Source organism: Anaeroplasma bactoclasticum, assembly GCF_003550015.1.
GTDB classification, from domain to species: Bacteria; Bacillota_I; Bacilli_A; order Acholeplasmatales; family Anaeroplasmataceae; genus Anaeroplasma; species Anaeroplasma bactoclasticum.
In genome coordinates this window covers 1-57,671 of the sequence record NZ_QXEV01000007.1, presented here as the reverse complement: position 1 = coordinate 57,671, position 57,671 = coordinate 1, and the positions used below count along the sequence as shown (strand labels likewise).

61 protein-coding genes and 1 other RNA gene (1 of these 62 running past the window's edge) are annotated in these 57,671 nt (G+C 30.0%); 55 read left to right on the top strand and 7 right to left on the bottom strand.

The genetic code is table 11. The features are described 5' to 3' along the window. Positions 1 to 147: the 3' portion of a 3-hydroxyacyl-ACP dehydratase FabZ gene (gene fabZ, locus EI71_RS04565; protein ID WP_119016068.1), read on the top strand. Its footprint begins 291 nt before the window's first position; 147 of the gene's 438 nt are visible here — the last part of the coding sequence; its start codon lies beyond the left edge, outside the window; its stop codon occupies positions 145 to 147. 178 nt (positions 148 to 325) lie between these two features. After that, the gene (gene ftsZ / locus EI71_RS04560; protein ID WP_119016067.1) at positions 326 to 1,582 is read left to right on the top strand and encodes a cell division protein FtsZ; all 1,257 of its coding nucleotides are present in this window, start codon (positions 326 to 328) and stop codon (positions 1,580 to 1,582) included. A gap of 39 nt (positions 1,583 to 1,621) precedes the next feature. Here the strand turns inward: ftsZ and EI71_RS04555 are convergent, their stop codons facing one another. Further along, positions 1,622 to 5,029 (bottom strand): hypothetical protein, encoded by a 3,408-nt coding sequence (locus EI71_RS04555; protein WP_119016066.1) that lies wholly within the window; start codon positions 5,027 to 5,029, stop codon positions 1,622 to 1,624. A gap of 85 nt (positions 5,030 to 5,114) precedes the next feature. Here EI71_RS04555 and EI71_RS04550 point away from each other — a divergent pair, with 85 nt between their 5' ends. From EI71_RS04550 to EI71_RS04450, 21 genes are all read left to right on the top strand, one after another. Next, entirely contained in the window at positions 5,115 to 5,699 is a 585-nt protein-coding gene (locus EI71_RS04550) for a class I SAM-dependent methyltransferase (RefSeq protein WP_119016065.1), read from the top strand. 91 nt (positions 5,700 to 5,790) lie between these two features. Beyond that, entirely contained in the window at positions 5,791 to 6,357 is a 567-nt protein-coding gene (ruvA, locus tag EI71_RS04545; RefSeq protein WP_119016064.1) for a Holliday junction branch migration protein RuvA, read from the top strand. Positions 6,358 to 6,374: 17 nt separating this feature from the next. After that, positions 6,375 to 7,394, top strand: coding sequence for a Holliday junction branch migration DNA helicase RuvB (ruvB, locus tag EI71_RS04540; RefSeq protein WP_162849773.1), 1,020 nt, complete (start codon positions 6,375 to 6,377; stop codon positions 7,392 to 7,394). Then, positions 7,394 to 8,410 carry a tRNA preQ1(34) S-adenosylmethionine ribosyltransferase-isomerase QueA gene (gene queA, locus EI71_RS04535; RefSeq protein WP_119016098.1) on the top strand — a complete coding sequence of 339 codons (1,017 nt, stop codon included), beginning with the start codon at positions 7,394 to 7,396 and terminating at the stop codon, positions 8,408 to 8,410. The genes ruvB and queA overlap by 1 nt, the downstream gene beginning before the upstream one ends. Positions 8,411 to 8,421: 11 nt before the next feature. Beyond that, positions 8,422 to 8,931 (top strand): peptidylprolyl isomerase, encoded by a 510-nt coding sequence (locus EI71_RS04530; protein WP_119016063.1) that lies wholly within the window; start codon positions 8,422 to 8,424, stop codon positions 8,929 to 8,931. Continuing rightward, positions 8,931 to 10,061 carry a tRNA guanosine(34) transglycosylase Tgt gene (tgt, locus tag EI71_RS04525; protein ID WP_119016062.1) on the top strand — a complete coding sequence of 377 codons (1,131 nt, stop codon included), beginning with the start codon at positions 8,931 to 8,933 and terminating at the stop codon, positions 10,059 to 10,061. The genes EI71_RS04530 and tgt overlap by 1 nt, the downstream gene beginning before the upstream one ends. 106 nt (positions 10,062 to 10,167) lie before the next feature. After that, positions 10,168 to 10,530, top strand: a complete 363-nt coding sequence (locus tag EI71_RS04520; RefSeq protein ID WP_162849768.1) for a PTS sugar transporter subunit IIB — start codon at positions 10,168 to 10,170, stop codon at positions 10,528 to 10,530. Positions 10,531 to 10,544: 14 nt separating this feature from the next. Continuing rightward, positions 10,545 to 10,817: an HPr family phosphocarrier protein gene (locus tag EI71_RS04515; protein ID WP_119016060.1), complete on the top strand. Its 273-nt coding sequence runs from the start codon at positions 10,545 to 10,547 to the stop codon at positions 10,815 to 10,817. Positions 10,818 to 10,890: 73 nt separating this feature from the next. Further along, positions 10,891 to 12,240 (top strand): dipeptidase PepV, encoded by a 1,350-nt coding sequence (pepV, locus tag EI71_RS04510; protein WP_162849767.1) that lies wholly within the window; start codon positions 10,891 to 10,893, stop codon positions 12,238 to 12,240. Then, positions 12,240 to 12,884: a tRNA (guanosine(46)-N7)-methyltransferase TrmB gene (gene trmB, locus EI71_RS04505; RefSeq protein WP_119016058.1), complete on the top strand. Its 645-nt coding sequence runs from the start codon at positions 12,240 to 12,242 to the stop codon at positions 12,882 to 12,884. Before pepV ends, trmB begins: the two co-directional genes overlap by 1 nt. Positions 12,885 to 12,892: 8 nt before the next feature. Beyond that, a complete protein-coding gene (locus EI71_RS04500; RefSeq protein ID WP_119016057.1) occupies positions 12,893 to 13,606 on the top strand; it encodes a Type 1 glutamine amidotransferase-like domain-containing protein in 714 nt (237 codons plus the stop codon). Continuing rightward, on the top strand, positions 13,581 to 14,405 hold the full coding sequence (locus EI71_RS04495) for a prephenate dehydratase (RefSeq protein WP_162849766.1): 825 nt from the start codon (positions 13,581 to 13,583) through the stop codon (positions 14,403 to 14,405). The genes EI71_RS04500 and EI71_RS04495 overlap by 26 nt, the downstream gene beginning before the upstream one ends. A 10-nt stretch (positions 14,406 to 14,415) precedes the next feature. Then, positions 14,416 to 15,717, top strand: coding sequence for a pyrimidine-nucleoside phosphorylase (locus EI71_RS04490; RefSeq protein WP_119016055.1), 1,302 nt, complete (start codon positions 14,416 to 14,418; stop codon positions 15,715 to 15,717). Positions 15,718 to 15,788: 71 nt separating this feature from the next. Continuing rightward, complete coding sequence (gene secG / locus EI71_RS04485) at positions 15,789 to 16,025, top strand: preprotein translocase subunit SecG (RefSeq protein ID WP_119016054.1); 237 nt, start codon at positions 15,789 to 15,791, stop codon at positions 16,023 to 16,025. 77 nt (positions 16,026 to 16,102) lie between these two features. Beyond that, a complete protein-coding gene (gene rnr, locus EI71_RS04480) occupies positions 16,103 to 18,403 on the top strand; it encodes a ribonuclease R (RefSeq protein WP_162849765.1) in 2,301 nt (766 codons plus the stop codon). Next, positions 18,393 to 20,147 carry a M3 family oligoendopeptidase gene (locus EI71_RS04475; RefSeq protein WP_119016052.1) on the top strand — a complete coding sequence of 585 codons (1,755 nt, stop codon included), beginning with the start codon at positions 18,393 to 18,395 and terminating at the stop codon, positions 20,145 to 20,147. Before rnr ends, EI71_RS04475 begins: the two co-directional genes overlap by 11 nt. A 9-nt stretch (positions 20,148 to 20,156) precedes the next feature. Beyond that, positions 20,157 to 20,606 (top strand): SsrA-binding protein SmpB, encoded by a 450-nt coding sequence (gene smpB / locus EI71_RS04470; RefSeq protein WP_119016051.1) that lies wholly within the window; start codon positions 20,157 to 20,159, stop codon positions 20,604 to 20,606. A 53-nt stretch (positions 20,607 to 20,659) separates the two neighbouring features. Beyond that, positions 20,660 to 21,057, top strand: a transfer-messenger RNA (tmRNA) gene (ssrA, locus tag EI71_RS04465). 387 nt (positions 21,058 to 21,444) lie between these two features. Further along, the gene (istB, locus tag EI71_RS04460) at positions 21,445 to 22,158 is read left to right on the top strand and encodes an IS21-like element helper ATPase IstB (RefSeq protein WP_119016050.1); all 714 of its coding nucleotides are present in this window, start codon (positions 21,445 to 21,447) and stop codon (positions 22,156 to 22,158) included. Between the two features lie 460 nt (positions 22,159 to 22,618). Further along, a complete protein-coding gene (locus tag EI71_RS04455; RefSeq protein WP_119016049.1) occupies positions 22,619 to 22,945 on the top strand; it encodes a DUF6442 family protein in 327 nt (108 codons plus the stop codon). 1 nt (position 22,946) lies between these two features. Continuing rightward, positions 22,947 to 23,153, top strand: a complete 207-nt coding sequence (locus EI71_RS04450) for a helix-turn-helix transcriptional regulator (RefSeq protein ID WP_119016048.1) — start codon at positions 22,947 to 22,949, stop codon at positions 23,151 to 23,153. Positions 23,154 to 23,215: 62 nt separating this feature from the next. Here EI71_RS04450 and EI71_RS04445 read toward each other — a convergent pair whose 3' ends face one another. Then, a complete protein-coding gene (locus tag EI71_RS04445; protein WP_119016047.1) occupies positions 23,216 to 23,551 on the bottom strand; it encodes a winged helix-turn-helix transcriptional regulator in 336 nt (111 codons plus the stop codon). A 113-nt stretch (positions 23,552 to 23,664) separates the two neighbouring features. Between EI71_RS04445 and EI71_RS04440 the strand changes: the two genes are divergently transcribed. The 3 genes from EI71_RS04440 to EI71_RS04430 are packed head-to-tail and all read left to right on the top strand — an operon-like array spanning position 23,665 to position 25,584. Next, positions 23,665 to 24,057, top strand: a complete 393-nt coding sequence (locus EI71_RS04440) for a pyridoxamine 5'-phosphate oxidase family protein (protein ID WP_119016046.1) — start codon at positions 23,665 to 23,667, stop codon at positions 24,055 to 24,057. Next, positions 24,057 to 24,803, top strand: a complete 747-nt coding sequence (locus tag EI71_RS04435; RefSeq protein ID WP_119016045.1) for a macro domain-containing protein — start codon at positions 24,057 to 24,059, stop codon at positions 24,801 to 24,803. The genes EI71_RS04440 and EI71_RS04435 overlap by 1 nt, the downstream gene beginning before the upstream one ends. Continuing rightward, the gene (locus EI71_RS04430) at positions 24,766 to 25,584 is read left to right on the top strand and encodes an SIR2 family NAD-dependent protein deacylase (protein ID WP_425453576.1); all 819 of its coding nucleotides are present in this window, start codon (positions 24,766 to 24,768) and stop codon (positions 25,582 to 25,584) included. Before EI71_RS04435 ends, EI71_RS04430 begins: the two co-directional genes overlap by 38 nt. 307 nt (positions 25,585 to 25,891) lie before the next feature. Here the strand turns inward: EI71_RS04430 and EI71_RS04425 are convergent, their stop codons facing one another. Both EI71_RS04425 and EI71_RS04420 read right to left on the bottom strand, forming a co-directional pair. Beyond that, positions 25,892 to 26,206 (bottom strand): type II toxin-antitoxin system RelE/ParE family toxin, encoded by a 315-nt coding sequence (locus EI71_RS04425; protein ID WP_119016043.1) that lies wholly within the window; start codon positions 26,204 to 26,206, stop codon positions 25,892 to 25,894. Beyond that, positions 26,196 to 26,504 carry a type II toxin-antitoxin system RelB/DinJ family antitoxin gene (locus EI71_RS04420; RefSeq protein WP_119016042.1) on the bottom strand — a complete coding sequence of 103 codons (309 nt, stop codon included), beginning with the start codon at positions 26,502 to 26,504 and terminating at the stop codon, positions 26,196 to 26,198. The genes EI71_RS04425 and EI71_RS04420 overlap by 11 nt, the downstream gene beginning before the upstream one ends. Positions 26,505 to 26,641: 137 nt before the next feature. Between EI71_RS04420 and EI71_RS04415 the strand changes: the two genes are divergently transcribed. Together EI71_RS04415 and EI71_RS04410 are read left to right on the top strand one after the other, a co-directional pair. Next, on the top strand, positions 26,642 to 27,022 hold the full coding sequence (locus tag EI71_RS04415) for a VOC family protein (RefSeq protein WP_211321035.1): 381 nt from the start codon (positions 26,642 to 26,644) through the stop codon (positions 27,020 to 27,022). A gap of 218 nt (positions 27,023 to 27,240) precedes the next feature. Further along, complete coding sequence (locus tag EI71_RS04410; RefSeq protein WP_119016041.1) at positions 27,241 to 28,041, top strand: hypothetical protein; 801 nt, start codon at positions 27,241 to 27,243, stop codon at positions 28,039 to 28,041. 81 nt (positions 28,042 to 28,122) lie between these two features. Here the strand turns inward: EI71_RS04410 and EI71_RS04405 are convergent, their stop codons facing one another. Next, positions 28,123 to 28,302: a DUF1016 N-terminal domain-containing protein gene (locus EI71_RS04405; RefSeq protein WP_119016095.1), complete on the bottom strand. Its 180-nt coding sequence runs from the start codon at positions 28,300 to 28,302 to the stop codon at positions 28,123 to 28,125. 132 nt (positions 28,303 to 28,434) lie between these two features. Between EI71_RS04405 and EI71_RS04400 the strand changes: the two genes are divergently transcribed. Then, a complete protein-coding gene (locus tag EI71_RS04400) occupies positions 28,435 to 30,648 on the top strand; it encodes a hypothetical protein (protein ID WP_119016040.1) in 2,214 nt (737 codons plus the stop codon). A gap of 336 nt (positions 30,649 to 30,984) precedes the next feature. Continuing rightward, positions 30,985 to 32,499 carry an RHS repeat domain-containing protein gene (locus EI71_RS04395; protein WP_119016039.1) on the top strand — a complete coding sequence of 505 codons (1,515 nt, stop codon included), beginning with the start codon at positions 30,985 to 30,987 and terminating at the stop codon, positions 32,497 to 32,499. On the opposite strand, the gene EI71_RS10140 is transcribed toward EI71_RS04395, so the two are convergent. After that, on the bottom strand, positions 32,496 to 32,783 hold the full coding sequence (locus tag EI71_RS10140) for a transposase family protein (protein WP_162849764.1): 288 nt from the start codon (positions 32,781 to 32,783) through the stop codon (positions 32,496 to 32,498). The genes EI71_RS04395 and EI71_RS10140 overlap by 4 nt on opposite strands. Before the next feature lie 241 nt (positions 32,784 to 33,024). On the opposite strand from EI71_RS10140, the gene EI71_RS04385 reads away from it, so the two are divergent. The 25 genes from EI71_RS04385 to EI71_RS04265 all read left to right on the top strand — a co-directional run bounded on the left by EI71_RS04385 (position 33,025) and on the right by EI71_RS04265 (position 57,291). Next, positions 33,025 to 34,044 carry an alpha/beta fold hydrolase gene (locus EI71_RS04385; RefSeq protein WP_119016037.1) on the top strand — a complete coding sequence of 340 codons (1,020 nt, stop codon included), beginning with the start codon at positions 33,025 to 33,027 and terminating at the stop codon, positions 34,042 to 34,044. Positions 34,045 to 34,153: 109 nt separating this feature from the next. Then, the gene (locus EI71_RS04380) at positions 34,154 to 34,603 is read left to right on the top strand and encodes a LytTR family DNA-binding domain-containing protein (RefSeq protein ID WP_119016036.1); all 450 of its coding nucleotides are present in this window, start codon (positions 34,154 to 34,156) and stop codon (positions 34,601 to 34,603) included. A 9-nt stretch (positions 34,604 to 34,612) separates the two neighbouring features. After that, the gene (locus EI71_RS04375; RefSeq protein WP_119016035.1) at positions 34,613 to 35,035 is read left to right on the top strand and encodes a DUF3021 family protein; all 423 of its coding nucleotides are present in this window, start codon (positions 34,613 to 34,615) and stop codon (positions 35,033 to 35,035) included. 101 nt (positions 35,036 to 35,136) lie between these two features. Next, complete coding sequence (locus EI71_RS04370) at positions 35,137 to 36,045, top strand: ABC transporter ATP-binding protein (RefSeq protein ID WP_119016034.1); 909 nt, start codon at positions 35,137 to 35,139, stop codon at positions 36,043 to 36,045. A 1-nt stretch (position 36,046) separates the two neighbouring features. After that, the gene (locus EI71_RS04365; protein WP_119016033.1) at positions 36,047 to 36,976 is read left to right on the top strand and encodes an ABC transporter permease; all 930 of its coding nucleotides are present in this window, start codon (positions 36,047 to 36,049) and stop codon (positions 36,974 to 36,976) included. Positions 36,977 to 36,997: 21 nt separating this feature from the next. Then, a complete protein-coding gene (locus EI71_RS04360; protein WP_119016032.1) occupies positions 36,998 to 37,528 on the top strand; it encodes a hypothetical protein in 531 nt (176 codons plus the stop codon). Between the two features lie 62 nt (positions 37,529 to 37,590). Then, entirely contained in the window at positions 37,591 to 38,031 is a 441-nt protein-coding gene (locus tag EI71_RS04355; protein ID WP_119016031.1) for a zinc ribbon domain-containing protein, read from the top strand. A gap of 65 nt (positions 38,032 to 38,096) precedes the next feature. Then, on the top strand, positions 38,097 to 38,927 hold the full coding sequence (locus EI71_RS04350; RefSeq protein WP_162849763.1) for an SMP-30/gluconolactonase/LRE family protein: 831 nt from the start codon (positions 38,097 to 38,099) through the stop codon (positions 38,925 to 38,927). Positions 38,928 to 38,945: 18 nt separating this feature from the next. Continuing rightward, positions 38,946 to 39,923, top strand: coding sequence for a protein kinase family protein (locus EI71_RS04345; RefSeq protein ID WP_119016029.1), 978 nt, complete (start codon positions 38,946 to 38,948; stop codon positions 39,921 to 39,923). A gap of 114 nt (positions 39,924 to 40,037) precedes the next feature. Further along, on the top strand, positions 40,038 to 40,751 hold the full coding sequence (locus EI71_RS04340) for an ABC transporter ATP-binding protein (RefSeq protein ID WP_119016028.1): 714 nt from the start codon (positions 40,038 to 40,040) through the stop codon (positions 40,749 to 40,751). Beyond that, a complete protein-coding gene (locus EI71_RS04335; protein WP_119016027.1) occupies positions 40,751 to 41,551 on the top strand; it encodes an ABC transporter permease in 801 nt (266 codons plus the stop codon). The genes EI71_RS04340 and EI71_RS04335 overlap by 1 nt, the downstream gene beginning before the upstream one ends. Before the next feature lie 30 nt (positions 41,552 to 41,581). Continuing rightward, positions 41,582 to 42,013, top strand: coding sequence for a LytTR family DNA-binding domain-containing protein (locus tag EI71_RS04330; RefSeq protein ID WP_162849762.1), 432 nt, complete (start codon positions 41,582 to 41,584; stop codon positions 42,011 to 42,013). A gap of 1 nt (position 42,014) precedes the next feature. Beyond that, complete coding sequence (locus tag EI71_RS04325) at positions 42,015 to 42,446, top strand: DUF3021 domain-containing protein (RefSeq protein ID WP_119016025.1); 432 nt, start codon at positions 42,015 to 42,017, stop codon at positions 42,444 to 42,446. 89 nt (positions 42,447 to 42,535) lie between these two features. Beyond that, positions 42,536 to 43,582, top strand: a complete 1,047-nt coding sequence (locus EI71_RS04320; protein ID WP_119016024.1) for a DUF2804 domain-containing protein — start codon at positions 42,536 to 42,538, stop codon at positions 43,580 to 43,582. A gap of 4 nt (positions 43,583 to 43,586) precedes the next feature. Beyond that, positions 43,587 to 44,393 carry a phosphotransferase gene (locus EI71_RS04315; protein WP_162849761.1) on the top strand — a complete coding sequence of 269 codons (807 nt, stop codon included), beginning with the start codon at positions 43,587 to 43,589 and terminating at the stop codon, positions 44,391 to 44,393. Between the two features lie 14 nt (positions 44,394 to 44,407). Further along, a complete protein-coding gene (locus EI71_RS04310) occupies positions 44,408 to 44,932 on the top strand; it encodes a GNAT family N-acetyltransferase (protein ID WP_119016022.1) in 525 nt (174 codons plus the stop codon). Positions 44,933 to 44,996: 64 nt separating this feature from the next. Then, positions 44,997 to 46,034: a M42 family metallopeptidase gene (locus tag EI71_RS04305; protein WP_119016021.1), complete on the top strand. Its 1,038-nt coding sequence runs from the start codon at positions 44,997 to 44,999 to the stop codon at positions 46,032 to 46,034. A gap of 131 nt (positions 46,035 to 46,165) precedes the next feature. Then, positions 46,166 to 48,793: an HAD-IC family P-type ATPase gene (locus EI71_RS04300; RefSeq protein ID WP_119016020.1), complete on the top strand. Its 2,628-nt coding sequence runs from the start codon at positions 46,166 to 46,168 to the stop codon at positions 48,791 to 48,793. Positions 48,794 to 48,984: 191 nt separating this feature from the next. Further along, positions 48,985 to 50,340, top strand: coding sequence for a cation:proton antiporter (locus EI71_RS04295; RefSeq protein ID WP_211321033.1), 1,356 nt, complete (start codon positions 48,985 to 48,987; stop codon positions 50,338 to 50,340). 98 nt (positions 50,341 to 50,438) lie between these two features. Beyond that, on the top strand, positions 50,439 to 51,167 hold the full coding sequence (locus tag EI71_RS04290) for an MgtC/SapB family protein (RefSeq protein ID WP_119016019.1): 729 nt from the start codon (positions 50,439 to 50,441) through the stop codon (positions 51,165 to 51,167). A gap of 112 nt (positions 51,168 to 51,279) precedes the next feature. Further along, positions 51,280 to 53,289, top strand: a complete 2,010-nt coding sequence (locus tag EI71_RS04285; protein ID WP_119016018.1) for a hypothetical protein — start codon at positions 51,280 to 51,282, stop codon at positions 53,287 to 53,289. 56 nt (positions 53,290 to 53,345) lie between these two features. Then, complete coding sequence (locus EI71_RS04280; RefSeq protein ID WP_119016017.1) at positions 53,346 to 54,095, top strand: hypothetical protein; 750 nt, start codon at positions 53,346 to 53,348, stop codon at positions 54,093 to 54,095. Positions 54,096 to 54,212: 117 nt separating this feature from the next. Next, positions 54,213 to 56,114 (top strand): M13 family metallopeptidase, encoded by a 1,902-nt coding sequence (locus EI71_RS04275; RefSeq protein WP_211321032.1) that lies wholly within the window; start codon positions 54,213 to 54,215, stop codon positions 56,112 to 56,114. A gap of 3 nt (positions 56,115 to 56,117) precedes the next feature. After that, entirely contained in the window at positions 56,118 to 56,297 is a 180-nt protein-coding gene (locus EI71_RS10345) for a hypothetical protein (RefSeq protein WP_119016016.1), read from the top strand. Positions 56,298 to 56,385: 88 nt separating this feature from the next. Next, positions 56,386 to 57,291: an alpha/beta hydrolase fold domain-containing protein gene (locus EI71_RS04265; RefSeq protein ID WP_162849760.1), complete on the top strand. Its 906-nt coding sequence runs from the start codon at positions 56,386 to 56,388 to the stop codon at positions 57,289 to 57,291. A 126-nt stretch (positions 57,292 to 57,417) separates the two neighbouring features. Here the strand turns inward: EI71_RS04265 and EI71_RS10135 are convergent. Further along, positions 57,418 to 57,671 (bottom strand): hypothetical protein (locus tag EI71_RS10135; RefSeq protein ID WP_162849759.1); only part of this gene is annotated, 254 nt, incomplete at its 5' end.

Below are 57,671 nucleotides of genomic sequence, written 5' to 3'. Positions count from 1 at the left end.
TGGCGAAGAAGCATATTACCTAAGGAAGAAGTATACATTACAATTACTCAAGGACGTGTTCGTCATGGACTTGGAAAGGCTCATGGAGAAGCCTATGTTGATGGGTGCTTAGCTTGTCAAGCAGACTTAGTGGTTGCTATCAGATAGTATGAAAATTTAGTGAAAAGAAGACACTTGTTTTATAAATTTCTCTTATAGAATTGATTGTTTTTAAAAATTTTGTTTATAAAGAAAATATTCATTTTCGTTTTATTGAAAAAAGCTTTTTTTTAGGGTAAAATGGGATATACCGATAAGCATATTTTAAAGTTAAGGAGGAGAGAATATGATTTTTGACGAACTCGATACTTTCAATGCTGTCCAAACAAAGATTAAGGTAATTGGAGTTGGTGGTGCAGGAAAGAACGCAATTGACCATATGATTGGAAACCAGGTTCATGGCGTTCAATTTTATGCTGTAAATACCGACGCACAAGACTTAAAAATGTCTCGTGCTGAAAATAAAATATTAATTGGAAAGACTAGAACTCATGGTCAGGGTGCAGGTGCACATCCTGAGGTTGGTCGTGAGGCTGCTTTAGAGAGTGAAGATGACTTACACGAGATGATTGGTGATGCCGAAATGGTATTTATCACTTGTGGTATGGGTGGAGGTACTGGTACTGGTGCTGCCCCTGTTATTGCTCGTATCGCAAAGGAGCATAATTGTCTTACTATTGGTGTTTGTACAAAGCCTTTCGTATTTGAAGGACCTGTTCGTATGTCCAATGCGATGGCTGGTCTTGAGGAAATGAGACAATATGTAGATACACTAATTGAAATTCCAAATGAAAAGCTACTTCAAATGGTTGATATTCATACTCCAGTAGTTGAAGCCTTCCGTTTTGCAGATTCTATTTTACGTAAGGGTGTTCAGGGTATTGCTGAAATTATCGCTTTACCAGGTTTAATTAATATCGACTTTGCAGATATCCGTTCTGTAATGAGAAATAAAGGAACAGCTCTTTTAGGTATTGGTGCTGCAAGAGGTGAAAATAGAGCAATTGAAGCTGCAAGACAGGCAATTCATTCTCCATTACTTGAGATTACTCTTGATGGCGCAACAGACGCTGTTGTTTGCTTCTCATCAGACCAAAACTTATCCTTAGTTGAAGTAGATAGTGCTATTGCTGAAATCCGTAATTTCGCTGGTACAGATTTAAATATTTTCTATGGTTCTACAATTAATAATGATTTAAAGGATGAATTAGTAATTACTTTGGTAGCTACTGGTTATCATATGAAAAAGGAAGAAGGCGGATTTGCATCCGTACGTCAGGAATTCGCAGATGTATCTAATAGCGAGAATATGAATGATATTCATATTTCTGTAGATTCTGATGAACCAATTGATACTTCCTTAGAACAAGAAGCAAGAAGAGAAGAATTATTTGCTAATCCTTTATCTGAAAAGGAAAGAAGAAAGAAAGAAAAGGAAGAAGCCAAAAGAAGAGAAAAGGAAGAGAAGGAAAGAAGAAAGAATCCTCAGATTCAGCCTACTCCTCAAAAATCTAAGCTTCCAGATTGGCTAAAGAAAAAATAAAAAGAAAAACCTATCACAATAAAACGTGATAGGTATTTTTTATATTCTTCGTAATTGAGCTTGATGATTACGTCTTTCCTTTTGTTTAGACATTTTATGATTACGCTCAATTTCAGCTTGCTTTGAATCAAAGGCGGCTTTGATTAAATCCATTTTTTTTAATACTTCCTTCATAGAAGTAGTACTTTTTGTTTTGATTTCTTGATATGTTTCGTCAAGCTCAATGGATTTTTTAATATCATCTAGATGGAAGGCCTTTTCATTTTCCTTTTCAGCGATTGGTAAATGCTGTAAGATTTCGTTTCTTGATGAAATGTATTCCTCTAGCATAGATTTAAGCTGTGCTTTGCTTTTCTTGAATCTATCAAAAATAATAACTCTATTTCTTTGATATTCAGTCTCAAGATTCTTAATGTCCTTTGCATGTTTATCAACGACATCCTTTTGATTATCACAAATTGCATAATAATCTTGATAAAAGGTTTGATTTGCTTGGGTCATTTCCTCTTGAATATTTTGAGTAAGCTTTTTTACTAGTGCATCATGGTTTGAAATACTTTGCTTCATAGATATGGAATCTTGAATGACATCTTTATCAAAGCGAATAATTTCTTCTTGCCTTGCTTGATCCTCTCTTATATAGATTGCCTTAGCATTTGCTCTTTCGTTTTTATCATCTCTATCGAGTTCTGATAAATCTGTTTTATAACCAGCCTCTAAGATTTCTGCAGATTTAATGATTGCATCTTGCTCATTGTTAGAGAAACGGTACATAATTTGATAAACACCTTCAATGAAGTCTAAAGAAAGTTTAAGGAATGCTTCATTTTTATCCTTAACAATAGAAATAGAATTTTGAAATTCATTTGAATCAATATCTTGTTCTCTTAGCTTCACATTCATATCAGCAATAGAAGAAGAAATATGTCTTTCTAATGATTTTTCAAGCTCAAAATAGCTTTGTGCATTAGTCATTTGCATTTTCTTTATTTCATCCTGCTGACGTGTATAGCTTAGGTTTACTTGTGAAATTTGATTATCAATACGGCTAACTTCCTTTTGTAAAACTAAAAGCTTCTTTGAAAGACGAAGGTTTTCATTTTCTACATCATGATATTGTAGTGTAGTATCTTGAATCTCTTTTAGCTCACTATCATAATTCCCTGTTCTTTTGGCGTTTTTACGTCTGGCGTATAAATCATTATCTAAGGAGAACAAAAGCCCTTTATTGTTCTCTAATTGTGCTGAAACATCATTGATTTGCTTTAGATAGTATTCCTTTTTATCTATAAATCCAGATAATTCCCCTTTATAATTTGCTTCTATGTTTTTATAGAAGCCTTTATATTTTAGAGTCTCTTCAAATTCAATTCTTTCATGAATCATTGTATCTGTTGTGTCATGGAAGATAGATAAAGCTCTTTGATAGCCTTGGAAGATAATAGATAATAGCTCATTTATAAATGGCCATACAACCTCTTTATATTCTGGTCTTGTAGAAACATTATCATATAAAATCTTAAGTAAATCAGTTTCCATATAATGAATCATAGTAATGATTTCTGTTAATATAGATAGATTTCCCATAATATTCTTATATTCTAATTTGAATTTTGAAGCTAAGAAATCATGACCTAATGTATCTAATTCAAAGAAGAAGTTTCTATTTAATACAGCAAGCTCTAAGGCTTTATCTCTTTTAAAGGATTCGATTTGGTATTCAACTAGCTTTTGTTCTGTATTTAGTACCATACGATTTCTTTTGATTTTAGCTTTACCCTTTTGTTCATATTCCTTATTCTTTAAATCAATAGCCTTATTTGATGTATCTAAGACCATTTTTGAGCTTTTTACATTAAGGTTGTACATAGATTTATTTAATGTGTCTAAAACCTTACATTTTTCAACCTCTAATAGATTATTTACTGTTTTAAAATTGATAGTAGTAGTAAATTTATCACTTTCAAATTTATGTAATAGCTTTTGAATTTCTTCAAAAGAAGCAATTTCATATTTGATAGACTTAATTTGACAAATTAATTTTTCTGTCTCAATTTGGTGCAAAGCATCTGCTTCATCAAAGTTTCTCTCTTCCTTTAATGTTTTTAAATTATTCTCACTTCTTAATTTATTTGCTTCACGGTTATACTCTAAATCATTGATTTGAACAGCATGGTTCATATCAATTTCAAATTCATTGTTAATCTCTTGGAATTTTTTATTATCATAGGTTTCATTTTCAACAATGAATTTCATATTGAAGGTACGATCTAAATCTAATAGTTTTTTCTGATAATTTGTCTTTTCTGAATTAGCTAAATAGGCTTTTTCTAAATGGCTTAATGCTTTATCAGTATTTTTTCTTTCAATTTCTTGATATCCGTAATACTCTGATTTGATTTTTTTAGCACTCTTTTTAGTTGAAGTAGAAGTAGTATATAAATCATGTAATAGTTTTTCTTCTTCCTTTTTTAACTCTAAAAGACGATATTCTAAAGCTCTCTTTTCTTGATCTTGAGCATCATTAAACTCTTTTTTCAAAGTAGAAATACGGTCATCTAAGGCAGTCATGTTTAAGACAAATTCCTTGGATATCTTTTGGGATTCCATTTGATATTGCTGCCTTTTACTTTCCTTTGTCTCTTGAGCCTCTGCCTGTTTTCTTGCGTATTCATTTCTAGCCTCTTGATTCTTTTCATTTCTTAAAGAAACTAAAGCACGAATCTTATCGTTAAATTCCATAGATTCCTTTACTTTCTTTTGGCGCTTTTGAGCTTGAAATTTATTAAAATCATCTATTTTTTTAGCTAGAATTTGATTTAATTCATCAACATTTTTTTGATAATGTGAAATGATTCTTTCTGTATCCTTATCATAATCGATAAGAGATAATTTATATTTTTCCTCTAGCTTTTCAATTTCTTTTGATAATAAATCATTAAAGCGAATTGTGTTTTCAGAATAAGAATCAGAAGCAATCTGAATTTGGTAATTGAAGCGGCTGACATTTTCATTATATTCTGCTTCAAACATTTCTTTATTTTGATCACTTGCCATAATAAAGAATTCAATATCCATTAAGATATTGTTTTCTTCAAAGTGTATTTCTTTTTCCTTCTCCTTGATTTCATCCTTTAATGTATTAATTTTATCATCGTATTTAGAAATGATATCTTGTGTATCTTTTCGAAGCTTTGCTTCTAGCTCCTTTTCTTTTTTGGAGTATTCTTTAGATAGTGAATCAAAGGCAGAAGTATAGCTTTGTTCTTGAGGTTTAATTTTATTACAAATAAGATTCATCTTTTTTGTGTAGGATAAAACAGATTTTCTTAAGCTATTTAATAAAGAAAACGTTAGTGGTTCTTGTGAGGAACTATTTTCGCTTCGTTTTAAATATTCTAAAAGCTTTGTTTTTAAAGCATCTAATGTTTCTTCATATGCTGCCATAGGATTCACCTCCTTCATTGCAAAGATATCAAAATTATTATATAATTTTTTTGACTAATAGTAAAGAAAAAGGAATTATCTAAAAATGAATTGTTTTTGTGGTGGTGAGTTTTTAAAAACTCTAATCAATAAAAATGAATATTTGTTATGCAAGGAATGCGGATATTTAAGAAAAATTTCTAATCTTTCTTCTAAAGAAGAAAAAGAAAGATATGATATGCATGTTTGTGATACGGGATATATGAAGTATATGGAAGGCGTTTATGAAAAAATTAAGCCATCTATTCAAGGTGTATCACTAGATTTTGGATGTGGTCAAATACACGCCTTATCAGATATTATTAATAGGGATTCTTTATGCTATTATTATGACTTGTATTATTACCCTAAAATGCCAAATATTTTGTTTGATACAATCATTTTAATTGAAGTATTTGAGCATATAAAAGATATCTATTCTTTGATGCTAGATTTGATTCAAAAATTAAATGATAATGGAAGAATTATTATCATGACACAGCTTAAAAAATATCCTTTAGAGTCTTGGTGGTATTTAAGGGATTCGACCCATATTTCCTTTTGTGATTTGAAAACTATGGAGGCTTTAGCTAATAAAACAGGGTTATTATTTATAGACCATAAGGACTATTTTGTCTTTTTGAAGAAATAAGGGAAAAAATCCCTTTTTTTTCAACAATTGAAACTTTGTTTCACTTTTAAATTTGACTTATTTATGGTATGATGTTAAAGGTGATATTTTTATGTATGGTTATATTATTGGAAGGGTAACGAAGATTACTCCTAAATATATTATTCAAGAAAATAATGGAATTGGCTATATCCTTATAGTTCCAAATCCATATAATTTTAAACTTAATGAAGATTATAAAATTTATACATATCAGTATGTTAGGGAAGACCAAAATGATTTATATGGATTCTTATCTGATGATGAAAAGGAATTATTTTTAAAACTGATTTCTGTTTCTGGTATTGGACCTAAGAGTGCACTTTCTATTTTAGCTTCTGGGTCTGTATCTGAGGTTATAAGAGCTATAGAATCTAGAAATGATGCTTATTTAAGAAAGTTCCCTGGTATTGGTACTAAAGCAAGCCAGCAGATTATTTTGGATTTAAAGGGAAAGCTTACTTTCACAGAGGATTTGATTTCGGATGGCTCTGGTACTTCCAAAATGTCTGATGTAGAAGAAGCATTAATGGCACTAGGATATGGTAAGAAGGAGCTTACAAAAGTATTATCAAAGCTTGATGCGAATAAAGAGGTTGGAGATTTAATTAAGGATGCATTAAAGCTTTTAGCTAAGTAGGAGGTATTATGTCAACTATGATTCGAGATGACGAAAGAATCGTCGATCCAAATGAGCATATAACAGATGAAGCCTCCGAGCTATCCTTGCGTCCACAAAGATTAAAGGAATATATAGGTCAAGAGGAAGCTAAAGAGATGCTTGAAGTATACATTAAGGCAGCTCTAAAGCGTAATGAGGCATTAGACCATTGTCTATTTTATGGACCTCCAGGACTAGGTAAAACTACCTTAGCTCAAATTGTTGCTAACGAGCTTGGTGTAAATATGAAAGTTATTAGTGGACCATCGGTAGAGCGTAGTGGCGATTTAGCTGCAGTATTATCTACATTAGAAGAAGGCGACGTACTATTTATTGATGAGATTCACCGTCTTCCAAGATATGTTGAGGAAGTATTATATTCCGCTATGGAGGATTATGTATTAGATATTATGGTTGGTAAGGATTCATCTACAAGAAGTATTCGAGTAGATTTACCACCATTTACATTAATTGGTGCAACAACAAGATTTGGTGATTTATCTGCACCATTAAGAGATCGCTTTGGTGTTGTTTTAAGATTGAATTATTATACAGTTCCTGAGCTTAGAACGATTATTGAAAGAACAGCCCAGGTGTTCGATTGTAAAATTGATAAGGAAGCCTCCTTAGAGCTTGCAAGAAGAAGCCGTGGTACACCACGTATTGCAAACCGTCTATTTAGAAGAGTAAGAGATTTTGCAGATGTTAGAAATGACGGAATCATTTCTTTAGATATTTGCAAGGAGGCTTTAAAGAAGCTTGGTATTGATTCTAATGGATTAGATTATACAGATTTTAGATATTTAAGAGCTATTGTAGAAACATTTCAGGGTGGACCTGTTGGAGTTGAATCCTTAGCTGCAACTATCTCTGAAGAGGTATCTACTATCGAAGATGTATATGAGCCATATCTATTACAAGAAGGATATATCAAAAGAAGCAATAGAGGAAGAATCGCTACACAAAAGGCCTATGAAACATTAGGCATTAAGTATTTTAAGGGGATTTTCGCATGATACTTACAACAGATTATGATTATGATTTACCAGAGGAGCTTATTGCTCAAACTCCACTTAAGGATAGAGGAGCTTCTCGTTTAATGGTATTAGATAAAAAAACAAAGACATGGGAGCATAAGCATTTCACAGATATTATTGATTATCTTGATAGCAATGATGTTTTAGTTTTAAATGATACAAAGGTAATTCCTGCAAGATTAATTGGTACTAGAGATACTGGTGGAGTTACTGAGGTATTACTTTTAAAGGATTTAGGTGAAAATGTATGGCAAACCCTAGCTAGACCTCAAAGAAAGGTACACATTGGCCAAATTATATCCTTTGGAGATGGTATGCTAAAGGCAGAATGCATTGAAAAGGAAGACCAGGGTATTTGTAAATTTAAGCTTATATATGATGGTATTTTAGTTGAAATACTAGATAAGCTTGGTGAAATGCCGCTTCCTCCATATATTCATGAAAAATTAGCAGATAAGGATAGATATCAAACGGTATATGCGAAGCACCCAGGTAGTGCTGCAGCACCTACTGCAGGATTACATTTCACTCCAGAGATTTTAAAAAAGCTAGAAGAAAAGGGAGTAGAACTAATCTATGTTACTTTGCATGTAGGCCTTGGTACATTCCGTCCAGTAGAGGAAGAAGATTTAACAAATCATGTGATGCATTCCGAATATTATGAAATTTCTAAAGAGGCTGCAGAAAGATTAAATCTTGCAAAGAAGAATGGTAAAAGAATTGTTGCGGTAGGTACTACTTCAACAAGAACCTTAGAATCTGCATATGATAATGGATTTAAAGAAACCTGTGCAAATACATCTATTTTTATTTATCCAGGATATAAATTTAAAGCAATTGATGCACAGATTACAAATTTCCATTTACCAAAATCAACACTAATTATGCTAGTATCTGCCTTTGCTGGAAGAGAATTCATATTAGATGCTTATAAAGAAGCCGTTAAGGAAAAATATAGATTCTTTTCCTTTGGAGATGCCATGTTTATAAAATAAAGGAGAATATTATGAAATATACAAAGTATTTAAATGATACAAATCCAAGAGTTTCTATTGATATGGGAAACTATGGTGTTATGGAGCTTGAACTTTTCCCTTCTGTTGCTCCAATTACAGTTGAAAATTTCTTAAAGCTTGTAGAAGAGAAATTTTATGATGGCTTAATTTTCCATAGAGTCATCAAGGACTTTATGATTCAAGGTGGAGATCCTACTGGTACTGGTATGGGTGGTTCTAAAGAAAAGATTAAGGGTGAATTTATGCAAAATGGCGTAAAGAATACTCTTGAGCACACTAGGGGTGTTATTTCTATGGCAAGAAGCCAAAACCCTAATTCTGCATCTAGCCAGTTCTTTATTTGCCATGTAAATACTCCACATCTAGATGGTGGCTATGCCGCATTTGGTGTTGTAGTTGAAGGATTAGAAACTGTAGATAAGATTGCTAATGTAAAAACGGATGGTAGAGACAAGCCAGTTGAGGATGTAAGAATTAAATCCATTACGAGGGTAAGATAATGGAACCAGTATGGTATGAGCTAAAGCATGTATGTAAACAAACAGGCGCAAGATATGGTATTTTACATACTCCTCATGGAGATTTTGAGACACCTATCTTTATGCCTGTTGGAACTAAAGCTAATGTTAAAACATTAATTCCATCAGAAATAAGAGAAATCTCAGATGGATTAATATTAGGTAATACTTATCATTTATGGTTACAGCCAGGAGATAATTTAATTCATGAATTTGGCGGCATTCGTGGCTTTATGAATTGGGATGGCGCATTATTAACAGATTCAGGAGGATTCCAGGTATTCTCTTTATCCTCTATTCGTAAGATAAAAGAAGAAGGAGTATATTTCCGTCATCATAAGAGCGGAGCTAAATTATTCTTATCTCCAGAAAAATCTATAGAGATTCAAAATAATCTTGGGGCAGATATTATTATGTCCTTTGATGAATGTCCTCCATTTGATTCTTCAGAAAAATATATGAGAGAATCCGTAGAAAGAACTATTCGTTGGGCAAAAAGAGGTAAGGATGCTCATAAGAATCCAGATACTCAAGCCTTATTTGGTATTGTTCAGGGCGGAGGAAATAAAGAAATCCGTAAGCATTGTTTAGAGGAATTAGAAAAAATAGGCTTCCCAGGATATTCTATTGGTGGATTATCTGTTGGTGAATCTAAAGAAGATATGTATGAAATGCTAGAATATCTAAAAACAATTATGCCAACCAATAAGCCAAGATATTTAATGGGAGTAGGCTCCCCAGATGATTTAATTGTTGGTTCTATGAATGGGATTGATATGTTTGATTGTGTATTACCTACACGTAATGCACGTCATGGCTGTGCATTTACATCCTATGGTAAGATTCAAATTAAGAATTCTAAGTATGTAAGATTACATACTCCACTAGATCCTGAATGCAATTGCTATGTATGTAAAACATTCTCTATGGCATATTTAAATCATTTAATTCGTGAAGAAGAAATATTAGGTATGAGACTTGTAAGCTACCATAACTTATATTTTCTAAAGAATTTAATGCATCAAATTAGAGATGCCATTAAAGAGGACCGTCTATTAGATTTCAAAAACGAATTCTTTAAAAAGTTTGGTTATACGAAAGAAGAAAACTAGGAGCACCTTGTGTTCCTTTTCTTTTATAAAGAAAAAGGCTTGAATATTCTATGAAAAGAAATTATAATGGATTATGGGAACGCTTTCGATTTGAGGAGGGATATTTGTGGTAAAAATGGAACCTTGGTTTATCGCATTACTTTGTGGGATAGGCGTAGTAGTTATAGCAGCAATAGTGTTAATTATTGTCTTTGTGGTATTAAAAGGAAATAATAAACCTAAGCACATCAAGGTGGATGATGAATTTACAAATAATTTAATTAACCTTCTTGGTGGTAAGGATAATATAGAAGAAGTAACTGTAGATAATGGCAGATTAAAATTCCAGGTAGCTGATTTAGATACTGTGGATTTAGAAGGAATTAAAACAATTGCTACATCTGGTGTATTTGTAACAGGTAATATAATCAAAACTTTATTCAAACTAGATAGTCAAATTATAAAAAAGGCTTTAGATAACATTCTTTAGGGAGGGTATTTGATATGATTAAAAAATCTTTTAGAATTACAAGTGAAACGGGTATTCATGCAAGACCAGCGACCTCATTAGTGAATGTCGCAATGGTATTTGAATCAAATATTACATTGACTGCATTAAGAAAAACCGTAGACTTTAAATCCATTATGGGTGTTATGGCCTTAGGCATTTATGCGGGAACAACAATAGAAATTAAGTGCGATGGTAAAGATGAAATCGAAGCAATGGATGCGATTACCGATGCACTTGTTAAACAAGGATTAGGAAAAGAATTATAAGAAGGATTAAAACAAAATGAATTGTTTCCTAAAGTTGAACATTCGTTTTGTTTTTTCATTTTTGGAGGGAATTATGGATTTTAGTGAATTATATAAAAAAGAAAGACCTTATGCGATTGAGGTTTTAAAAAAATTAATTTCTTATAAGTCTGTTTTAGATGAATATAAAGAAAATAGTGATGCACCTTTTGGTATTGAAAATAAAAAAGCATTAGAATATATCCTATCTGTTGGAAAGTCTGATGGCTTTATAACAAAGAATATCGATAATTATGCAGGCCATATTGAATATGGTGAAGGAAATGAAATTTTAGGTGTACTTGCTCATTTAGATGTTGTGCCTGTAAATGAGAGTGAATGGGATTCTAATCCATTTGAATTAAGATTCGATGGTGGCAAGATGTTTGCAAGAGGTTCCTTAGATGATAAAGGGCCACTTGTAGCTTCTTATATTGCACTAAAAATGCTAAAAGATATGGGCTTTAAGCCTAAAAGAAGAATTCGCTTAATTATGGGTTGTGATGAAGAGTCTGGTTCTAGATGTCTAGAAAGATATCTAGAAAAAGAAGAAAAGCCAACCCTAGGTTTTTCTCCTGATGCTTGCTTCCCACTAATCTATGGCGAAAAGGCAATGACATCTTATGATATCTATGGAGATTCTAGTGATGATATAATTCTTACATTTACTGCAGGAGATAGATATAATGTTGTGCCTAGTGAAGCTAAGATGACTTTAAAGAGTGATTACTCTAAAGAGTTTGAAAAGTTTTTGAAGGATAAGAATTATAACGGTAAATACCAAAATGGGGAATATATTGCATATGGTGTTGCAGCACACGCTATGAACCCTGAAATTGGAGTGAATGCCGCATATATATTATTTGAATTCTTACATGAATATACAGATAGCAAAATTGCTAAATTTATGGATGAGTATTTCTTAGGAGATACTTGGGGTAAAAAGCTTGGCTATGATATGTATGATGAGGAAATGAAATATTTAACTTCCAATTTTGCAGTAGTAAGAATAGAGGATGGAAAGCTTAAATTTGGTGTTAACTGTAGAGTGCCACTAGATAGTCAGTTTAAAGTAATTGAAGAAAAGGTAGCTAATGCCACTAAAAAATATGGCTATAGCTATAAGATTCTATATAATAGCCCAAGACATTATGTAAGCCCTAAATCTGAATTAGTTACAAAGCTTATGGATGTTTATAAGGAAGTTACAAAGGACACTACGAATGGACCAATTACTATTGGTGGTGGTACTTATGCTAGAGAAATTGGCCAGGCCGTTGCCTTTGGACCACTTGTTGTAGGAAGAGAGGATGTTTGTCATATAGCGAATGAATATTTATATGAAAGTGATTTTGACTTAGCAGTTGAGGTTTACTTTAAGGCTATATACGAATTAACAAAATAATGAGATTAAGAAAAGTAAAGAACGCAAGAGAACGTTTAGCTCAAAATAATAATACATATTATATTGAGGATGCAAAAATCTATAAAGGAAAATGGCAAAGCTTATTTAAAAATGAGAATCCTCTATATATCGAAATTGGATGTGGTAAGGGACAATTCATAATGGAGCTTGCAAAAAGAAATCCAAATATCAATTATGTTGCCTTAGAAAAGTTTGATTCTGTGCTTTTAAGAGCACTAGAAAAGGCAATTTTAGATGATATTCCTAATTTAAAACTTGCTGTAATTGATGCAGAATCTATCACAGAATACTTTGATAAGGGTGAGGTTTCTAAAATTTATTTAAACTTCTCCGATCCATGGCCTAAGAAGTGCCATGCCAAAAGAAGATTAACTTTTAAGACATTCTTAGATCAATATAGGATAATTCTAAAAGAGGATGGAAATATTGAGCAAAAAACAGATAATCGCCATTTCTTTGAATTCTCTTTAGAATCCTTTAATGATAATGGTTGGAAGCTTCATGATATTTGTTTGGATTTACATAATGAAACTGAAAAATATCCAGATAATATCACCACGGAATTTGAAGATAAATGGTCGAAGCTTGGACCAATTTATAGGTTAGTCGCAGAAAAGAAGTAGGTGTAAATATGGCAATTTATGCATTAATTGGCGGTAAGGTCAATCGTGAAAAAGTAAATAATCGTATTGAAAGAGTCTTACTAGAAAAGATTGGTAAGGAATCCCCAACTGTGCTATATTGTCCATATGCTGTTAAGGATATAGAAAAGTCTATTCTAAAATTCCATAAAATGATGGAAGGCTTATCCTGCAATATTTTAGATTTAACCTTTGAAAATAAAGACTCCTTTGAGGAGTTATTGGAAAAATCCGATATGCTATATATCGGAGGTGGAATGAGCGATGATTTAATTGCTTATTTCAAAGAAAATAAACTAGATGAAATTTTAAGACATCATACAGTAGATAATAAAATAATAGTAGGCTCCTCTGCAGGAGCTATGCTACTGGCTAAAATCTCTATGGGAGATAAATATATGTATCAAGATAATTTCCATAATTACAACTATAAGATGGTAGAGGGATTAGGAATTTTAAATATTAGTATGTGCCCTCATTATCAAAATGAAGATTTAATATTTTATAATGACGAAATAAAAAAATATGGATTACTATCCTTTGGAATTGAAGAGGATTGTGCAGTTGTAATTGAAGAGGATACATATTATATCTTAAAGGATGATAAGAGAATGAGTGTATATGCATTCTCTCCTTATGATTCATATAAGATGAAGCCATTATATGAAGGAGAACTATATGAAAATAGCAGTATTAGGCCCTAAAAATACATATTGTGATGTAGCTTTAGATAAATATTTAAAAGAACATAATATTAAATCGGTTGAAAAGGTATTTTATCCAACAATCATTAAAACAGCCTTAGCCTGTGATGATGAAACACTAGCTATTTTACCATTTGAAAATACTTTAGATGGATTTGTAATGGAAGCATTAGATAAAATCATTCAAAGAAATTTAACCATTATTGACCAAGTAAAGCTATCTATTGATTTTGCGTTTGTTACAAACGCTTCTAATATCAAAAATGTTAAAAACATCTACTGTCAATTTAAAGCCTTTGGCCAATGCTTAGAATTCATACTAGAACATGACTTCAATGTCATAAAAACGGATAGTAATGTAGAAAGTGCTGACTTATTAGATAAGGCAGATGAAAATTTTGGTGCTATTATTCCTATTCATGTTTTAGAAAAAAGAAACTATAAAACAGTTATTTCTCATGTTGCCGATTCTATGAAGAATGAAACAAGATTCTTCATTGTTACAAGTGAGAAAAGAATGATTGGCTTAAGAGGAATGCTTAATGCCTCTTTAGTTGTATTCTCCAAAGAAGATCGTCCTGGTTTACTTTATGATATCTTAAGTAAATTTCATGATTACAACATCAATCTAAATTCGATTCTATCTAGACCATCAAAGGTAGATTTAGGCAAATATAACTTCTATATGGAGGCTTCATTAAGCATTAATGAGGTATCGTGCTTAAATGAGCTTGTAAGAGAGCTTAGAACAAAAGGTTTCGATATCGAGAATTTGGGCGTATATAATGCCCTAGATTAAGGAGTTTTTTATGAGAGCAGTAGATATTATTGAAAAAAAGAGAAATGGTAATAAGCTTACCGAAGATGAAATTAAATTCATGGTAAATGGATTTACAAAAGGCGATACAGTACAAGATTACCAAATGAGTGCCTTTAATATGGCAGTATATTTCCAAGGAATGGATGATGAGGAAGCGACTTGGATGACTAAGGCTATGCTAAATAGTGGAGATATTTTAGACTTATCTAAGATTCATGGTGTAAAAGTAGATAAGCATTCCACTGGTGGTGTAGGAGATAAAACAAGCTTAGTTGTTGCACCACTTGTTGCATCCTTAGGTATTAAGTTTGCAAAAATGAGTGGTAGAGGATTAGGTCATACTGGTGGTACACTAGATAAGCTTGAATCTATTCCAGGATATACTATTGGAATAAAAGAAGAAGATTTTATTAATCAGGTAAACCGTATTGGTATTGCCCTAATTGGACAAACTGCAGATTTAGCCCCTGCAGATAAAAAGCTTTATGCTTTAAGAGATGTTACCGCGACAGTAGAGTCTATTCCACTTATTGCATCTTCTATTATGAGTAAGAAGCTTGCATCTGGAGCTGATGTAATTTCTTTAGATGTTAAGGTTGGCTCTGGTGCATTTATGAAAAATTTAGATCAAGCAACAAAGCTTGCTGAATTAATGGTATCAATCGGTAAGATGTGTGGTAAGAAGATGAGTGCAGAGCTTACAAATATGGATGAACCTTTAGGCTTGGCAGTTGGTAATTCTTTAGAAGTAATTGAAGCAATTGATACTTTAAATGGACATGGACCAAAGGATTTTACAGAATTATGTATGGAAGTATCTGCAGAATTAATCTTAGATTCAGGTCTTGCGAAAAGCCATGAGGAAGCTTATAAGCTTGCATTAAGACAAATTGAAAATAAAGAAGCATTACATAAGTTTGTTGAGCTAGTTGATGCTCAAGGTGGAGATTCTTCATATATTTTAAATCCAGATAAATTCCCTAAGGCAAAATATATCGTTCCTGTTACTTCCACTAAAGATGGATATGTTACAAGAATTGATGCCCTAGCTATTGGCCACGCATCTATGTATTTAGGTGGTGGTAGAGCTAAGATGGATGATAAGATTGACCATGCCGTTGGTATTGTTTTAAATAAAAAGGTTGGAGACTATGTAGAAAAGGGCGAAGTATTAGCTTATATTCACGCAAATAAAGAAGATGTTTCTTTAGAAACAAAATGTGTTTTTGATGCTTATGCTATTGGAGATACAAAGATTCAACCAAAGTTAATTCTTAAAGTTGTAAAATAATTGTTTTAATGCTTGAAATAAGTGCTTAATTCCAGTATAATAAACAAGTAGTTCGGGTTGGAGGTGTTCATATGCAAGACTTTATAATCGATATTTTCGTAGCGATTGTTGCAATTCTATTAATCATTATCGTTATGCTTCAAGGCTCTAAGGATGATATCAATGATGCCTTCAATGGTAGTAAATCAGATTTATTCAAGAACCAAAAAACAAGAGGCGTAGAATTATTCATGCAAAGAACAACTGCTGGTTTGGCTGTTGTATATATAGCATTAGTTCTTGTTTCTGTATTCTTACATACAAGATAATGATATTTAATGGGGATTTTCAATACGAAAATCCCCTTTTTTCTTGTATAATAAATATAGATAGGAGGTTAGCTTATATGGATAAAAGAAAAATTAAAGAAGAGATTAAAAAGAATTTAAAATCCTATGCATTATCTAAAGATTTATTAGCGAAGGCTTTAAATCTTAGTGATGATGAAATAGAAGATGCTTTAAATGACTTACTAAAGGATGGACAAATTAAATATTTAGATAACCTTGAGCTATATAAGCTTAGCCCAAAGAAAAAAGAAAAATCCTTTGGAATGGTAGATAAGGAGCAGGTTATAGAAAAGATAAGAGATTATCATATTTATAAATTCTCTACCTTATCTAAGGTACTTAATGTTAATCCAAAGGAGCTTAAGGCAACTTTAAAGTGCTTAGAGGATGAGGGAATTATTTATTATTCTCCATTTTATGATATCTATTCTATTTTAAAGGTTGCAACTCTAGATGTAAAAGAAAGAGGCTATGCATTTGCAAAGGTTGAAGGTGAGGAAGAAGAATATTACATTTCTCCTGATGATTTAGGAAATGCATATGATAAGGATATATGTCATATATTCCCAACAGGATATGATGATAAATTAAAGGGTGCCGCTGTAAAGGATATTATAGAAAGAAGTCATACAAAGGTTATTGGTAGACTTCAGGTTAAAGGAAAAAAGTATCCTAAATATAAAGTAGAATCTGTAATGAATTCCTTCCCTGTTACTGTAGATGTATCCAAAGAGGATTTAAATGGTGCATATATAGGTGCAATTGTATCTTGTGATATAGAATATACAAAGGGTTATTCTATAAAGGGTAAAATTACTGAAGTATTAGGTTCACCAGATGATCCTGGTATTGAAATATCTGAAATTGCCTTAGAATATGGCTTTAAAATGCCTTTTTCTCCTGAAACAGATGAAGAATTAAAGACTATTCCAGATATGGTTAAAAATGAAGAAATTTATGGCAGAAGAGATTTTAGAAATTTAGCTACTATCACTATTGATGGAGATGATTCGAAAGACTTTGATGATGCAGTATATTTAGAAAAATTAGATAATGGAAATTACAATTTACAGGTACATATTGCGGATGTATCTCATTATGTACTTGAGGGGAACCCTCTAGATTTAGATGCATATAGTAGAGGTACATCTGTATATCTTGCAGATAGAGTAATCCCTATGATTCCACATAAGCTTTCTAATGGAATATGCTCTTTAAATGAGGGAGTAGATAGATTAGTATTATCTTGCTTGATGGAAATAGATCCTAAGGGTAAGCTTATCAATTATGAAATTGTAGAAGGTGTAATCAATTCTCATCACAGAATGACTTATACGAATGTCAATAAAATGATTGAAGGAAATGAAGAAGTCATAAAAGAATATAGTGATATTTATCCTATGATTTTAGATATGGTGGAATTATCACAAATTCTAAGAGGAATCCGCCATAAAAAGGGTGGAATTGAATTTGAAAGTGAAGAATATAAATTTGAATTAAATAAAGATGGTTCACCAAAGGAAATTCATAAAAGAGTACAAGACACTGCAGAAAAGCTTATTGAGGATTTTATGCTAGAAGCAAACCAAACGGTTGCTTACCACATGTCTATTATGAATTTACCTTGTGAATATCGTATTCATGAAAAGCCAGATCAAGAAAAGCTTCATAATACATTTAATCAAATAGCTTCTATGAAGATTTCTGTTAAGAATATCCAAAATGATATTCATCCAAAGGAAATCCAGCAATTACTGGAAAATGTAAAGGATCATCCAAATCATTTAATTATTAATACTATGCTATTAAGAAGTATGATGAAAGCAAAGTATTCTAGTGAATGCTTAGGACACTATGGACTTGCTATGAATTACTATTGTCATTTCACATCACCGATAAGAAGATATCCAGATTTAATGGTTCATAGAATGATTAAAAAGTTATTTTTACATCCAAGTGAAACCCTAGACCGTGATATAAGAAGATACCAAGCAATATTACCAGATATCGCATTTAAAAATTCCAAATCGGAAAGAAATGCAGTAGACTGTGAAAGAGCAGTAAATGACATGCTATACGCATGGTATATGGAATCTCATATTGCAGAGGTTTTCCCTGCAACCATTACTTCCATTACACCATTTGGTATGTTTGCAGAAATCAATAATGGTATTGAGGGCTTAATTGCATATAGAGATATGAATGGCTATTTTGATTATAATGAGCACACGATGAGTGCATCAAATGGTAGAATTACTTATCATTTAGGGGATAAGGTAAATGTTAAGGTAATCTATGCGAATAGATTAGAAAGAAAGATTGATTTTAGAATTGAGGGAGAAGAAGATGAGTTGTAGTTATGAGTGGGATTTGAATAAGCTTTATACTTCATTAGATTCAAAAGAATATAAGAAGGATAAAGAAGAAGTAAAAAGCTTAATTCAAAAAGAGATTTCTTTAGCAGAAAATTTCAAAAAGGAATCTATTGAAGAATATTTAAAATGTGAAGAAAGATTAAGTGTATTATTAACATTAATGTTTAGCTATTCTTCACTAAAAACATCTACTAATGTAAATGATATGGAATCCTATGGGGAAATGGCATCCTTACAAATGATTTTACAGGATGGAGTTAAAGCAGAGGTTGCCTTTAACCATTTTCTAAAGGATATAGATATTGATGATTTAGTTAAGGATAATGATTTCTTAAAGAATTATAAATATCTATTACAAAAGGCAAAGGAAAAATCATTACATATGCTATCTGAGAAGGAAGAGGTATTATATTCTAAGCTTAGAATGGTATCTTCTGATGGCTGGAGTGATTTACAATCAAAATTAACCTCTAATTTGTCTATTAAGGTAGAAGGCTTTAAAGAAGCAATGCCTTTATCTAGTGTAAGAGGATTAGCTTATGATAAGGATCCAATTGTAAGAAAAAATGCATATCTAGCAGAATTAGATGCATACCAAAGCATTAAGGATGCAGTTGCCATGGGATTAAATAATATTAAAAGAGAAGCCAATATTATGTGCTCCTTAAGAGGATATAATAGTATTTTAGATATGGCACTTAAAAAGAACCATATGAAAAAAGAAACACTAGATGCTATGATAGAGGCAATTAAAGAGGAGCTTCCTAAATTTAGAGAATATTTTAAAGCGAAGGGTAAGGCCTTAGGCCATAAGAATGGCTTACCATTTTATGATTTATTTGCCCCAATGGGAAATTTAACAAAAACTTATACATATGAAGAAGCAGAAAGTGAAGTATTGGATGTATATAAATCCTTCTCTAACCATTTATATGAAATGGGCTATAAGGCATTCCATGAGGGCTGGATTGATGCCCTACCTCACGAGGGTAAGGTTGGTGGTGCCTTCTGTTCTGGTATAACTCCTATTGGTGAATCTAGAGTTTTAACAAATTTTACAGGCCAAATGAGTGATATTCAAACCCTAGCTCATGAGCTTGGTCATGCATATCATAATGAAGTATTAAAGGATTCCTTACCATTAAATCAGGATTATCCTATGCAGCTAGCTGAAACTGCATCTATTCTATGCCAAACATTAATGAGTAAAAAGCTTATAGAAGAAACTAAGGATAGATTAGAAAAGCTTACTGTAGTTGAAAATTCATTACAAGAAGATACTCAATGTGTAGTAGATATCTTATCTAGATATTTATTTGAAAACATGGTTGCTAATGAAGATGTATCTAAGCCATTATCTGCATCAGATATGTGTGAATTTATGATAAAAGCTCAAAAGGAATCCTATGGTGATGGATTAGATTCTAACTATTTACATCCATATATGTGGTTATGTAAATCCCATTACTATAGTGCATCCAATGGTTTTTATAATTGGCCATATGCCTTTGGCTTATTATATGCAAAGGGCTTATATGCAAAATATATGGAAAACAAAGATGAATTTGTAAAAAATTATGACCAAATGTTAAAAAATACTTGTATAATGGATGCGGAAGATGTCGCATTATCTATGGGTATCGATATTACTAAGAAGGAATTTTGGATTTCTTCTTTAAAAACTATAGAAGAAGATATAGAATTATTTAAAGAATTATTGAAATAGGTGAAGTTTATGAAGGTTATTTGTACCAATAAGAAAGCTACATTTGAATATTTTATCCTAGAAAAATTCGAAGCTGGTATTAAGCTTAAGGGTACAGAGATTAAAGCTATTCGTGAAGGACACTGTAATATTAATGATGCATATGTCATTATGAAGAATAATCGTCCTTGGATTGTAAACATGTTTATTGCAAAATATGAATTTGGTAATATATTTAATCATGATGAATTAAGATCTAGGGAATTATTATTACATAAAAAGGAATGTATAAGGCTAGCAACAAGAATCAAGCTAGATGGCTTGACTCTTGTCGCCTTACGTTGCTATTTTGAAGGTTCCTTAGTTAAGGTTGAAATTGGCCTTGCAAGAGGAAAGAAGCTAACAGATAAAAGAGAAGCAATAAAAGAAAGAGATTCGAAGCGTAATCAAGAAAGAGATTATAAAAATTCTTTTAAATAGTTGCAAATTCTAAATACTTCTGTATAATGTTAGTGCAACAATTAAATAAATTTGGGGATGTACTGGATTCGCTGTGAGTTATGAAGGTATGTAAGCATGTCGGAGTAGACTCCGTTAAAAACGTCGAGGTTTAAATAACCGCAGAAAAAGAAAATGATTATGCATTCTTAGCAGCTCGTAACAACGGTGCAGCTAACTATGCTTACGCTTGCTAATATAATATAAGCGGCCCACCCAATATGTTTTCTGTGCGTATTGGCTTTGGGTTTTATTCTAGCAGAATATACTTTTATTGTGCTACTCTAACAATAAAAATGAATCTAATAGAGTGTAGTCAGTTTTTGGTCGGCTTACCAGCTTAGGGCTGATGAAGTTTTATGGTAAGATAAGCATGTAGAAAGCCTACTGAATTAGTTTGCATACATGGGTTCGATTCCCATCATCTCCACCATAATGAATAGTATATTTTGATACAATTTTGTATTAAGGTATTTTATATAAAAGTGGCTTGGTTAAGCCATAAATTGAATATTTAAGGTGTTTATTAATGCTTCAAAAATTGCAAATATAAGTACCTTTTTATTTTTTGTTACAAAACAAAATTTTAGAACCGCACACCTTTTAACGATTGCATATACTTTTTAACGATTAGTGATACTTTTTAACGTTTACTTATACTTTTTAACGATTATCACTTTTTATATATTTTTTTAAGATTTGTACTCGGACATTTTTCCTATACTCGGACATTTTTCTATCATTGCGACTATTTTGAACTCTAATTATATGATATAATTATATTCATAAAGACAGTTAATTATTTGGAAGGTGATTAACTATGAATAAATTGTGGTCTGATAAAAATAAAGAGGTGCAAATATTAATATCTAAAGAAACTACATTTAATGATGGTATTAAAGCGTTAATTTTATATAATTTAACAACACTTGAAATAAATGCTAAAAAGGAAAGGGCTGATAGAGCTGTAATAACTACTGCACATTTTCCTTATATTAAAAGATTTGATGATTTCGACTTTGATTTTCAACCAGAATTAAATAAGGCTGAAGTAATGGATTTAAAATATCTTAGATTCTTTGATGATTATTCAAACATTCTATTTATAGGTATGCCAGGAGTCGGTAAAACTCATCTTGCAACCTCTACTGGTATTGAAGCTGCGACAAATGGTAGATCAACATATTTTATAACTTGCCATGAGCTGTGTCTTCAACTGAAAAGGGCACAATTAGAAAACAGACTCGAAACCAGACTTAAACATTTCTTTTCTTATAGTTTATTAATAATCGATGAAGTTGGATATCTTCCAATGGATATAGAAGCTTCTAATCTTTTATTTCAACTCATCTCTAAAAGATATGAAAAGAAATCAACTATCATCACTTCTAACAAGCCACTAAATAAATGGCATGAAATCTTTGGCGATGCAGTACTTGCTAATGCTATATTAGATAGATTATTACATCATTCAAAGGTGATAACCATTAATGGTCCGTCATATAGAACAAAAGACTACTTCATTGAAAAGTAGTCCGCGAATCCCCTAGGGGATTGTTATATTGATTGATAATTGTACAAAATAACTGTACCTTAATTGTTCATTTTTATATTGACTTTAATACGAGATAGGGTGCTAAAATTTTATTAAAACATCTCTACTTTGACAAATAGTCAAAAACCGAACCCACAAAAGTATTGGTTCGTTTTAAAAAATAAGGATTTTTCAAGAAGTATATGTGCATATTTTCGCACATATGGTGAAAAGAAAAATCCTTTTTTGTTTGTTTCTTAATATCTTAATTATATTGGGTTTGGTTTTGTGACAGTAAAAGGGTACCGTTAGAACCCTAATATAAAAAAAGTGAAGCACACTTTTTCTGTCTACTTATAAATTTATAAATTTTTCATAAAAAATGTTGACAAGTATGCTTGGCACAATGTATAATAAAGTTGCAAAGTTAACTTGGCAGTAATGCATTAGGAGGAATAAAATGAATAAAGATGAAATATTGCTAAAGGCACAAGAAGAAAATAAAGGAAAGGATCTTGCTGATAAATCTGCACGAAACGATGGTAGTTGGATTGCATATTCAGTTGGTGTTATTTTAATTATCTTAGTTGATACAATCAATGGATTTGTATTACATAATGTAAATAGAGGAGCTGATTTTGCTTTATTTTCTATGGCATTTGTTATTTTTTTAGTTAAATACATTAAATTGAGAAAAAAACATGAATTAATACCTTTAATTATTTGGGGCGTTTTATCAATTAGCATGCTTGTTCTTTGGATTTTACAATTATGTGGAGTTTTATAATATGGATAAAGAATTAACTTTACATAATAATTTATCTCAAATTAGAAAAGAAAAAAAATTATCACAAAATGATTTGGCAAAATTAGTAGGTGTTTCCAGAAATACAATTAGTTCAATAGAAACTGGTCAGTATGAACCAACAGCAAAGCTTGCTTTATTATTATGTGTGGCATTAGATAAAAAATTTGAAGAATTATTTTATTTTTAACGTTTAAAAGTCGGTATTTTTATCGGCTTTTTTCTTTTCAAAGATAAGTTATATAAATTAAATTACCTTTTATTTATGTTTTCTTTGTAATATATTCCCCAATTTGTTAATGAATCTAATATTGGTTTCAAAGTTTCTCCTAGTGGAGTTAATGAATACTCAACTTTTGGTGGAACTACAGGATATACCTCTCTATGAATTATTCCATCTGATTCTAATTCACGTAGCTGTTGAGTAAGCATTTTTTGAGTTATTCCAACTATAGATTTTTTTAATTCAGAGAATCTTAATGTGCCTTTCATATGTAAATCTCTTAATATTAAAACCTTCCATTTATCCCCAATTATGGATAAAGTTGTTTCTACAGGACAAGCTGGTAAATTGTTATTGTTAATCATAATTACCTCCATAGTATCATTTTTGACACTATACCACTTTTTAGTGCGTACTTTTAATTTTGATACAAATATTATATATTATAATTGTAAATAAATAAAGAGGTGAATATATAATGAATAGAGTAGTAGAAGAATTAAAGAAAGTAAAAATATTTTATATTGCAACTGTAGAAGATGATCAGCCTAGAGTTAGACCATTTTCTAGCATTGCAGAATTTGAAGGTAATGCATATATATGCACAGGTAAGCATAAGGAGATTTATTCTCAAATTTCTAAAAATCCAAAGATTGAGTTATCTGGTATGTATGATGGTGGTACATGGTTAAGAGTAAGTGCAACCCTAGAATTAGATGAAAGAGTTGAAGCTCAAGAGTCTGTCTTAAATGATCCTACAGGTCCATCACAATTATATAAGCCAAATGATGGAAGATTTGTAGTATATAAATTAACAAATGTAAAAGCATTAAAATATAATTTTTATGCAGCACCTGAGGAAATAAAATAGTGAATGAAATTGATTGGTGCATCAATTATTTAAAGGAATATAATCATATTATTTATAATTTAGGTGACACTAAAGAAAACCAATTTAGATCGCTTATGAATATAACTATGCCGTATGATTTATCCGATGAATATTACGAAAAAGAAGAAAAAGTATTAAAAAGCATTTTATCTAGAAAAACTATTATAGATATAATTGATTTTGATAATGGTATATCAATAGCTAAAGGTGATATTACATTATTTAAGGTAGACGTCATCGTTAATGCTTGTAATTCAAAACTATTAGGCTGCTTTCAGCCACTTCATAAATGTGTAGATAATGCAATTCATTCATTTGCAGGATTAAAGGTAAGAAGAGATTTAATGGAAATTATGGATAATCAAGGTCATGATGAGGCTAATGGCTTATGTAAGGTTACAAAAGGATATAATTTGCCTAGTAAATATATTTTTCACACTGTAGGTCCTATATATAATAATTTAAAGCAGGATGCTATAGATTTAAGAAATTGCTATTATAACTCATTAAAAATGGCCGATGATATGAAATTAGAATCTATTGCCTTTCCTTCAATATCAACAGGTATCTTTGGTTATCCAATAGAAAAAGCAAGTGAAATTGCTATAAATACAGCTAAAGAATATCTTGAAAAAGAAAATAAGAATCTAAAGAGAATTGTTTTTGTACTATTTAGTGAAGGTGATTATAGTGTTTACGAAAGAAGAATTAATAAAGCTTATTAATGATGCTGATGCGGTAGTAATTGGTGCTGGCGCTGGTTTATCTAGTGCTGCAGGATTTGAGTATGGTGGCAAAACATTCATGGATAACTTTAAATATATGTATGATGAATATGGCTATCAGGATATGTATAGCGCTGGATTTCATGATTTTGATACAGAAGAAGAAAAATGGGCATATTGGTCTAAGATGATATATTTAAATAGGTATAAATTTGGAGCTAAGGATTTATATAAAAGGTTATTAAAACTTGTTCTGAACAAGGATTATTTTGTAATAACTACTAATGTAGATCATCAATTCCAGCTCGCAGGATTTGATAAGACGAGACTATTTTATATGCAAGGTGACTATGGCTTATTTCAATGTAGCAAGCCATGTTCAAAAGAAACTTATGATAATAAAGAATATGTCTTAAAAATGGTTGAACAAATAAAAGATAATAAAATTCCTTCGTCTTTAATTCCCAAATGTCCTAAATGTGGAAGAGTAATGACTACCAATCTAAGATGTGATGATACATTTGTAGAAGATATAGGATGGCATAACGCAAAGCATAGATACGATGAATTTATTCTAAAAAATAAAGATAAAAAGATATTGTTTTTGGAATTGGGAGTTGGTTTTTCAACACCTGTATGGATTAAATATCCTTTTATGCAAATGACATACCAAAATAAAAACGCTAAATATATATGCATTGATTATTCTAATCCATATGTTCCAAATGAAATAAAAAATCAATCATATTCTGTAAAAGATAATATAGAAAAGTATATTTAGTTTTTATTCATTAGTAAGCGATGGGGCAAATCCCTAAAGGGGTGTTCACTTTTTGTGGTTGGTGTGTTCATTCTTGTATTAAAATAATTTATCATAGGCAAATAGTCAAAAACCGAACCCACAAAAGTATTGGGTCGTTTAAAAAATAAGGATTTTTCAAGACGTATATGTGCATATTTTGCACATAAGTCGAAAAGAAAAATCCTTTTTTTGTTTCTTAATATCTTAATTATATTGGGTTTGGGTTCTCTGACAGTAAAGGGGGACCGTTAGAACCCTAATATAAAAAAGTGGAGTCAACCTCCACTTAGATAATTACATTATTAATGTTTCTTTTTGAATAGAATATATTTACTATTGTTACAGTAAAAGAATTATCATCAATAAAATATAAAATTTTATAATTTTTAAAATGTGTTGATCTAATGTTTTTATTTTTCAAGAAATCTTCATCACATAATTTATGTCTTTTTGGTAATTCATTTAAAGAATTGATTGTAGAAATAATTCCAAGAACTATATTTTGTGCAGTTTTAGGCTCAAGTAATATATCAGCAATATAATCATATATTTCATTTAAGCTTTTATTTGCTAAAGAAGAATATTCAATTTTATATTGCATTATTAAATTTCTTCCTTAAATTTAATTCTACATCTTCACTTGAAATAGTAGTACCATTATTATGTTCTTCAATTGCTTTATCACACATTAAAGCAATTTCATCTTCGGTATAATCTTCATATGCTTTAGGAATATTTGAAATAACAGGTGTAAATGGAATGCCATTTCTCATTTTTATTTGATTGAAGTACATAGTAATTGCAGTTGTCATAGGGATTCCTAGACTTTTTAATATTTTATCAACATCATTTTTCAAATCTGAATCTATGCGTAATGAAATAGTTGCATCTTTTTGCATTGATAATCACCTCTAGTTATATTATAGTTTAATAATATAACAAAATCAATACAGTGTAATGCAAATGTTTACTATACTTGATGATAATAAAATAATATTGTAGAATATATTTGTTTATAGCATTGTGGGTGATTAAAGTGAGTAATAGTTTAATTAAAGGTATTCATCATATTTCTATGAAATGTAGTAATACTGAAATAGATAAGGTATTCTATTTTTATAGAGATATATTGGAATTAGATGTATGTAATGAATGGGATACCGGAATAATGATTGATACAGGATCAGGTATAATTGAAATATTTCATAATGGAGAAGTAAGTCCAAAAGGAACGATTAGACATTTTGCTTTATCTGTTACCGATACTAAATCATTGACTGAGAGAGTTAGAAATGCTGGGTATGATGTCATAACAAAACCAAAAGAAATATGTTTATCACATCTTAAAGCAATTATTTCTTTTGTAAAAGGACCGATTGGAGAAGAAATAGAATTTTTTCAAGAGATTAATAGTTAGTGGGTTCGGGTTTAAAAGAGTACGCTTCACTAATAGATTTGAATACGAATTCTTGATAATTTAAGGGTTCGTTTTTTGCTTGCTAGAGATATTATAGATAAGATTAGAGCGAAGTCTCCTAATGTTGTAATAGAGAAAATCAAGGAAACTAAGGGGACTTTTTATTCTACTATCTATATAAAAATGCTATAATTGATTGAAGAGAAGGTTGTGATGCGATGATGAAAGAGTCTAAGTTTATAATATATGATTTTATTTTTTCAAGTCGCAAAAAAAATCTAGAAAAATCTTTAAAGGAATATGGAATACCTTATAAAGATGCGAATAATACCATATGTTTCGAAACGCACTTCGAGAACGAAACACAAAAGTGGTATGCTGAATATAAGAAGGATAAAATACTTTTCTTATCTTTTTTTTGTGAATCTGAAAACCCAGATGATTCTTCAGCAATTAGAGATCAATTAAAAAGAAATTATTTATTTGTTAATCATGACACTATGGCTATGGTTGATAATTACGTATGTACCTCAGATAGAAACATAAATATATTTGTTGAAATTACTCAAGTATTTAGAATACGAATTTCATTTGTTCCAGAAGGAATAAATACAAATCATAGAGTAAAAGATTCTAAAGAAAACATTTATTTGGCGTTAAATATTGTTTTAGGATTAGGCTTAAGTTCTATTTGCTTTTTTCTGTATAATTTAATTAACTTGAAATGGCTTAATATTCTTATGGCAGTGTTTTCGATAGTGTTTATGCTTGTGAGTTGTTTTTTCTTGTCCTTAGGAATGGATGGGTCAAGAAAAAAATCACTAATAGTATCTGTGATTTTTTCTCTAGTATATTGGGGAGTTGTATTTGTTTTTTTACTCATAATAAATCAAAATAGTATTCCAGATATAGGACAAAGAGTTGTTAATTCAACTTATTATGCTATTTATGCTATGCCTTCCTACATAGTAGTAGTAATTGTTGCGTTTTTAATTATGGCAGCCGCTAGTTATGCATAATATTGGTGACTCGGTATAACTAAGGTATGCTCCACCATATCGAAACAATAGCTTTGATACAATCGTATCAAGGTTTTTTATTTAGCTTTCTTTAATATAGAATAACATTTCTTCATGAGATTTAGATTTGCTTGTTATTTCTATTAATGTTCTCCATGGGATTTGGCCACCAAGTTGGTGGCTAATTTCACCAATTGTATATTCACAAGCTATTTGTGACATATAATTTAAGTTTTGGACAGAGTAGGAATGTTTTTTTATTGCTCACATTTTGCAACGACTATTTTATATACTATGGCTGTATTAAGGGAAGTGAAATGAAATCTTAATACAAGTGAGTCATTCTAAATAAAAACTATATTATAAAAAAACTTAAGGAAAGGAAGTAATAGTATGAAAAAAAGAATGGGTATTATTATATCATTATTATTTGCTACAATTACTACATGTGCACTAGCTTCTTGTGGAAGAAGTAAGTGGGAATATAGTAAAAAGGATGCTTCTGAATTTATTGAGCTTAATGCTCAGGTATCGAAGAAGGATTCAACAAAATATGAAATGGATATTACATCTGAAAATCCAGTGTTCAAAAACATAGTATCCAAGGATAATATATTATTATTTGATTTATCTAAGGTAAATAATGTTAAGGGATACATGAAATATGAGGATATAAAGGATCATTTAATTCCTATTTCTAGTACAAATGAATCAAGCAATCAGGCAATTACAATAGAATTCTTTGATGATGATGTAACAGAGATAGGTGTATTAGTTCATAAAGATTCATTGAAGAAGAATTCCTTTGCCTATGCTGTTGGAAGAATTTTTTCAAATAAGGAAGAGCTTCAAACGAAGTATGAAGAAGAAATCATTAAGAAAAAGGGTGGCTGGGATACAGCAAATAAGGGTATTCAAATGGCAAATTATATCACAAGCTCAATTCTTGGTTATATAGCGAATAATCCATCTGTATTTGCAGGCGGTATCTTCGGTCTTGCAACTACACTAGGTAATGCATTCCTTTCCAGTGGTCCAACGCTTGCAGATGTTTCTAGAGAGCTTGGTGTAATCGATGCAAAAATAGATGCAATTAGCAATCAAATTGATGCAAATCAAAAGGAAATTCTAGATGAATTTGTAAGAACTCAGGCTATGATCGATGAGGTTAAGGTAAACCAATATAATCAAAATATTCAAGCCTTCCAAACATCTTATGTTAAGCCTATTGAGGATTACTTATTAGTTTATAAGGATTCTATCGAGCAGTATTTCAAGAAATATGTAAGCGAGCCTCATAATGTATGTGTATATTATGGAAAGGATGATATTTTAATGAAATCTGAGGATGACATTTCAAATGCGGAAAAGGTTGAATTTAAAATTTCTGAATTTAAGAATTCTATCGATTATTTAAAGAAGAATAAGGAAATTGTAGATGATAAGTTCCCTCTTGCAATGAATAAGGATATCAAGGCTGCATTAAATGGAGTAACCCTACCAAAGGGTAGAAGCCTAGATGTGGTTGTTGAGGATATTTATAAGACCATTTGTGACATTGTAAATCAAGAGGTTTTAACAAAGGAAAATGAGGTAATGCATAGAGATGTATTACAATTGGTAAATAATTTCGTATCCTATGCAAAGGCAATTGCAGGTATTAATTTTGAAAGTGTAATTAATTCTTATGTATCTAGATTAGAATATATCTACAATTTTAGCTTTGAAACAAAGAAAATTGTTCGTGATTTATTTGCAGCAATTAAGCTAAATCTAGATCAGTATCTATGTGTTGCACAAGCAGCATGCATCGCCCAAAAGATTAATTATACAAAGGAGATTGGACAAGCCTACATGAATGCTGCAGACTACATTAGCTCTAAATATGATGGACAAATGAAGGTGGATGATAATTATAGCTATATCGCAAAGAATAAGATTAAAGGTGATTTATATCATGCCTATGCTCAAGTATCCTTCACAAACCTAGGTAATAGTCCAACCTTCCATGCAAGCTTTGAATTAAGGAATAATCTAAGCTATGATGGAGCAAACATCTGTGGTAATCTTGTTGATGTTAATTCTATTAAGTTTGTAAATTATACCAACATGCGCGCGATATCAACTCGTTATAGCCTATTAAGAAACATTGGTGTTACAAAGGAAGATACCTTAATCCATTATTTAGCAGCAAATAATATTGTATCCTACGATGGAATTGATTTATTATATAGAGTATTCAATAGTGGAAGAACTGTATACAAGCTTGCAAGAATTCTTACATCCTATAATATTAGAGATTTAAGAGATTCTGATTCCTTCAAGCTAAGATGTGCATGCTGTGGTAATAATGATGGATATTACTTCAATCTAGGCCAGGAATACAAATATCGCTATTCTGATTTCAATTGTGAATCAAAGTACTGGAGCGGAAAGATGTCCTATGGAGATATCATATCTAGTGAAACTGGTGCATTAGATAATCAAAACCTAGTAAGTGCATACGCAAGATACAGTGAATCTCATTGGTATTGGTCTGACGATGAGCACTGGGGCTTCAATAATGATGTCTTCGGTGAATATTTCTTCATATTCTCTATCGTGTAAAAATGATTTAGAGCTTATGCTTCATTTTATGGTAAAATGAAATATAAAAAGTGATTCAAAATGAGAAATAGATTAAAAGCATACTTACTTATTGAAGTAGGGTTATACCTTACATTACTCGTATTACAAGTGATACATATGAGCTATGGCTATAGCCTAAAGATTAATCAGGAAACTATAAATATAGTTCACAAGTAAACGAATAAAAGATTAAATAATATAAGCTCAATAAATTAGACACATTTAAAAAGTTGTCTAAAGAATTGAGCTTATTTTTTATTATAAATAGTGGTAGAATAAAGAAGGATATAACGAGGTTATGAGAGGAGAGTTAATATGAAGAATCGTTTTATTGGACTTTGTTTAATAGGAGCATCTGTGCTAGCATTATCTAGCTGTGGGGAGGCTTCTGATACTTTTGGTTATCAAAAAGAAGTAGTAGATGGGTATTATACATATGATGCTACATTTCAAAATGGAGTAAAAAAGAGCTATAAGCTAAACCAGGATTGTAATGCTGCTGTAATTGGTAACTGTTTAGTTTGTAGCTATTTTGATGGTGGATTTCTAACTAGGACAGTTTTAGATATAGAAAATAATCGATTCACAGAATATTGCACTAATATACATTCTGTGACTGAGTCTTCTATAGGTACTTATGATAAAAGTAATGTTTATAAAATAGTTGTAGATGTTGAAGATGGAAATATAGATAGGTGGTTAAAGGAAAATTCATCTTATTTGTTTTTAATTGAAGATGAATTTAATGATTTAAAATATTCCTATACTGTAACAGAATATGATTTAAAAGACGGAGAGTGGGAAGAGGATACCCTAAGTACAATTAAACATGAGTGTTTATATGATACTAATGGGAATAAAATAACTCAAATAGACCTTGATTATGGTTCTTATAGTAAACAAGATTTTACTTATAATGATAATAATAAGATAGAAAAAATAGTACATTCTTATGATTCTTATGGGACTGGAGAATATACTTTAAGGAATGTTGTAGATTTTACTTATGATTCATCCTTAAACTTGATTAGAAAAGACTATAAGGATAAGAATGGTGAATTAGAGACTTATCATGAGTATACATATGATTCAAATAATAATTTATTAAATGAAAAATATTATTCATGGGGAATAGAGTTAGATTCTGATTTTAGTTATGAATATGATGATGATAACCATTTAATATTAGAAACTATGAAATATACTAGCAATCAGAAGATGGCTCAACAATTATGTTGGACTTCATCAAGACCAATAGATTGTAAGAAAGAGTATAGATATGAACAGGATAAGTTAGTTTATGAACATGATACTTATTATTATTTAGAGTTTGGTGGAGATATTCTTTCTGAAGATGAATACTATTATCATGATAATGGTAAGGAGCATATTAGTTCTAATAGAAGCAGAGGAACAAAAAATGTATATGAATATGATGATTTAAATCGTATTATATCTGAAAGTGAATATTTTTACGATGATAATGATGTAGATGTGTTTTATGGAAAAAGAATATATACCTATAAAGAAAATAGCAATTTAATTTTAAGTGAATCTTATAAAAACGAGAGTGGAACAGATTTGGTTATTGATTATACATATGATTCATTTAATAACTTATTAGAAAAGAAGGAATCTTATAGAGATAATGGTCTTTCAAATGAATCCTATAAAGAGGTATATGGTTATGATTCTAATGGACTTGTAGTAAAGTATGAAGAGTATTATAGAAATGGTTTAGCTATGGAATTGTTTTATTCATTTGAATGGAATTATGAAGGAACTAATTTTATATCCTATACAGAGGTTTCAAATCCTATAAAGCATTAATTAAGTGTATCATTAAACATTTTATGGCAATTATTACATTTTAGCCTATTATAAAATAGAGTAATAAATGTAGGCCTATTCGATATGAAATCATCTTTGATAGTTCTATCTTTTTTACCAAATTTTATTACATTAGTTGAATTACAAGAGGGACATATATTTATATCTTTTGGAATTAGTGTTATCTCAACTCTATATTCGTCGTTAGAAGAGAATTCATCCTCTACTCTAATTCTATTATCTCCTTCATCTTTTAAAGTTTCTAATAATGATTTATAATACATTTGATCTCCTTTCTTAAATGGTTTCTCGACAATTCTAATTATAAAAGGAGATCATTTTTTTATAAAGAAAATACCTACCTCCGATTGGAAGTAGGTATGAAATATAATAACTACCTTAAATTTTAAGTGATAACTACCTACCTTATAATTTAAAGAACCGGTATAAAACATCTATGATAGGTTTTTTTAATTCGTTTGAATAATTTGTGTTATAATTAAGAAGTGTTTAAGGAGAGTTATTATGCAGTTTATTAAAAAACATATATTATCTATTTTAGTTTTATTATTTACATTATTGTTCTTTGTTTTATTTTTATATATTGATTTAGGACAGGTATTTTATATTTTAAGTGGATCTAATTCTTTAAATTTTATGGGTATTTTTCGTAAAACTTGGTTTTTATTAATCCCTGTTACAGTATTAATTCCTGTAATTATTGTATTTACGGTATTCTATTTAAAGAATACTAAAGGAAAAAGAAAATGGATTACATTTTCATTAACACTAGCCTTTGAGCTTATATATACTTTTGTTTATTCTATGTATGCAGTTGCACCGGGGGTATCCTTTTTTCCAAGAAAGGGGAGTTTATCTTTTACAAATGAATATATTAAAGAAGTAAAAGTAGATGTCGATTCTAATACATATACTTCCCTTTATTATGATAAGAATCTACCAGAGGTTACTATTTTATTTTGTGGTAATTCGATGACATCTACACAAGCATTTAATTATTTAGAATATAGATTAGATTCTTCAAGTAGAAATCTTTTAGTTATGGATTATCCAATGTTTATGGATAATCAAGGTAGATTAAATGAAGAAACTATATATAAAGAAGTAGATGCTTATATGTCTTATTTAGTTGATGTTGAAGGCTATACCTATAGCCAAATTAGGGTTGCAGGATTTTCTATTGGTACAGGTGTTGCTTGCTATGCGGCTGAAAAGTATCCAGTAGCTAATTTAGTTTTATTTGCACCATATCATAAATTTAGTGCTGCAATGAATAATGTTACTCCTGTATTCTATGGCCCTCTTGAGCTTTGTGTAAGATTTAAATTTAATTCATATGATAGAGCCCCAAATATTAATTGTAAAACGACAATTCTTTATTCTCTTAGTGATAAAGTAATTCCAAATTCTTCAACAAAAGAATTAATACCTAGATTTAAAGATTCAGAAGTAATTACTTATAATGGATATACTCATTCACAGGTATTCTTTAATCCAACCACCTATAGCTATTTATTACATTAATGCCTAATTTTTAGGCATTTTTTTGCAACTCGGTACCTAATTTTTGTAACTTACTTAAAAACTCTTGCCAATAATCACAAGAAAATGATAGATTAAGGATGGTGATAATATGTTTAAGATAAGTATTGAACAAATAGATAAAGAAAAGAATGAAGAAATTATCATTAAATGCCATGAGATTAATGATGATGTTTTATCCTTAGTTAATAAATTAAAGGAAAGAGATATAAAAACAAATTCTATTACTGGCGTTAAGGGTGAAGATATTTATTCTATAAGATTTAAGGATATCTATTATATAGAAGCTACAGAGAATAAAACATTCATTTATTGCAAGGATGATTTTTATGAATCTAAGCTTAAGCTATATGAAATAGAAGAAATGGTTAAGGGATTATCCTTTTTTAGGTGCTCTAAATCAATTATTTTACATTACAGTAAAATAGATTGTGTGACTCCAGCATTTAATGGAAGATTTGAAGCCAAGCTATTTAATGGGGAAAGGGTTATTATATCTAGACAATATGTTCCCACATTAAAAGAAATTTTAGGTATATAGGAGGTTCTTATGAGAAAAATTATAACAGAAATCATATCTCAATTCTTCATGATTACAACAGGCATGCTACTTGGAATGGGATTAATGAGCTTAATACTTAAGGATTATGATTCTTGGGGCTGGTATATGCCTTTTCAAATACTATTAGTATCTCTTTTAACCTCACTTGCGTCCTTAGTTTATGTATCGAAAAAAGAATTATCGAAAAAAGAAATAATCATTCGTGGTGTAATTCATTTCATATTATTACTTATCATTGTATATACTCTAGGCTATTTCTTTAAATGGTGGAGTGAATGGAGTGGTATTTTAATTGTTTTTGCAATATTTATTACGGTATATCTTATTGTATTTATATCTACATATATTAGTGAAAAAAAGGATTCAAATAGAATAAATGAAGCATTAAAGAATTTCCATGATGCAGAATAGATAGGTCTATTTGCAACTTACTTATATATAAAAGCAACTTACTTCCAAGTTGCTTTTTTTTGATTTTTAAATTGCTAGAATATAGCTGAGGTGAATGAGTGATGGAAATAATTAAAGTAAATAATTTAGTAAAATATTATAAGAATTTTTTAGCAGTAGATAGGATTTCATTTAAAGTGAATGAAGGTGAATTATTCGCCTTCTTAGGTGAAAATGGTGCTGGTAAATCCACATCCATAAATATCTTATGTACTGTATTATCTAAAACAAGTGGTGAAGTATATATCGATGGATTAGATATAGATAAGGATAAGGAAGAAATAAAAAAAAGAATTGGAATTGTATTCCAAGGCTCTATATTAGATAATGTATTAACCGTTAAGGAAAATTTAATGAGTAGATGTGCTTATTATGGCTATAGTAAAAGAGTGGCTTTAAATAGAATTGAAGAGCTTAAAGAGGAATTAGAACTTGAAGATATTATGAATAAAAGATATGAAAGCCTATCTGGTGGACAAAGAAGAAGAGTGGATATTGCAAGAGCTTTGATACATAAGCCTAAATTATTATTCTTAGATGAACCAACAACAGGCTTAGATCCTAAGACTAGAAGAATGGTTTGGGATATTATCAATGGCTTAAGAAAAGAAAATAATTTAACTGTTTTCTTAACCACTCATTATATGGAAGAAACTAAAGATGCAGATTATGTAGTAATCCTAGATCATGGTCATATTGCTGCAGAAGGTAGCCCTAATAAGTTAAAAAATCAATATACATGTAATAAGCTTATATGGCATACAGAAGATAATACTTTAAATCAAGAATTATTAAATAAATATAAATTGGATTATACTTATAATTTAGATTCCTACAGAATCAATTATAAGAATAATGAATCCATTATTGATTTTCTATCTAAGGAAAGAGAATTTCTTAAGGATTATGAATTAATTAAAGGAAACATGGATGATGTTTTCTTAAATGTAACAGGAAGGAGCTTAGATTAATATGAAGCTAAAGGGAAATTTTTATTCCTATTTAGGAATGACTAAAAGAAATATATTATTATTTTTCAAGGATAAATCAACATTATTCTTTTCTATGCTATCCCCATTAATTGTATTTTTCTTATATGTTGTATTCTTAAAGAATACATATTTATCTGGTATAAAGGAATCTATAGAAGGATTAGAAGAATATGTTTCAATAAATGATGTAAATTCTATTTTAGATTCTTGGTTACTTGCAGGAATACTTTCAACATCATCAATTACTGTTGCTCTAAATTCATTACATATTATGGTGTCGGATAAATCACTTAAAATTGATTATGACTATGGTTCAAGCCCAGTGAAAGGACATATTGTAATTCTATCTTATTTTACTGGTGCATTCTTAAATACATTAATCATAAATGCATCTATTTTAACCGTAGGTTTAATTGTATTAAATATAATTGGTAACTTATATTTAAGCTTTAGTACTATTCTATTATTATATTTAGTAACTATTTTAGCTTCAGCTTCAGCAACTATTATTATGATGGTTATTGTATCCTTTTTCAAAAAGACATCCGCGCTTGCTGCATTTTCTGGAATTGTATCTGCTGCAGTAGGCTTTGTTGTAGGGGCATATATTCCTCTTGGAAGTATTAATGATACATTACAAAGTATTTTATCTATTGTACCTGGGTCTCATATTGCATGCTTATACAGAAACCTATTAATGAGTGATATAGTAAATCATATGAATATATCCTTAAATGGAGTAGATAATGGAATGTTTGCTTTAATGATAAATAATACCTTCTCCTTAAATTTAAACATGTTTAGTTATATAACATCAAAAGAGTTTATGATGATATATACATCCGGTTCCTTAATGTTTGCCTTTGGATTAAATGTATTATTATATAAAAAAACAATGAAAAGAGTATAATATATTAAAAGAGGATTTAATATGAAGCTATTCCATTATTATGACAAAAGATATGGTCCACTAAAAAGCTTATCCAATTTATCTTTAGATGAAGCAAACCAAGTGATAAATAAAATAAAGAAGGAATCCCCAAATTCCTTTTGTGCAAAAAGAGATGAAGCCTATATGGAAAATAGATTTCATTTGGAAGAACTATTAAAAGAAGATTTTATAAAAAAGGGTGGCAAGGTAGAAATATCACATCCCAATTATTTTGTGGTGGAAGAAGTAAAATGGCTAGAAGAATGGTTTATAAATCCTGCTCATATAGAAATAGATATTAAAGATTTAGATATGAATTATATATCTTTTACTTATGGAGATTCTTATCCAACATTTTCTAATAAGGTATTAGATAATAAAGAATATAGAAAAAAAGTATATACCTATTCTGAAATATTACAAATGATAGATAAGTATGGTTATCCAAATATATGGAATAATGATGGAAAGCATGGACCAGAAAGATATATTGAAGCTCAAGTATGGACAAATAAAGGAATTCATGTATAGGCAACAGCTTGTTGCTTGAGGAAATTTGAATTATAAAGTACAATAAAGCTAGAGGTGATAAGATGGAAACAAAAGATGTAATTAGAGATTTAAGATTGAAAATGAACCTAAGCCAAGAGGAGCTTGCAACCGAGCTTTATGTAACTCGTCAAGCAGTTTCAAGATGGGAAAATGGAGAAACATTACCAAATACAGAAACATTAAAGGAATTATCTAAATTATTTAATGTTTCTATAAATACTTTACTTGGCTCTCCAAAGAAATTAATTTGTCAGTGCTGTGGAATGCCTTTAGAGGATGAATTTATTTCTAAAGAGGTAAATGGAGAATTTAACGAGGATTATTGTAAATGGTGCTATTCGAATGGAAAGTATACTTATAATAATTTAGATGATTTAATCGAAGTATGCGTGAAGCATATGGCAAATGAAGCATTTACAGAAGATCAAGCAAGAAGCTATTTAAAGAATGTATTACCAAATCTATCTTATTGGAATAAATAAGTATTATGGCTATGATTATTGTCATAGCCTTTTTATTTTTATATAATTTTCTTGAGGCGATATATATGGATTATAAAATAATAAATAAAAATAAAAATATATTAGGTGAAGGACCATATTATGTAGAAGAATTGAATCAAATTTCATGGGTAGATATTGTAGGTAAGAAATTATGTATTTTAGATTCTAGCTATAAAGAAATAGTATTTAATGAAAAGGTCTCTGCAGCAATACCTATTGATAAAACATCAAACTTTATTGTTTTAGGTGAAACCAAAATGTTTTTATATAAAGATTCTAAGATAATTGATTATATTAGCTTAGAATCTATTATGAAGAGTGGCCAAAGATGTAATGATGCGAAAGCGGATGCGTTAGGAAGGTTATGGTTTACTGTAATTACAGATAATGGAAATTATCTCCCTGGAGGAGCATTATATTTATTTGATAATGGAAAAATCATATTAAAACAAGATAATGTTAAGCTTGCTAATGGTATGGCGTTTAGTAAAGATAATAAACATTTTTATTTTGTGGATTCTATTTTAAAAGAAGTATATGTATATGATTTTGATTTGGAAAGTGGAAATATATCTAATAGAAAAGTTTTATTTAAAGTAGATGGTACACCAGATGGTATGTCTATAGATTCAAATGATAATTTATTTGTTGCAGTATGGGGTGGGGCTAGAATTGAAGTTAGAGATAGTCAAAATGGAGGCTTATTAGATACTATAAATCTTCCTACAAAGCTTATAACATCCCTTACTTTTAAGAAGAATGATATAATAGTAACTTCTGCAAGCTTAGATGAAAAGGATCCATATAGAGGAGATGTCTTCTTAATTGAAACAAAGTATCTAGGCAGGAAAGAATATTTCTTTAAATTAAAATAATTTTTGGGAGTGGTTGTTTTGGATAAAAGTATTATTTTAAATATTCTTCATTTTTATGGAATAGATGGTTATAAAGAAATAACAGAGATCGATTCATCCATAGATGAAAAAGATATAAGATTAAATATTATAATAGATAAAAAATATGTTCTTAGGATGAATACAAATAAGCTAGAAGAAGACTATATAGATTCTATAGATAGGCTTTCTTTAAGATATATTGAAACTAAAATAATGACTCCAAGAATCATAAAAAGAATGGATGGAAAATATATTACAAAATATTCTAAATATTATTGTTATATATCGGAATATTTAGATTATCCTTTATTATCTGATGAAATAAATTATGATTCTATACATAAAGAGGTTTTATCCTCTATAGGTAAATTTGCCAAAAAATATAGTAATTATGACCTGGTAAAATGGAATTCTATGTGGTCTATTATAGATTTATCTCCTTTAGATAATGAAATGGATGAAAAGGAAGAAAACATAATTCTTTTAACTAATAAGCTTGAAAGTATAGGCCTTATGGAATTAAAAGAAGACATTTTAAAATATAATTCATATTTGAGAGAAAGAATTAAAGAAGTATATAAAGAACTTCCAAGATGTGTAATACAAGGAGATTTAAATCCATCGAATATATTAGTATTTCAAGACCATTTCTATGGCTTAATTGATTTTAATTTGTCCGGTACAGAAGTGAATATAAATGCCTTTTGTAATGAGACAAATGAGCAACTAGAAGAGGATTTTATTCATTTAGATACGAATGAATATTATAAAAAATGGACTTTAAAACAAGAAGAAGCATTAAATATTATTTTAAAAGAATATGAATTGAATACACTAGAAAAAAATACAATTTATTATTATAGAAAGATTTGCCAATTATCCATGTATCCAAATGTAATGGCTTATATTTATTATCTGGATAAAGATTTAAATAAGGCTATTGAATTGTTAAATTTAATCATAGAAAAGCTCTAGACTTTTGTTTAGGGCTTTTTTTACCGCTTATCTTTGAAAAATAACCGAATACCTCAAATCTATTTTATTTATAAAATTCATAAATATAATTGGCATTGAAAAGAGGTTGAAATTATGAATGTTATTGAAATTAAGAACTTAAAAAAGAATTATAAAACGATAGAAGCCCTAAAGGGTGTTTCTTTTGAAATATATGAAGGAGAAATCTTTGGATTACTTGGAGTAAATGGTGCAGGAAAAACTACCTTAATTAAGATATTATCTGGATTAACAAAAAAGACTTCTGGGGAAGCATATGTTATGGGGCATTCTCTAGAAGAGATGGATATTATAAAGGATATTATTGATATATCTCCTCAAGAAACTGCAATAGCTCAAAATCTAACTGTTGAAGAAAATCTAGATTTCTTTCAAAGACTATATGGAGTAATGGATAAGGAATATTTAGATGAAATTATTCATAAATTTAGTTTGAATGAAGTTTTAAAAAGAAAAGGTAAAACCTTATCTGGTGGATGGCAAAGAAGATTATCTATTGCCATAGGGCTAATTTCTAAGCCTAAAATATTGTTCTTAGATGAACCAACCCTAGGACTTGATGTTATCGCAAGAAGAGAATTATGGAATATCATTTCAAGCTTAAAGGGTAAAATGACGATTATATTAACATCCCATTATCTAGAAGAAATAGAAGCCTTATGTGATAGAGTAGCTATATTAAGCAAGGGTGAATTACTATCTATAGGAACTGTAGATGAAATAAAAGAATCCGTGCATGAGGATTCCTTTGAAGAAGCATTTATTAAAATTGTTGGAGGAATAGAATAATGAAGAAGGCATTATTGTTTACAAAAAGAAATTTCATAGAAATGCTAAGAGATCCTATGGTATATGTTTTCTGTGTAGGATTTCCACTTGTAATGCTATTGTTGTTTTCTATAATTAATTACTATACTGGTGATAATACAAGAATGTTTTTATTATCTAGCTTAGTTCCAGGTATTATGATGTTTTCTTATTCCTTCTTAATGTTAATGACAGGCCTATTAATATCTAAGGATAGAACAACTTCATTTTTAAAAAGATTATATACGTCTCCATTAAAGCCATATCAATATTTAATTGGATATTTTATTCCATTCTTCTTAGTTGGAATTGGTCAAAATATTATAACTATTTCAGCAAGCTATATTATTTCAGCTATTACCAATGTCTCCTTTACATCATTTCCATCTGCATTATTGCTATCTATAGAAATGATGCCAATGATGGCATTCTCTATTTTTTTAGGTATATTCTTTGGCCTTATTTTAAATGACAAATCAGCACCAGGAGTTACCTCTATTTTCATTGCCGCATCCGGAGTATTAGGTGGAGCTTGGATGCCTGTAGATACTATGGGAGATTTTGAAAAATTTATTGGCTATTTACCATTTTATCCATCTGTTTACTTAGGTAGAATTATTACAGGAGCTTCCCATACATTACCAGATTCTTTAGGAAATGATGTCTTATATACATTTGATTCTAATTGTATTGTATATATTATTGTTTATGGAGTATATTTTACTATCGTTTTAGTATTAGCTTTAGTTTTTTTCAAGAAAAGAATGAATTCTGACAATTAATTATATATAATTATAATTAGGTGATGGAAAGTGAAATGGAGTCTTTTTATTAATAAAGAAAAAGAAGAAGAAATATTAATTTATGCACATGAGGAAAATGATTTAGTTAAAGATATTATTTCTTTAGTAGCCTTACAGGATAAAACCATAAATGGTATTTATAATGATGAAATTCAGCTGATTACACCTTCTTTAGTTTCTTGTTTTATATCAGAAAATAATAAGGTATATGCATTAATAAATGATAAAAAGTATTTGATTAAAAAAAGATTATACCAAATAGAAGAAATGATGGATGAATCTTTCCTTAAGATAAATCAATCCTGTTTAGTTAATAGAAAAAAAATAGTAAAGTTCCAAGCTTCTATTGGAGGATCCTTAATGGTTATATTAGATAATGGCTATAAAGATTATGTCGCAAGAAGAGAATTAAAAAATATTAAGCAAAGGATGGGATTATAATATGAATATTTATGTTAAACAATTCCTCCTAAGAGGACTCGTATTTTCAGGGCTTGGACCTATTGTATGTGGTATTGTATTTTGGTGCTTAGATTTAGCTAATGTTGCTGAAAATATTACTGGAGGACAAATGCTTTTAGCTATAATTACAACCTATGTAATTGCCTTTATACATGCAGGCTCATCCATATATCCTACAATTGAAAAATGGAGTAAGTTTAAGGCTATGGCTATTCAAGGAATATCCCTTTATAGTGTTTATACTATTGGTTATTTAATTAATAATTGGATTCCATTTGATTGGAAAATCATTGCTATTTATACAGGTATATTCATCCTAGGCTTCCTTCTAATTTGGGCTATTGCTTATTTTACTACAAGGGTAACAGGTAATTCTTTAAATAAAAGACTAGGTGAACTTAATAAAGAATAATTTTTAAAACTAATTTTCGAAAGAGAATTAGTTTTTTAAAATTTTATATGTTATAATTTTATAAATTATAATGCCTGGGGAGGTATAGTATGGGAATCAATAAATATTTAGATCAAAAGGAATTAAGTAGTGGTCCATTATTAGATTTAAAGGGAGATTTACAGGAAGCTGGATTTTCTTTTCAAATGGTAAGAGAATATGATAGAAGTAAAATTAAAGCAAATAAAACTAGAATAAAGGAATGGGATTATTACTATATAGGTAATAATCATCATGGAGTGGCATTCACTATAGATGATAATTATTTATATGGGCTTGGTAGTGTTTCTATTTTAGATTTCGATAATAAGAAATATATTACTAAAAGTAGTATGAAATTTTTAACTAAGGGGAAGGTATCCTTACCAGCTTCTTCAAAATATGGTGATATTACTTGGAAGGATAAGAATTATTATCTTCATTTTTATAATAAGGATAAAAGAAGAACTATCGATGTTAAAATAAATAATTATGATAATAATTTACCTTTTTTAGCTCATTTTGAGCTTGAAGAGGTAATGGATGATTCTATGGTTATTGCAACACCATTTGATAAGCCCAAGCATTTTTATTACAATGAGAAAAAGAATTGTATGAGAGCCAAAGGCTATTATCAATTTGGTGGAGAAAGAGTTGAGTTTTTTGATATGGATACATTTGCTATCCTAGATTGGGGTAGAGGTGTATGGACTTATAAGAATACTTGGTATTGGAGTGGCTTATCTGGTATATCTAATGGTATTGAGGTTGGATTTAATTTAGGCTATGGCTTTGGTAATACCAAATGTGCAACAGAAAATATGCTATTTTATGATAAGAAGGCTTATAAATTAAAGGATTGTGTATTTAATATTCCTAAGGATGAAAAAGGAAATTATAAATATTTAGAGCCTTGGACAATTAATAGTGAGGATGGAGATATCAATTTAACTTTTACACCTATATTAGATAGAGAAGATAATACCAATTTGCTTGTATTAAAGTCCTTACAGCATCAGGTATTTGGCTATTTTAATGGAACAATTAAAGTAGATGATTTAGAAGTAAAAATTGATGATATTGTATCCTTTGCAGAAAGGGTTACAAATTATTGGTAATATTATGAGAAATTTAGAGATGGAATTAAATAAGAAATTACCTAATTCTATAAAACAAATAATAGAAGGATTATCATATACTATAGATACTTTCGGAGAAAGTAATTCACTAGTAGTTATATTTGAAGATTACATATTAAAAATATCTACTCTTAGCTTTGATATTGAAAATGAATTAAGAGTATATAATACATTAAAAGATAAGATTCCTATTCCTAAAATAATAGAATGTGTAAAAGAAAATAACTCTATTTATTTATTAAAGGAAAAATTAAAAGGGAATATGTTATCAAATCCTTATTATATGGAAAGACCAGAATTATTATATAAGCTTGCAAGTGAAGCAATTCAATTATTATGGTCTATTGATATAAATGGTTTAGATTTAATGAATACATACGATACCATTATGGAATTTGGGTGTGATTGTAATCAAAAGGGGTATTTAGATTTTAAGGAAAGTGATTCTTTAATTACAAAGGACTTTTCTAATTTTGGTGAGATAATAGAGTATTTAAAAAAGAATAAGATAGAAGAGGATAATACACTATGTCATGGGGATTTATGTATTCCCAATATCATTTGTGATAAAGATAAGCTTGTAGGATTTATAGATTTAGGGCTAATGGGAATATCAAATAAATACCATGATTTAGCTATTTTATATCGTAGTATTAAATATAATTTTAATGGTACTTATGGAAAGTGCTATTTGGGATATGATGATAATAAATTATTTGAGTTACTTGGTATAAAAAGGGATGAATTTAAATTAAAGTATTATTTATTATTAGATGAAATATTAGGTTAATTTGGGAGGCTTATATGAAGCTTGTTCAGCTTTCTTATGAATATAAGGATTTATTAATTGATATGATAGAAGAATGGGAAGAGTTTAATAAAACCCATGAAACAGATCATTCTCCTTGGATTATATTTAAAAATGATTGTCATAATTTCGATTTATATTTGAGTGATATTTTAGCTCAAGAAACATTAATAAGTGATAAATATGTACCATCTTCAACATATTTTTTATTAGATGAGGAGAATAATAAATTTATAGGTGCATTAAATTTAAGGCATTATTTAAATGATAAATTATTATTTGATGGTGGACATATTGGAGATGGTATTCGACCATCAGAAAGAAAAAAAGGATATGCCACACTTATGATTAAGCTTGCTTTACCTATCGCAAAAGAATTAGGTATAAAAAAGGTATTAATGGTGTGTAATAAGGATAATATAGGTTCTAAAAAGTCTATTATTCATAATGGTGGAGTATTAGAAAATGAAATTATAGATGAAGATGGAAATATATGGCAAAGATATTGGATTACATTATAAAATGTAATTTCATTTTGTAATTGAATTATGTATAATAATCTATGTTTAGATTTTGGAGGTTTTTATGATTGAATTTGATTTAGAATTCTTTAAGCATATAGCAAAGGAAGTATTTACTTGTGATTCTCCTACAGGATATACAATGAATGTAATTGAATTATGTAAAAGATATGTAGATTCCTTTGGATATGAGACAAAGGTATTAAATAATGGAGCATTAGAGGTTTTTGTTAAAGGAGAATCTTCCAATAAGGTTGTTGCAACATCTGCCCATGTCGATACACTTGGATTAATGGTAAGAAGCATTAAAGGAAATGGAAATCTTGCCTTAACTAAGCTTGGTGGCCCTATTACTCCAACCCTAGATGGAGAGTACTGTAAGGTATATACAAGAGATAATAAAGTTTATGAGGGTACTATATTATCTTTATCTCCTGCAGTTCATGTTTATCCGGATGCGAATACAAAGCCAAGAGATATTGATAATTTAGAGGTTCGCCTAGATGAGCTTGTTCATTCAAAGGAGGATGTTTTAAAGCTTGGAATTCAAAATGGTGATATTGTATGTTATGACCCTAAATTTGAAATTACAGAATCTGGCTTTTTAAAAACAAGATTTATTGATGATAAGGCATCTGCAGTTGTATTATTAATGCTACTTAAGTATGCTCATGAGCATAATCTTAAATTTAAATATGATACTAGAATATATTTTGTAGTATATGAAGAGGTAGGTCATGGTGCATCTATGGTATCTAAGGATATAGATGAATTTGTAACCTTAGATATGGGCTGTGTTGGCTTAGATTTAGCTGGAAATGAAGAAGCAGTATCTATTTGTGCAAAGGATTCTGGTGGACCATATGATTATGAATTAACTACTAGATTAATCAATTTAGCAAAGGATAATAAGCTAAATTATACTGTAGATATCTTCCCATTTTATGGAAGTGATATTGGAGCTGCATCTCATGCGGGTGTAGATTTTAAGGGTGCATTAATTGGTACTGGTGTATCTGCATCTCATGGTATGGAAAGAACTCATATAAAGGGTATTGAAAATACATTAAAGCTAATATATTTATATTTAATTCAAGAATAAGATAAAAATTGTGCCTTTTAGGCACATTTTTTTGTACAGTTTTTTTAGATGTGTAGTATGTTGTTTTAGTAGTATTCAAAGTTTATTTGATTCTTGGTATAATAATTTATTATAAAGGCTTGAGGTGGCATATGAAAAGGGTTAAGGAACGAATGGAAATTGACCGCCATATGAAAGATATGAATAATGGACTTAATGATGATGAGGTTTCATTAAGAATTCAAGGTGGTTATCAAAACAAATCAAATAAAAAATTAGAAAAATCTACTGGTGAGATAATATTCCATAATACATTTACTTTTTTCAATATTATTTTGTTATCTATTGCGTTAAGCTTTTTGATTTTTATTATATTACTTCTATCTATGGGTAGAGGAGATGTTGTAGATAGTCATTTCGGCTTTTCTAAATTTGGCTTTTTAATTCCAGCCATTATGAATACCTGTGTAGGTACATATCAAGAAATCTCTTCTAGAAAAACAATTCGTAAATTAAGAATTGTAACAAAAGCGAAAAGTAGGGTTATCCGAATGGGTAAAGAAATAGAGCTAAATTCAGAGGATATTGTTATTGATGATTTAGTTATATTAGCCCCAGGAGAAATGGCTACAGCGGATTTAAAAGTATTATCTGGCATGGTATATGTAGATGAATCTATGCTAACTGGTGAGGCAGATTATATTTTAAAAAAGGAAGGAGATACAATCCTTGGAGGATCTTCTATAATGGTAGGGGATGCGAAAGCACAGGTTATTGAAGTAGGAGATGAAACATATTCTTCCAAATTAGCTTTAAAGGTTAAATCTGAAGCAAGCCATTCTTCAGAGCTTATGAAGGATATTGATAAAATAATGAAGGTATTAACCATTTTCTTGGGAGTTGTAGCTATTGTTATATTTGTTACATTAATAATAAGAGTTAAATTCCAAGGCTCTGATCGTGCTATATGGGATAATATGGAATTGTCCTTAAGTAATCCAGTTGCCTGGGCAAGAATCATGATTACAGCAGGTTCTTATGGAGTTAGTATTATTCCATCTGGATTGGTTTTAACAACCTCTGTAACTATGATGATTTCGATTGCAAGTCTAACAAAAAAGCAAACATTGGTTCAAGAACTATACTCTTTAGAGAATTTATCTCGTGCAGATACGATTTGCCTAGATAAAACAGGTACATTAACTGATGGAACAATGATTTTAGAGGATGTTAAAGCCTATTGTCATTTAGAGGATGTTGTTTATCATGTACAGAATCTACTTGGTACATCAGAAAATAAGAATTCTACAGCAATGGCTTTATTTAATAAATTTGGTGAAAATAAAGACTGTAAAATAAAAGAAATTATTCCATTTTCTAGCCAATATAAGTATTCTGGAATTGTTTATGAAAATGATGATAGATTATTTTTAGGTGCACCAGAATACTTACTTTCTAAAGAAGATAGTCGTATATCTATTGTAGATAGAATGGCCAAGCAGGGTAAGAGAGTTATCGCATTAAAGCTAAATGATGATTTATTATGCTTCTTTATAATTAGGGATCATATTCGTGAATCTGCAAAGGGTACTTTAAATTTCTTTAGAGAAAATAATGTTAATGTTAAAGTCATCAGTGGAGATAATCCAGTTACTGTTTCTAAAATTGCAAGTGATTGTGGTATTTCAAATAGTGATAAATACATATCCTTAGAGGGTGTTTCTTTAGAGGATATTGATAATTATGCAGAAGAATATACTGTATTTGGTAGAGTATCTCCAGAACAAAAGGAAGCTTTAGTTATGGCACTTCAAAAGAAGAACCATAAGGTTGCGATGACCGGAGATGGGGTTAATGATATTTTAGCTTTAAGAAGAGCAGATTCCTCCATTTCATTTGCGAACGCAACAGAAGCTGCAAAATCAGTTTCTGATGTCATTTTATTAGATAATGATTTCTCCCATCTAAAAGAGGTAGTAGGAGAAGGTAGAAGAGTTATTAATAATGTTCAAAAAACTGCAATATTATTCTTAATGAAATCTATTGCAATTATCTTACTTGCTTTCTTTACAATTCCACTTGCTAAAGGACAAATGTGGTTTACTATTGAAAGTTCATATTTGCTAGAAGCTACTGTAATAGGCACAGGTGGATTCTTTATTTCAATTTCGGAAGGTAGTAGAGAGCCATTTAAGGGTTCATTTATTAGAAACATAAATATGAAGGCTATTTTGGCAGGTTTACTTGCAGCAATAGCGATAGTTATACCAATTGTATGCTATACAATACCTACCTATTTCCATAAGGCTCCAATCATTAAAGCAGAAAATATTAGAACAATGATTACTGTCTTATTAACTATGGCAGGATATGTAGTATTATTAACATTATGCTTGCCATTTAAGGGGCAACAGGCATTTGCATTCTTAATAACTTTAGTTCCTGGTTTAATTTTAGCCTTTGCACTACCAACATCTTATATTGGTGGAAATTCTACAGGTGCAGATATGTTTATTTCTAAAGAGGGCTCTTTATATAATTCTCAATTTTTCCATGAGCTATTCCAGCCGTGGAATGCATCTGTAATTCAAAATTTCACAAGTGATTTTAAGAATTATATTGTCCTTGGATTATTCTTTATAATTATGTTCCCTGTGTTTGGTCAATTGTTTAAGGCATTAGATATTTATATCAATAATTCTTATGATAAAGAGTTAACAAAAGAGCAAATTCAAATGACAAGAGACAACTTATTCCATAGACAAAAAGAAAATGGTTAGAAGAGATTTAGCAATAAATCTCTTTTTACTTTTTATAAAAAAGTAAGATTTGTTATAAAAAATACCATGTTTATATTGTATTTTTTTTATAGAAGAGTATAATAGTATTTACTAAAACGATGAAAAATATAAGGTTAGTTTTGGGTTTACTTTAGGTAAACTGTTTTTTTGTCATATATGGAGGTTTTATTATGATTTTATCCTTTGCGGATTATTTGAGTAGTATGGACTCCCCTGTTCCTAGAATTATTATTTCTATCGCTTTAATGCTATTTTTCGGATTTGCACTCACAAGAGTGACTAAGCTATTAAGGCTTCCTAATGTAACTGCCTATATTATTGCAGGTATCTTAATGGGACCTTTCTGTTTTGATTTAGTACCAACAACAGTTGTCAAAGGCCTTGATTTTATATCGGAAATAGCTTTAGCATTTATAGCATTCAGTACCGGAGAATTTTTCCGTTTAGATGTGCTTAAAAAAAGCGGAAGTAAAACGGTGATTATAACTATATTTGAAGCATTATTAGCTTCTATATTAGTCTTTATCCTAACGTTTTTTATTCTACAGTTATCCTTGCCATTCTCGCTTGTATTAAGTGCTTTAGCATCTGCTACAGCACCAGCATCAACGATGATGACGATAAAACAAACTGGAGCAAAGGGAGATTTTGTAAATACCTTACTACAGGTTGTTGCACTTGATGATATTGTCTGCTTAGTAATTTATAGTATCGCGATTGCAGTTGCTAAAACAAGCTTAGCTGGTAGCGGTTCTATAGATGTTTGGGAAATTATAAAGAAGGTCTTGTACACTATTGGTGCTATGGGACTAGGCGGATTCTTCGGATTCCTACTAAAGCTTTTAATGCCTAAGAGGAGAACTACAGATAATAGATTAATCATTGGTATTGCAATGATCTTTGCATTCTGTGGCATTTGTGCCTTATTAGATGTATCCCCATTACTTGGCTGTATGGCTATGGGTATGGTATACATCAACTTGACAAATGATGATAAGTTCTTTAAACAAATGAATTATTTTTCACCACCAATTTTATTAATATTCTTTGTTAGAAGTGGTCTTAACTTTCAATTAGACAGATTATTTGAAGCTTCTACTTTAGGAGCTGTACCACTTATTGTTGTTGGAGTTTTATATTTTTGTGTAAGAATCTTAGGAAAGTATTCTGGTGCATTCTTAGGATGTGCTGTTGTGAAAAAGGAAAAAAAGGTCAGAAACTATCTGGGCTTAGCCTTAATTCCTCAGGCTGGTGTAGCTATTGGTCTTGCTGCAAGTGGAGCTAGAGAATTAGGTGGCACAATGGGTATGGAGCTTGAAACTATAATTCTTGCCTCCAGTGTACTTTATGAACTTATTGGACCAGCTTGTGCTAAGCTATCCTTATATCTATCTAAATCTTATTCAACGAACCTTGATGATTTAGTAGAGGTAAAAGAGGTTACAGAAGATGGTAAGAAAAAGACCGAGCTTGATTTATTAATTGAAAGAATTCAGAATATTCAAGGTGCACTTCCTGAGCATTAGGAATCGGAAGAGGAAAAAGCTTTTACCGATGGTGCATTTGAATATAGTCAACAGGCAAGCTATAGGCGAGCCCGATTTAGGAATTGGAGGAGAAGGTAATGTTTTTAGAAATTGTAGATCCAATTGCCAATTTATTTGGTGAATGGTCATCCACTGTAAATATTTACAGTATAATGTTAAGAATTGCACTTGCAGTTATTTTAGGTTCTGCAATCGGTTGGGAAAGAAGTAATAAAAGACATGCTGCAGGCTTAAGAACTTTTATTTTAGCTATTTTAACAACAACTGTTGCAATGATATTAGATAAATATATTCAAGAAGTACATAATAATAGTATATATTTTATTTCTGGTGCAGCAGTTTTAGCTTTAGCTATTATTAGCTGTAATACAACTATTTATACATCGAAAAGCCAAATTAAGGGATTAACAACATCTGTTGCTTTATGGGGTGTATCCTTTATAGGCTTAACCTTAGGTGCAGGCTTATATACAACAACATTAATTCTATTTGTTGTATTCTTATTAAGCTTAAGCTTATTCCCTAAGATTGAAACAATCTTAAAGAATCGTTCTTCCCAGTTTGATGTTCATCTTGAATTAACTAACGCATCTTATCTAAAGGATTTTACTGCAGTATTAAGAGAATTAGGTATTCGTATTTTTGATATCGAAGCTAACCCTGCATATATCAATTCTGGTGTTGCAGTATATACAATCTCTTTATGTATTATGAAAGAGGAAGTACAAAAATATAAAACTCATATGGAGCTAATTGAAGCATTAAAGTCTTTACAATATGTAGCTCATATTGAAGAAATGATGTAGTAAAGGTTTGGGAAATTCCCCAAGCCTTTTTTCTTTCTATTCTTTAATTTTCATTTATCTAATGATAAAATAGTATAAATGATTTAAAAGATTTATCTTTTAGAGGTGTCCTATGAAAAAAAGAAGAAATGGTCAATCTAGCTTTTTAAGAGTATTCTATTATTCTCATCCTTATTTAGTTATTTTTACAGCATTAATTATTTATAACCTAGTATTAATTGCTTTAGCAGCATGGCTAATGACATATTTAATGAAGGATATAGAGGATGCAAATGGTGGAGTTTTAGGCTATTCCATAAATGCATATTTAAAGAATTTGGAATACTGTACTGTATTTACAATGAATACAGGAGGTATTTATGATAATGCACCAAATTCAGTAGTTATCTTAAAAATTATTTTATCTGTAGTACAGATGATTACATTTACGGGTTCTTTAGTTGGTCTTGCAACATCCATGCTACAAGGAGTATTTGATAGAAGAGCTCATAATGTAGGAAAACTAAAATTAAAGAATCATTATGTCATTTTAAATTGGTCACCTGCAGCAGCTAATTTAATTAGAGAATTATCCTTCCTACCAGGAAGAAAAACAGTTGTTGTATTATCTAGTGAATCTAGAGATGAGATTAATGAACAAGTTGATAATATATTCTTAGAAACAGGTACAGAAAGAAAAAATATTACTGTATTTGTAAAACAGGGTAAACCTGGTTCTAGAAAAGCATTAAAGGAAATCTCTATAGATAAAGCAAAATCTATTGCCTTGCTTGTTCCATCGGATTCCTTAGGACATACAACTGCAACAGATGTAGATACATTTAAATTATTAATGGGAATTATAGGTATTACAAAAGAGGCATCTATTGCGATTGAAGCAAATGATGAAGAAAAGGTAAAAGCTATGGAGGACTTAATTAAAGCATCTCCAGATTTATCTGATTTAGAATTGACTATATTCTCTAAAGGCTCTGTTGTTGGTCATGTACTTGCAAGAAGTGCTATTAATTCTTCCTTTGCAGATTTATATTATTCTATGTTAACTTATAAAAATGGTTCTTTTTATGAAATTCCAACAAAGAATACTGTAGAAGAATCTATGAAGTATTATAATGATTGTATTCCTGTATCTAGATATGGAGATGGGGATTCTTCTATGATTTATGCACTTGCATCAAGCCAAACAAAAACATTTAAAAGATTAGTACCAAAAGAATATGATAGGACTATCCCTTACCGTAAGAAATTATTCTTTAATTCCTTTGTTTTATATGTAATTGGTCAAAACAATAGAAGTGAATCTATTGTAGAAGAGGCGAAGGCCTATACCGAAAGTAAGCTTGGTAAAATTGATTGTAGAGTATATCCATTCGATTTAGATATTAATGAATTACTTCAGGATATTAATACTACGAAAAGAAGAAAGAAAATATTAATTTTATCTAATGAAAATGTAGATAGTGATAATGCGGATGTAAATGTATTTATGACATTATTAAATTTAAAAGCATCTCATAAATTACCAGACGATGTAGAAATATCTGCAGAATTATTAGATCAATCCAATAGAAGCTCTCTTGCTAGCTTAAATGTTACAAATGTTATTATTTCAAATCAAATGGTTGCATTATATTTAGTACAGCTAATGACTCATCCAAAGAATACAAGCTTCTATGAAGGATTATTATCCTCTAAGACAGATTATAAATCAGAAGAGCTGGATATCGATGTAAGATATGCAGAAGAGATATTGGATTTAAAAGAACCTTTAGAATTCAATTCCAGAGGAGAATTTATTAGTGCTTTATATAAATCCTCTAATCATGAGTATCTTCCAATTGGATTTGTTGGAGATAAAATGAAAAAGGGTATGGGAATTGCTGAAACATTGACAAATGTTGTTGGAAAAACAATTGGCTCAGCATTTGATATAGCAAAAAAGACTATAGGGACTATTACCGATATGGGTGCTGCATTAAACATGGATGAAATAGGTGAGGTAGAAGCCCAAATCGATATTAATTCTAGAATTCAAATATTAAGTGATCATTTATCTAAAAAAGAAAAGATTGTTATTAATAAGGGGATGATTATAGTCTTAATTCATTATCCAAAAAATTAAAAATGAATAGATTTAAATAAATTTAGTGCTATAATGAATTTATGGAGGAAGTAAAAATGGAAAATGTTCAAGTAGAAAATAAAGAAGCTGGAATGCCTTTTAGCTATACAGCAAAGTACTTAGGAAGATTTGTAGTATTTCAGATTTTGATGCTTATTTCTATATTAGCATTTATAGGTGCATGTGTTTATGTTGGTATCATTGTTATGAATAATACTACTGAAACAGCATTTACAGATGATGCAATTACAATTTTAGCCTTACTTGTTGCCGTTGCTATTGCAACTGCTTTGGTAGGTGGCATTGGAGAATTCTTTACAAAAAGAAAACTTGCCGTTGTAAATGAAGAATTAAGAAAGGTTTGGAGTGCTGAAAAGAAGAAGCTAATTGCTTCTGGTGCAAATGCTATAGCTAATGCAGTATTAAAGGATGGTATCCTAAAGGATAGTGCCAATGCAGCAAATAGTATTTACCAAACAATTCAATCCTTCAAGCAAAGAAAAGCTATTATTCGTGGTTTGAATATAGAGCTTGGTCGTGCTGGTGTTGAAAATGCAGAAGAAAGAGGTAAGGGAGCATTTGCTTCATATGTTATTTCTACAATACTAGTATTTGTTGTAATGCTTGTAGGTGTAGCAATTATTGTCTTTAAGGCAAGCGGATTACCTGAGGCTGAAGTAGCTGATTTTGCTGTAAAGTATGGTGCATTCGTATTAGCAGGTGGCCTTGCAACAGCATTAATTGATTTAATTGTATTTACAAAATATCTTAATGATGCTAAAAACGAGTTTCAAGCAAGAGCTTAATATTTAAAATGACTTCAACTTCGGTTGAAGTTTTTTTCTGCAAAAAGTATATTTTTGTTTTCTTTTATTTAATAAAAGAATATAATGAAATCAAAAGTTATAAAGGAGAATTATATTATGAGTGATATTCGTATTGAAGATGATTTATATGAAGCAGTTAATGGCGAGTGGCTTAAAACTGCAGTAATACCAGAGGATAGACCTACAACTGGTGGCTTTGCAATTTTAGATCAAGAGGTTGAAAAGCTTCTAATGGAAGATTTTGCGCACTTTGCAAAGGGAGAAAAGAAAACTAATATTAAGGAAATGGCATACGCTATTGAATTATATAAAAAGATTATTGATACCAAAAGAAGAAATGAAGAAGGCATTAAGCCTTTACTTAAAACATTAGAAGATATTAATAATCTTAAATGTGTTGGATGCTTAAATAATAAAGCATATGATTTCTTCTTAAGCGATGTTCAATTACCATTCCAGGCTGGAGTTGAGGCGGATATGGGAGATGCCACTAAGAATTCATTTATTATTCTTGGACCACAAACTATCTTACCAGATACAACATATTACCTTGAGGATAATCAGGCTGGAAAGCAGTTATTAGAAGTTTATAAGGATATGGCTAAGAAGGCTCTAGCCTTTACTCCACTGTCTAAAGAAGAACAAGAAGAATATTTAGCTGATACTATTTCATTTGATGCATTAATTGCGAAAAAGGTTAAGAGCCAGCTTGAGTGGGCAGATTATGTTAAAAACTATAATCCTATGCCATTAGAAGAGGTACAGTCTTATTTAGCTCCATTTGATTTTAAGGGTATGCTTAAAAATCAATATGGAGATAATTTGCCAAAAGAAATTATTGTATATGATCCAAAGGCTATTAAGGAATTTAATGGATATTTTAATAAAGAAAACTTTAATCTATTTAAGCATTGGAGCTATGTAACTACTCTACTTAAATGTGCTAAAGTATTAAGTGAGGAATTAGCTTCTATTAGTACTATTTTTAGAAGAACTCTAATGGGTGTTGAAAAGGATCCTGTACTTGAAAAACAGGCATACCAGATTGTATCACGTGTATTCTCTGAACCTATTGGTGTATATTATGGTAGAGAATATTTTGGTGAAGAAGCTAAAAAGGATATTGTATCTTTAGTCAAGAAAATTATTGAAATGTATAAGGTAAGAATGAAAGAAAACACATTCTTAGAAGAAGCAACAAAGGAAAAGGCTATTTTAAAGCTTTCTACAATTGAAATTAAGATGGGTTACCCTGATTATATTCATGATTTATATAGCTCCTTTGCCATAGAAAAGGAAGATTCTTATTTTGATGCAATGGCTAAGATTACTCGTCTTCGTTCTATCGATAATCTAAATAAGCTATACAAGCCAGTAGATAGAAGTGAATGGGCAATGCCAGGACATATGGTTAATGCTTGCTATAATCCATCTGCAAATGATATCACATTCCCTGCTGCAATTTTACAAAAGCCATTCTATTCTATTCACCAGTCAATTAGTGAAAACCTAGGTGGAATTGGCGCAGTTATTGGTCATGAGATTTCTCATGCATTTGATAATAATGGTGCTCAATTCGATGAAAAGGGTAATATCAAAAACTGGTGGACAGAAAAGGATTATGAAGCATTTAAGGGCTTAACAAAGGATATGATTGACCAATTTGATGGTATTCCATTCCATGGTGGAAAGGTTAATGGAGAATTAGTTGTATCTGAAAATATTGCTGATAATGGTGGTATGGCAGTTACTTTAGCTATCATGCATACTATTCCTGATTCTGATTTTAAGGCATACTTTATTAACTGGGCTAAGGTATGGTGTATGAAGGCTAAGGAGCAGTTTATTCTTTATTTATTAAGTAATGATGTACACTCTCCTGCAAAGCTTCGTGCAAATATTACTCCAAGAAACTTTAGTGAGTGGTATAGTGCATTTGATGTTAAAGAAACAGACGAAATGTATATTCCAAAAGAGAAGAGAGTAAATATTTGGTAATATATGTATTACAAATGTAAAAAGTGTAATTATGAATTTGAAGTGACTATTGTATCACACCCTCATACTGGACTATTTGTTCCGATGGGATGTCCTATTTGTATAAAGGCACAAGCGATGTCAAAAACTTGTCCTAAGTGTGGTTCAAAGGAAATAGATGTTTCTATAAAGAAAATAGAATAAGAATAATGCGCGATATTTAAAACATATCGCGCTTATTTGTAAATTCTTTCTTTTTAAAACTATGGTATAATTATTTTAGGTGATGAAAGTGAAATACTTTAAAAGATTGTTTATAATAGTATTAGCGTTATGTACTTTTATATTAGCCTCTTGTGGAAATAATGATACTACATCTACAATAACTAGTACTAAAGAAGTAGAAACATATCAAATATATAAAGATTTATCCTATGGAGATAATAAAAGAAATGCTTTAGATTTATATATGCCATCGAATTATCAAAACCATTCCATAGTATTATTCTTGCATGGTGGTGCGTGGGTATCTGGAGATAAATCCTTCTATAAGGATTATATGACTAAGATCGCAGCCTTAGGTATTCCTTGTGCTTCTATGAACTATAGATATATTTCTAAAAATGTTTCTTGTTATGACATTCTAGATGATATAACAAATGCATTAACCTTCTTAAAAGAATATTCATTAAATAATTTTAATGTAGAATTAAATAAGCTAGCCTTATTTGGTTATTCTGCAGGAGCACATCTTTCCCTATTATATGGAAATAAGAATAAAAATATATCTCCAATAGATGTTAAAATGATTGTATCTTTAGCTGGACCTACCGATTTAACACTTGATTCTTATTATCAAGAATCAGAATTGTCTTACACTTTATTCTCTTATATGATTGATAAGAAATTCACAAAAGATAATAGGGATTCCGTTAGGGATGATTTACTTGCTATTTCACCAATTACCTATATTGACTCAAATAGTGTTCCAACAATTATTGTTCAGGGATTAAAGGATACAACAGTAGATCCAATAAATTCTTATAATTTAGATGAACAATTAACTTTAAATAATGTTCCTCATAAATTTATAACGATGCCAAATTCAGATCATTTATTATCTAAGGATAAGAAAATATTTGCTAGCCTTTATTTTGAATTTTCTAATTTTGCAACGATGTATTTAAATGAAGAATAAATGCTTATAAATTAAGACCGATTGGTCTTTTTTTATTTATTAGGAAATTGTATATTAAGCTTAATTTTATATTTATAACGACAAAGAGCCTAGGGTTACCTAGGCTTTAAAACAAATTAATTCGATTTAGTATTTCTTATATTTGTTTTTCTTTTTCCAAATATCTAAAGGTACATAATGTGGTTTACCACATTTTGGGCAGTATAGAATTGGGTATTTGTTTCCATCCCAAATTTCTTCAATCATTTCCCAGTCAACATCTTGTTCCTCATAATCACATTTTAAGCATTTTAAATCAATGGTTTCATCATATATTTCTCTTTCAGCAAATTCATAAACTAGAGCCTTTGTCTTATCATCTAGTTTATTTATGTTTTCCT

Excerpts from the sequence above, each read along its gene's own strand:
- trmB (WP_119016058.1), top strand. The coding sequence starts at position 12,240 with ATGAGATTAAGAAAAGTAAAGAACGCAAGAGAACGTTTAGCTCAAAAT.
- EI71_RS04315 (WP_162849761.1), top strand. The coding sequence starts at position 43,587 with ATGAGAAATTTAGAGATGGAATTAAATAAGAAATTACCTAATTCTATA.
- EI71_RS04400 (WP_119016040.1), top strand. The coding sequence starts at position 28,435 with ATGAAAAAAAGAATGGGTATTATTATATCATTATTATTTGCTACAATT.
- EI71_RS04340 (WP_119016028.1), top strand. The coding sequence starts at position 40,038 with ATGAATGTTATTGAAATTAAGAACTTAAAAAAGAATTATAAAACGATA.
- EI71_RS04395 (WP_119016039.1), top strand. The coding sequence starts at position 30,985 with ATGAAGAATCGTTTTATTGGACTTTGTTTAATAGGAGCATCTGTGCTA.
- EI71_RS04300 (WP_119016020.1), top strand. The coding sequence starts at position 46,166 with ATGAAAAGGGTTAAGGAACGAATGGAAATTGACCGCCATATGAAAGAT.
- EI71_RS04500 (WP_119016057.1), top strand. The coding sequence starts at position 12,893 with ATGGCAATTTATGCATTAATTGGCGGTAAGGTCAATCGTGAAAAAGTA.
- EI71_RS04280 (WP_119016017.1), top strand. The coding sequence starts at position 53,346 with ATGGAAAATGTTCAAGTAGAAAATAAAGAAGCTGGAATGCCTTTTAGC.
- tgt (WP_119016062.1), top strand. The coding sequence starts at position 8,931 with ATGGAACCAGTATGGTATGAGCTAAAGCATGTATGTAAACAAACAGGC.
- EI71_RS04305 (WP_119016021.1), top strand. The coding sequence starts at position 44,997 with ATGATTGAATTTGATTTAGAATTCTTTAAGCATATAGCAAAGGAAGTA.
- EI71_RS04450 (WP_119016048.1), top strand. The coding sequence starts at position 22,947 with ATGGATAAAGAATTAACTTTACATAATAATTTATCTCAAATTAGAAAA.
- EI71_RS04425 (WP_119016043.1), bottom strand. The coding sequence starts at position 26,206 with ATGCAATATAAAATTGAATATTCTTCTTTAGCAAATAAAAGCTTAAAT.
- EI71_RS04555 (WP_119016066.1), bottom strand. The coding sequence starts at position 5,029 with ATGGCAGCATATGAAGAAACATTAGATGCTTTAAAAACAAAGCTTTTA.
- EI71_RS10140 (WP_162849764.1), bottom strand. The coding sequence starts at position 32,783 with ATGTATTATAAATCATTATTAGAAACTTTAAAAGATGAAGGAGATAAT.
- EI71_RS04350 (WP_162849763.1), top strand. The coding sequence starts at position 38,097 with ATGGATTATAAAATAATAAATAAAAATAAAAATATATTAGGTGAAGGA.
- EI71_RS04530 (WP_119016063.1), top strand. The coding sequence starts at position 8,422 with ATGAAATATACAAAGTATTTAAATGATACAAATCCAAGAGTTTCTATT.
- istB (WP_119016050.1), top strand. The coding sequence starts at position 21,445 with ATGAATAAATTGTGGTCTGATAAAAATAAAGAGGTGCAAATATTAATA.
- EI71_RS04310 (WP_119016022.1), top strand. The coding sequence starts at position 44,408 with ATGAAGCTTGTTCAGCTTTCTTATGAATATAAGGATTTATTAATTGAT.
- ftsZ (WP_119016067.1), top strand. The coding sequence starts at position 326 with ATGATTTTTGACGAACTCGATACTTTCAATGCTGTCCAAACAAAGATT.
- EI71_RS04325 (WP_119016025.1), top strand. The coding sequence starts at position 42,015 with ATGAATATTTATGTTAAACAATTCCTCCTAAGAGGACTCGTATTTTCA.
- EI71_RS04475 (WP_119016052.1), top strand. The coding sequence starts at position 18,393 with ATGAGTTGTAGTTATGAGTGGGATTTGAATAAGCTTTATACTTCATTA.
- rnr (WP_162849765.1), top strand. The coding sequence starts at position 16,103 with ATGGATAAAAGAAAAATTAAAGAAGAGATTAAAAAGAATTTAAAATCC.
- EI71_RS04370 (WP_119016034.1), top strand. The coding sequence starts at position 35,137 with ATGGAAATAATTAAAGTAAATAATTTAGTAAAATATTATAAGAATTTT.
- EI71_RS04275 (WP_211321032.1), top strand. The coding sequence starts at position 54,213 with ATGAGTGATATTCGTATTGAAGATGATTTATATGAAGCAGTTAATGGC.
- EI71_RS04355 (WP_119016031.1), top strand. The coding sequence starts at position 37,591 with ATGGAAACAAAAGATGTAATTAGAGATTTAAGATTGAAAATGAACCTA.
- EI71_RS04455 (WP_119016049.1), top strand. The coding sequence starts at position 22,619 with ATGAATAAAGATGAAATATTGCTAAAGGCACAAGAAGAAAATAAAGGA.
- EI71_RS10345 (WP_119016016.1), top strand. The coding sequence starts at position 56,118 with ATGTATTACAAATGTAAAAAGTGTAATTATGAATTTGAAGTGACTATT.
- secG (WP_119016054.1), top strand. The coding sequence starts at position 15,789 with ATGCAAGACTTTATAATCGATATTTTCGTAGCGATTGTTGCAATTCTA.
- EI71_RS04490 (WP_119016055.1), top strand. The coding sequence starts at position 14,416 with ATGAGAGCAGTAGATATTATTGAAAAAAAGAGAAATGGTAATAAGCTT.
- EI71_RS04380 (WP_119016036.1), top strand. The coding sequence starts at position 34,154 with ATGTTTAAGATAAGTATTGAACAAATAGATAAAGAAAAGAATGAAGAA.
- smpB (WP_119016051.1), top strand. The coding sequence starts at position 20,157 with ATGAAGGTTATTTGTACCAATAAGAAAGCTACATTTGAATATTTTATC.
- ruvB (WP_162849773.1), top strand. The coding sequence starts at position 6,375 with ATGATTCGAGATGACGAAAGAATCGTCGATCCAAATGAGCATATAACA.
- EI71_RS04410 (WP_119016041.1), top strand. The coding sequence starts at position 27,241 with ATGATGAAAGAGTCTAAGTTTATAATATATGATTTTATTTTTTCAAGT.
- EI71_RS04420 (WP_119016042.1), bottom strand. The coding sequence starts at position 26,504 with ATGCAAAAAGATGCAACTATTTCATTACGCATAGATTCAGATTTGAAA.
- EI71_RS04335 (WP_119016027.1), top strand. The coding sequence starts at position 40,751 with ATGAAGAAGGCATTATTGTTTACAAAAAGAAATTTCATAGAAATGCTA.
- pepV (WP_162849767.1), top strand. The coding sequence starts at position 10,891 with ATGGATTTTAGTGAATTATATAAAAAAGAAAGACCTTATGCGATTGAG.
- EI71_RS04360 (WP_119016032.1), top strand. The coding sequence starts at position 36,998 with ATGAAGCTATTCCATTATTATGACAAAAGATATGGTCCACTAAAAAGC.
- EI71_RS04495 (WP_162849766.1), top strand. The coding sequence starts at position 13,581 with ATGAAAATAGCAGTATTAGGCCCTAAAAATACATATTGTGATGTAGCT.
- EI71_RS04290 (WP_119016019.1), top strand. The coding sequence starts at position 50,439 with ATGTTTTTAGAAATTGTAGATCCAATTGCCAATTTATTTGGTGAATGG.
- EI71_RS04445 (WP_119016047.1), bottom strand. The coding sequence starts at position 23,551 with ATGATTAACAATAACAATTTACCAGCTTGTCCTGTAGAAACAACTTTA.
- EI71_RS04385 (WP_119016037.1), top strand. The coding sequence starts at position 33,025 with ATGCAGTTTATTAAAAAACATATATTATCTATTTTAGTTTTATTATTT.
- EI71_RS04515 (WP_119016060.1), top strand. The coding sequence starts at position 10,545 with ATGATTAAAAAATCTTTTAGAATTACAAGTGAAACGGGTATTCATGCA.
- EI71_RS04285 (WP_119016018.1), top strand. The coding sequence starts at position 51,280 with ATGAAAAAAAGAAGAAATGGTCAATCTAGCTTTTTAAGAGTATTCTAT.
- EI71_RS04440 (WP_119016046.1), top strand. The coding sequence starts at position 23,665 with ATGAATAGAGTAGTAGAAGAATTAAAGAAAGTAAAAATATTTTATATT.
- EI71_RS04365 (WP_119016033.1), top strand. The coding sequence starts at position 36,047 with ATGAAGCTAAAGGGAAATTTTTATTCCTATTTAGGAATGACTAAAAGA.
- ruvA (WP_119016064.1), top strand. The coding sequence starts at position 5,791 with ATGTATGGTTATATTATTGGAAGGGTAACGAAGATTACTCCTAAATAT.
- EI71_RS04550 (WP_119016065.1), top strand. The coding sequence starts at position 5,115 with ATGAATTGTTTTTGTGGTGGTGAGTTTTTAAAAACTCTAATCAATAAA.
- EI71_RS04375 (WP_119016035.1), top strand. The coding sequence starts at position 34,613 with ATGAGAAAAATTATAACAGAAATCATATCTCAATTCTTCATGATTACA.
- EI71_RS04295 (WP_211321033.1), top strand. The coding sequence starts at position 48,985 with ATGATTTTATCCTTTGCGGATTATTTGAGTAGTATGGACTCCCCTGTT.
- EI71_RS04320 (WP_119016024.1), top strand. The coding sequence starts at position 42,536 with ATGGGAATCAATAAATATTTAGATCAAAAGGAATTAAGTAGTGGTCCA.